The organism is Elizabethkingia miricola (genome assembly GCF_001675285.1).
Classification (GTDB): Bacteria; Bacteroidota; Bacteroidia; order Flavobacteriales; family Weeksellaceae; genus Elizabethkingia; species Elizabethkingia miricola.
Genome location: NZ_LSGQ01000003.1, coordinates 519045 through 576715, shown reverse-complemented (window position 1 = coordinate 576715; position 57671 = coordinate 519045). Strand labels below are relative to the sequence as shown.

The 57671-nt window shown below is 35.8% G+C and carries 53 protein-coding genes and 1 pseudogene (2 of these 54 cut by a window edge); 27 read left to right on the top strand and 27 right to left on the bottom strand.

Annotated features, from left to right (window positions below):
* The 19 genes and pseudogenes from ATE49_RS05565 to ATE49_RS05480 form a co-directional block, all read left to right on the top strand.
* On the top strand, positions 1-464 hold the 3' portion of the coding sequence (locus ATE49_RS05565) for a M15 family metallopeptidase (protein WP_065081346.1). The gene continues 37 nt to the left of window position 1, outside the view; 464 of the gene's 501 nt are visible here — the last part of the coding sequence; its start codon lies beyond the left edge, outside the window; it ends in the stop codon at positions 462-464.
* A 206-nt stretch (positions 465-670) separates the two neighbouring features.
* Entirely contained in the window at positions 671-1711 is a 1041-nt protein-coding gene (locus tag ATE49_RS05560) for a patatin-like phospholipase family protein (RefSeq protein WP_065081345.1), read from the top strand.
* A 386-nt stretch (positions 1712-2097) separates the two neighbouring features.
* The gene (locus tag ATE49_RS20525; protein WP_260255588.1) at positions 2098-3399 is read left to right on the top strand and encodes a hypothetical protein; all 1302 of its coding nucleotides are present in this window, start codon (positions 2098-2100) and stop codon (positions 3397-3399) included.
* Between the two features lie 518 nt (positions 3400-3917).
* Positions 3918-4817: pseudogene (locus ATE49_RS20680) on the top strand (hypothetical protein); the annotation flags it as partial.
* Positions 4801-6081 carry a hypothetical protein gene (locus ATE49_RS20515; protein ID WP_260255586.1) on the top strand — a complete coding sequence of 427 codons (1281 nt, stop codon included), beginning with the start codon at positions 4801-4803 and terminating at the stop codon, positions 6079-6081. The pseudogene ATE49_RS20680 and the gene ATE49_RS20515, both read left to right, overlap by 17 nt.
* A 5-nt stretch (positions 6082-6086) precedes the next feature.
* Positions 6087-6971: a hypothetical protein gene (locus ATE49_RS05540; RefSeq protein ID WP_065081344.1), complete on the top strand. Its 885-nt coding sequence runs from the start codon at positions 6087-6089 to the stop codon at positions 6969-6971.
* A gap of 357 nt (positions 6972-7328) precedes the next feature.
* Positions 7329-10886, top strand: coding sequence for a DUF5977 domain-containing protein (locus tag ATE49_RS05535; RefSeq protein ID WP_065081343.1), 3558 nt, complete (start codon positions 7329-7331; stop codon positions 10884-10886).
* Between the two features lie 461 nt (positions 10887-11347).
* Positions 11348-14968, top strand: a complete 3621-nt coding sequence (locus ATE49_RS05530; protein WP_260255580.1) for a DUF6443 domain-containing protein — start codon at positions 11348-11350, stop codon at positions 14966-14968.
* Positions 14969-14976: 8 nt separating this feature from the next.
* Positions 14977-15312: a hypothetical protein gene (locus tag ATE49_RS05525; RefSeq protein ID WP_065081342.1), complete on the top strand. Its 336-nt coding sequence runs from the start codon at positions 14977-14979 to the stop codon at positions 15310-15312.
* A gap of 256 nt (positions 15313-15568) precedes the next feature.
* Positions 15569-16000, top strand: coding sequence for a hypothetical protein (locus ATE49_RS20115; protein WP_143349693.1), 432 nt, complete (start codon positions 15569-15571; stop codon positions 15998-16000).
* Between the two features lie 176 nt (positions 16001-16176).
* Positions 16177-16590: a hypothetical protein gene (locus tag ATE49_RS05515; RefSeq protein ID WP_169817111.1), complete on the top strand. Its 414-nt coding sequence runs from the start codon at positions 16177-16179 to the stop codon at positions 16588-16590.
* 137 nt (positions 16591-16727) lie between these two features.
* Entirely contained in the window at positions 16728-16862 is a 135-nt protein-coding gene (locus tag ATE49_RS20510; RefSeq protein WP_255581353.1) for a hypothetical protein, read from the top strand.
* Between the two features lie 135 nt (positions 16863-16997).
* On the top strand, positions 16998-17339 hold the full coding sequence (locus ATE49_RS05510) for a hypothetical protein (RefSeq protein ID WP_065081339.1): 342 nt from the start codon (positions 16998-17000) through the stop codon (positions 17337-17339).
* 126 nt (positions 17340-17465) lie between these two features.
* On the top strand, positions 17466-17969 hold the full coding sequence (locus ATE49_RS05505; RefSeq protein WP_065081338.1) for a hypothetical protein: 504 nt from the start codon (positions 17466-17468) through the stop codon (positions 17967-17969).
* 62 nt (positions 17970-18031) lie between these two features.
* On the top strand, positions 18032-18340 hold the full coding sequence (locus ATE49_RS05500) for a hypothetical protein (RefSeq protein ID WP_059343751.1): 309 nt from the start codon (positions 18032-18034) through the stop codon (positions 18338-18340).
* Positions 18341-18692: 352 nt separating this feature from the next.
* Entirely contained in the window at positions 18693-19607 is a 915-nt protein-coding gene (locus ATE49_RS05495) for a helix-turn-helix transcriptional regulator (RefSeq protein WP_065081337.1), read from the top strand.
* Positions 19608-19666: 59 nt separating this feature from the next.
* Complete coding sequence (locus tag ATE49_RS05490) at positions 19667-20266, top strand: hypothetical protein (RefSeq protein WP_065081336.1); 600 nt, start codon at positions 19667-19669, stop codon at positions 20264-20266.
* Positions 20267-20308: 42 nt separating this feature from the next.
* On the top strand, positions 20309-21253 hold the full coding sequence (locus tag ATE49_RS05485) for an NADP-dependent oxidoreductase (protein WP_065081335.1): 945 nt from the start codon (positions 20309-20311) through the stop codon (positions 21251-21253).
* Positions 21254-21650: 397 nt separating this feature from the next.
* A complete protein-coding gene (locus ATE49_RS05480) occupies positions 21651-22487 on the top strand; it encodes a GLPGLI family protein (RefSeq protein WP_081278413.1) in 837 nt (278 codons plus the stop codon).
* A gap of 342 nt (positions 22488-22829) precedes the next feature.
* Here ATE49_RS05480 and ATE49_RS05475 read toward each other — a convergent pair whose 3' ends face one another.
* The 3 genes from ATE49_RS05475 to ATE49_RS05465 are packed head-to-tail and all read right to left on the bottom strand — an operon-like array spanning position 22830 to position 28513.
* Positions 22830-24284 carry a SusD/RagB family nutrient-binding outer membrane lipoprotein gene (locus ATE49_RS05475; RefSeq protein WP_065081334.1) on the bottom strand — a complete coding sequence of 485 codons (1455 nt, stop codon included), beginning with the start codon at positions 24282-24284 and terminating at the stop codon, positions 22830-22832.
* Between the two features lie 17 nt (positions 24285-24301).
* The gene (locus ATE49_RS05470) at positions 24302-27241 is read right to left on the bottom strand and encodes a SusC/RagA family TonB-linked outer membrane protein (RefSeq protein WP_065081333.1); all 2940 of its coding nucleotides are present in this window, start codon (positions 27239-27241) and stop codon (positions 24302-24304) included.
* A gap of 24 nt (positions 27242-27265) precedes the next feature.
* Positions 27266-28513 (bottom strand): alkaline phosphatase family protein, encoded by a 1248-nt coding sequence (locus ATE49_RS05465; protein WP_065081332.1) that lies wholly within the window; start codon positions 28511-28513, stop codon positions 27266-27268.
* Positions 28514-29007: 494 nt separating this feature from the next.
* Here ATE49_RS05465 and ATE49_RS05460 point away from each other — a divergent pair, with 494 nt between their 5' ends.
* Positions 29008-29751 carry a DUF4241 domain-containing protein gene (locus tag ATE49_RS05460; RefSeq protein ID WP_065081331.1) on the top strand — a complete coding sequence of 248 codons (744 nt, stop codon included), beginning with the start codon at positions 29008-29010 and terminating at the stop codon, positions 29749-29751.
* 44 nt (positions 29752-29795) lie between these two features.
* Here ATE49_RS05460 and ATE49_RS05455 read toward each other — a convergent pair whose 3' ends face one another.
* The 14 genes from ATE49_RS05455 to ATE49_RS05390 form a co-directional block, all read right to left on the bottom strand.
* Complete coding sequence (locus tag ATE49_RS05455; RefSeq protein WP_065081330.1) at positions 29796-30686, bottom strand: helix-turn-helix domain-containing protein; 891 nt, start codon at positions 30684-30686, stop codon at positions 29796-29798.
* A gap of 71 nt (positions 30687-30757) precedes the next feature.
* The gene (locus tag ATE49_RS05450; RefSeq protein WP_065081329.1) at positions 30758-33010 is read right to left on the bottom strand and encodes a TonB-dependent receptor; all 2253 of its coding nucleotides are present in this window, start codon (positions 33008-33010) and stop codon (positions 30758-30760) included.
* Between the two features lie 68 nt (positions 33011-33078).
* Positions 33079-33966 (bottom strand): urea transporter, encoded by an 888-nt coding sequence (locus ATE49_RS05445; protein ID WP_065081328.1) that lies wholly within the window; start codon positions 33964-33966, stop codon positions 33079-33081.
* 19 nt (positions 33967-33985) lie between these two features.
* A complete protein-coding gene (locus tag ATE49_RS05440) occupies positions 33986-34687 on the bottom strand; it encodes a hypothetical protein (RefSeq protein WP_059343743.1) in 702 nt (233 codons plus the stop codon).
* A gap of 12 nt (positions 34688-34699) precedes the next feature.
* Positions 34700-35488, bottom strand: coding sequence for an urease accessory protein UreD (locus ATE49_RS05435; RefSeq protein ID WP_065081327.1), 789 nt, complete (start codon positions 35486-35488; stop codon positions 34700-34702).
* Complete coding sequence (gene ureG / locus ATE49_RS05430) at positions 35489-36127, bottom strand: urease accessory protein UreG (protein WP_059154181.1); 639 nt, start codon at positions 36125-36127, stop codon at positions 35489-35491.
* A gap of 31 nt (positions 36128-36158) precedes the next feature.
* A complete protein-coding gene (locus ATE49_RS05425; RefSeq protein WP_065081326.1) occupies positions 36159-36857 on the bottom strand; it encodes an urease accessory protein UreF in 699 nt (232 codons plus the stop codon).
* A complete protein-coding gene (gene ureE / locus ATE49_RS05420; protein WP_065081325.1) occupies positions 36850-37362 on the bottom strand; it encodes an urease accessory protein UreE in 513 nt (170 codons plus the stop codon). The genes ATE49_RS05425 and ureE overlap by 8 nt, the downstream gene beginning before the upstream one ends.
* On the bottom strand, positions 37352-38026 hold the full coding sequence (locus ATE49_RS05415; protein ID WP_059154184.1) for a hypothetical protein: 675 nt from the start codon (positions 38024-38026) through the stop codon (positions 37352-37354). The genes ureE and ATE49_RS05415 overlap by 11 nt, the downstream gene beginning before the upstream one ends.
* 90 nt (positions 38027-38116) lie before the next feature.
* Positions 38117-39838, bottom strand: a complete 1722-nt coding sequence (gene ureC / locus ATE49_RS05410) for an urease subunit alpha (protein WP_065081324.1) — start codon at positions 39836-39838, stop codon at positions 38117-38119.
* A 2-nt stretch (positions 39839-39840) separates the two neighbouring features.
* The gene (gene ureB / locus ATE49_RS05405; RefSeq protein WP_065081323.1) at positions 39841-40209 is read right to left on the bottom strand and encodes an urease subunit beta; all 369 of its coding nucleotides are present in this window, start codon (positions 40207-40209) and stop codon (positions 39841-39843) included.
* 11 nt (positions 40210-40220) lie between these two features.
* Positions 40221-40523, bottom strand: a complete 303-nt coding sequence (gene ureA, locus ATE49_RS05400; RefSeq protein WP_034868837.1) for an urease subunit gamma — start codon at positions 40521-40523, stop codon at positions 40221-40223.
* Between the two features lie 161 nt (positions 40524-40684).
* A complete protein-coding gene (locus ATE49_RS05395) occupies positions 40685-41056 on the bottom strand; it encodes a hypothetical protein (RefSeq protein ID WP_137268382.1) in 372 nt (123 codons plus the stop codon).
* Positions 41057-41229: 173 nt separating this feature from the next.
* A complete protein-coding gene (locus ATE49_RS05390; protein WP_065081322.1) occupies positions 41230-42111 on the bottom strand; it encodes a WYL domain-containing protein in 882 nt (293 codons plus the stop codon).
* Between the two features lie 100 nt (positions 42112-42211).
* Here ATE49_RS05390 and ATE49_RS05385 point away from each other — a divergent pair, with 100 nt between their 5' ends.
* The gene (locus tag ATE49_RS05385) at positions 42212-42442 is read left to right on the top strand and encodes a hypothetical protein (protein ID WP_081278412.1); all 231 of its coding nucleotides are present in this window, start codon (positions 42212-42214) and stop codon (positions 42440-42442) included.
* Positions 42443-42454: 12 nt separating this feature from the next.
* On the opposite strand, the gene ATE49_RS05380 is transcribed toward ATE49_RS05385, so the two are convergent.
* The 3 genes from ATE49_RS05380 to pyrH form a co-directional block, all read right to left on the bottom strand.
* Entirely contained in the window at positions 42455-44038 is a 1584-nt protein-coding gene (locus ATE49_RS05380) for a sulfatase family protein (protein ID WP_065081320.1), read from the bottom strand.
* 90 nt (positions 44039-44128) lie between these two features.
* The gene (frr, locus tag ATE49_RS05375) at positions 44129-44683 is read right to left on the bottom strand and encodes a ribosome recycling factor (protein ID WP_059154192.1); all 555 of its coding nucleotides are present in this window, start codon (positions 44681-44683) and stop codon (positions 44129-44131) included.
* A 65-nt stretch (positions 44684-44748) separates the two neighbouring features.
* On the bottom strand, positions 44749-45453 hold the full coding sequence (pyrH, locus tag ATE49_RS05370) for a UMP kinase (protein ID WP_009087679.1): 705 nt from the start codon (positions 45451-45453) through the stop codon (positions 44749-44751).
* Positions 45454-45708: 255 nt separating this feature from the next.
* Here pyrH and cmk point away from each other — a divergent pair, with 255 nt between their 5' ends.
* The 4 genes from cmk (at position 45709) to ATE49_RS05350 (ending at position 47724) form a co-directional block, all read left to right on the top strand.
* On the top strand, positions 45709-46377 hold the full coding sequence (gene cmk / locus ATE49_RS05365; protein ID WP_065081319.1) for a (d)CMP kinase: 669 nt from the start codon (positions 45709-45711) through the stop codon (positions 46375-46377).
* A gap of 163 nt (positions 46378-46540) precedes the next feature.
* Positions 46541-46885, top strand: coding sequence for a YtxH domain-containing protein (locus ATE49_RS05360; protein ID WP_009087681.1), 345 nt, complete (start codon positions 46541-46543; stop codon positions 46883-46885).
* Positions 46886-46965: 80 nt separating this feature from the next.
* Positions 46966-47274 carry a phage holin family protein gene (locus tag ATE49_RS05355; RefSeq protein WP_034868819.1) on the top strand — a complete coding sequence of 103 codons (309 nt, stop codon included), beginning with the start codon at positions 46966-46968 and terminating at the stop codon, positions 47272-47274.
* 3 nt (positions 47275-47277) lie between these two features.
* Positions 47278-47724, top strand: a complete 447-nt coding sequence (locus ATE49_RS05350; protein ID WP_065081318.1) for a hypothetical protein — start codon at positions 47278-47280, stop codon at positions 47722-47724.
* A gap of 7 nt (positions 47725-47731) precedes the next feature.
* On the opposite strand, the gene ATE49_RS05345 is transcribed toward ATE49_RS05350, so the two are convergent.
* Positions 47732-48553: a GLPGLI family protein gene (locus ATE49_RS05345; protein ID WP_065081317.1), complete on the bottom strand. Its 822-nt coding sequence runs from the start codon at positions 48551-48553 to the stop codon at positions 47732-47734.
* A gap of 64 nt (positions 48554-48617) precedes the next feature.
* Entirely contained in the window at positions 48618-49346 is a 729-nt protein-coding gene (locus tag ATE49_RS05340) for a TrmH family RNA methyltransferase (protein WP_065081316.1), read from the bottom strand.
* Between ATE49_RS05340 and tamL the strand changes: the two genes are divergently transcribed.
* Together tamL and ATE49_RS05330 are read left to right on the top strand one after the other, a co-directional pair.
* Positions 49335-51932 carry a translocation and assembly module lipoprotein TamL gene (gene tamL, locus ATE49_RS05335; protein WP_065081315.1) on the top strand — a complete coding sequence of 866 codons (2598 nt, stop codon included), beginning with the start codon at positions 49335-49337 and terminating at the stop codon, positions 51930-51932. The two genes, ATE49_RS05340 and tamL, sit on opposite strands and share 12 nt — an antisense overlap.
* 24 nt (positions 51933-51956) lie before the next feature.
* Positions 51957-54140 (top strand): glycosyl hydrolase family 95 catalytic domain-containing protein, encoded by a 2184-nt coding sequence (locus tag ATE49_RS05330; RefSeq protein WP_065081314.1) that lies wholly within the window; start codon positions 51957-51959, stop codon positions 54138-54140.
* A 40-nt stretch (positions 54141-54180) separates the two neighbouring features.
* Here ATE49_RS05330 and ATE49_RS05325 read toward each other — a convergent pair whose 3' ends face one another.
* The 5 genes from ATE49_RS05325 to atpA all read right to left on the bottom strand — a co-directional run.
* Positions 54181-54489, bottom strand: coding sequence for an ATP-dependent Clp protease adaptor ClpS (locus ATE49_RS05325; protein ID WP_034868812.1), 309 nt, complete (start codon positions 54487-54489; stop codon positions 54181-54183).
* Positions 54470-55828 carry a hemolysin family protein gene (locus ATE49_RS05320; RefSeq protein WP_065081313.1) on the bottom strand — a complete coding sequence of 453 codons (1359 nt, stop codon included), beginning with the start codon at positions 55826-55828 and terminating at the stop codon, positions 54470-54472. The genes ATE49_RS05325 and ATE49_RS05320 overlap by 20 nt, the downstream gene beginning before the upstream one ends.
* A gap of 94 nt (positions 55829-55922) precedes the next feature.
* Positions 55923-56333 (bottom strand): GNAT family N-acetyltransferase, encoded by a 411-nt coding sequence (locus tag ATE49_RS05315; protein WP_034868809.1) that lies wholly within the window; start codon positions 56331-56333, stop codon positions 55923-55925.
* Between the two features lie 65 nt (positions 56334-56398).
* Positions 56399-57271, bottom strand: coding sequence for an ATP synthase F1 subunit gamma (gene atpG, locus ATE49_RS05310; RefSeq protein WP_059343729.1), 873 nt, complete (start codon positions 57269-57271; stop codon positions 56399-56401).
* A gap of 78 nt (positions 57272-57349) precedes the next feature.
* Positions 57350-57671 carry the 3' end of a F0F1 ATP synthase subunit alpha gene (gene atpA, locus ATE49_RS05305; protein ID WP_059154201.1) on the bottom strand. The gene runs 1256 nt beyond the window's last position, so 322 of the gene's 1578 nt are visible here — the last part of the coding sequence; the start codon falls outside the window, past its right edge — the gene reads right to left on this strand; it ends in the stop codon at positions 57350-57352.

Below are 57671 nucleotides of genomic sequence, written 5' to 3'. Positions count from 1 at the left end.
ATCCCGTGATAAGGGAAGAAGTAATGCAGATTATCAAAGATTGCGATAAAGCACTAACAGGAAGGGCAAAAATAAGAATCACACAGGGACTAAGAACTCATGCTGAACAGGCAAAATTATATGCACAAGGCAGAACTACACCGGGACTAAAAGTAACGAATGCAAGACCAGGACAAAGTATCCATAACTATGGTCTGGCTGTGGATATTTGCCTGATTATTGACGGTAAAACAGCAAGCTGGGATATTGCAAAAGACTGGGATGGTGACCGTATAGCTGATTGGCAGGAATGTGTAAAGATATTTAATCGCTATGGCTGGGAATGGGGTGGCAACTGGAAAATTTTTAAAGATTATCCACATTTTGAAAAGAAAAGTCTCCAAACCAGATACGGTACAATCTCCACTGACTGGAAAGTACTTTCAAAAATGCCCAAGGATAAATCAGGCTATATTCTTATTTAAGGCATCTAATGATAAAGGCACAAATTCCACTCTCACCTACTCCCAAGATCGAAACTTTATCCTAAGATAAAGACTTAATGCATCGTCGTTGACTTTTCCATTGTGCTTATCTTCTGTAGGCACTTTACTGACATTGCATTCAAACTCATGAAACTATATAAGGTTTCATTCACTGATTTTTAGAACAAACATCAAAACAAAACATTATGAAAAAGATTTGTATCCTCTCCCTTGACGGGGGAGGCATAAGGGGAATTATCTCTTGTATTATCCTCAGATATATTGAGGAACAGCTTCAAAAGCAAGACAACTCTCAGAATAAACTGGGTGACTATTTCGATTTGGTTGCCGGCAGCAGTACCGGCGGTCTAATCACTTCGATTATGCTTTATCCGGATGAAAAGCGGAATGCACGATATTCCATACAAAAAGGCTTGGAACTGTATTCGGAAAAAGGAGAAGACATCTTTCAGGTTTCTTTTTTTAAACGGCTTATAAACCCTTTCGGGCTTTTCAATGAAAAAATCTCACAGGAAGCCCTGGAAAAAAATCTCAATGACTTCTTCGGAAAACTGGAATTAAAAGAACTGATAAAGCCTTGCCTGATTACAAGTTATGACATCGAAAACAGAAGAGCTAAACTTTTTAACTCCGCCGATGCCGGCATCAGCACAGATAATTTTCTGGTGAAAGATATTTGCCGTGCCACATCTGCAGCACCTACTTATTTTAGTCCGGCAAGAATTCAGTCACAATATGGACAGAATTTCAGTCTTATTGATGGTGGCGTTTATGCTAACAATCCAGCTTTATGTGCATATGCCGAAGCCCGGAAAATGCCATTCGGGCAGATATTTAAAACCGATCAGAAACCCGATTATCCTACAGTAAATGATATGATGATTATTTCCATCGGAACAGGATCTGAAGCTAAATCTTATCCTTACAAAAAAATGGAAAATGCGGGCAAGCTGGCATGGATAGGTCCTTTAATCGACATCCTGCTCTCTGCCAACGCGGAAACTGTAGATTATCAGCTTTCACAAATGTTCCAAACACTGGGAAGCCGCAATCAGAAAAATTATTACCGGATCAATCCTTCTCTGAAAAATGCTTCTCCATCTATGGATAATGTAAGAGAAGAAAACATTGAAAATCTTATTCAGGCAGGTCTGGCTTATATCGACGAAAACAAGGAAATGCTGAATCAGATTGTACAGAAACTCATCCGGAATAAAGCGGGTTAATGGTGAATGGTTGTCGGTTATCGGTGAATATATGTTAGTGAAATTCTAAAACCTTACCTCCCGATAACTGGCTAACCTTAGCCCTATGTATTGATAAATCAGACAATTTCCAAAAAACAAAAAAAGCAAGAAACTTTTTTTTAATGCGTCAAGTTCTGTCGCCACGAGCCGAGATCTTTGTCCTAATGGTTATCGGATAATGGTTGATGGTTGATGGTTGATGGTTGATGGTTGATGGTTGATGGTTGATAACTTATAACTGATAACTGACAACCAATAATCCACTCCTCTTCTCATTAAGACCTGATATCTATGAACATCACAAAACCGCTTTAACAGGCAATTATAAAAAATCAATTCATTACTAACCTTAAAAATAAAATATTATGAAAAAACTCAGTATACTACTATTCACAATTCCTGGTTTTTATTTTGCCCAGCTGGCAGCTCCTCAGGGGCAAATTCAGACAAGTACAAATCCAGAAACCGGTAATATTGGGATTGGAACTACTACACCCGAGGAAAAACTAGATATCACAAATGGTTTTCTTAAAATTGGTAATGTCAGTATAGGACATTCAGGAGCTAAATCACCTAAAAATGCGGTAAGTTTAGGAAGTGATAATCACGGAACCGTTTTATTAGGATCAAATTTACACTTAAATTATAATCCTTTTTCAAATAGTAATTTACAAACATCCCTAACTCACCCAACATTAGCAGGAGCAGGAATTGTTATACCCGGAAATAACCAAGAGAATCAGGGAAGTATTATTTTCCACACTAAACCGCCAGCTCCTACTACAACAGAAATTGTATTTAATAGCCCTAGTATGATTATTAAAGAAAATGGCAATGTTGGAATCGGTACCCTAAATCCTGAAAACTCAGAAAGCTGGGATAAAGTTCTAGAAGTAAAAGGAAATGTACATTCAAAAATAATTGCATCTTCTTCAAATATTACTACAGGCGTATGGTCTCATGAAGTCGGTTATCACGGTTCTCCAATTGGAGGTCTAGCAGGAACCTATACAAATCATCCATTTAGCTTAATCACAAATAAAACGCCCAAAATGACTATTTCTGCAGATGGTAATATTGGTATTGGCACCATTAATCCTGAAAACTCAGAAAGCTGGAATAAAGTTGTAGAAATAAAAGGAAATAAAACCTCAAAGTTTATTAATTCCACTTCTACCATCAGTACCGGAGTTTGGTCTCATGAATATGGCTTTTATGGCTCCCCTGCAGGTGGAATGGCCGGAACGTCTACAAATCATCCTTACAGCCTCGTTACAAATAAAACACCTAAAATGACTATTTCTACAGATGGCAATATTGGCATTGGTACAACCAATCCACAAAACAAACTGGATGTAAACGGAACGGTGCATGCTAAAGAGGTAAAAATAGATATAGCTGGATGGGCTGACTTTGTATTCGATAAAGAATATCAACTTCCAACACTGGATGAGGTAGAGCAGCATATCCATGAAAAAGGACATTTACCTAATATCCCAAATACCAAAGAAGTCACCGAAAATGGTCTATCACTTGGAGAAAGTCAGAAACTACTTTTACAGAAAATTGAAGAACTGACGCTTTATTCTATTGAGCAGAATAAACTAATAAAAGAGCAGCAAGAAAGGCTTAAAAAGCTTGAAGAAAAACAAAACATCAAACCATAAAAATTAATATTATGAAAAAAATACAAATACTAAGTTTATTATTACCCTCATTATTCTTTGCCCAGCAAGAGTTTTCAGAAATAAAGATAAAAAGCTGGTCACCCACGATTTATTTACAAAGAAGTTATCAGGAAGGAGGCTTTACCCAGGGAATACAAACCCAACTTTTGGATGGAACTAACAACTGGTACTTTGGAAATCTTGGTACTGGAGAATGGCGGGTTTCAAAAGGTAATTGGGAAAATTCTAAATTTTCGATTATCGAAAATGGAAATGTTGGGATAGGTACAACAACTCCTCAAGCGAAATTAGATGTTATTGGAGGGATAAATATTTCTTCCGAAATGCCCATACAGCTTAATGGAAGTGACATTTCACATGGTTTAAAGTATAAAAAGAATGATAGCAATGATAATTCTTTGTTGGATGGACCTTTCCTTTATGGATGGGCAGGAGGATCTCTAGGCATTAAGCGGGGGGAAAATGAATATAATGCACTTTATTGGAAATACAACGGTAATATTGGGATTGGGACAAATAATCCTGTAAGCAAACTAGATATAGACCTTAAAAACGGGGGCAACGGAAATGCACCTATAATCCGTGGAAATGGAAGTTATATTTCATCCGGATTAAGATTTATAGATGATTCTTATGACCAACCCGGACAAATTAAAGAATGGGCTATATGGAAGGGGAATACTTTTTCAAAAGGACTTAGTTTTATGAAATATGATGCTGTAAACGCCTGTCAAGGTGGAGCGTGTGATATAGCATTACAATTAAATGATAATGGAAATGTGGGAATTGGCAATCCAGCTCCTCAATCCAAATTAGACATTAATGGGACTATGATGGTTGGCGGAGATGTTGGAAATCTTGATATTATTAGCCTGCCTAATAGCTTGGACATGCTTAAAAATACGGGCAAACTTGCCATTGGTTGGAACCTATCCGGTGGTGGTGGGGAAACTGATTTCATAGCTAATAGGGGTAGAGGAAATACCGGAGGTTTTCATTTCTACGATTATACTAATGAAGGTCAAAGAAAAAAATTATTAGTATTAAATAATAACGGAAATGCTCTAGTAGAAGGTAAACTCGAAGCCAAGGAAATTAAGGTGACCACTACTCCAACAGCTGATTTTGTTTTTGAGGATTCCTATCAACTTCCCAATCTGGAAAGTGTAGAAAAACACATTAAAGAGAAAAAACATTTACCCGAAATAGCTTCTGCTGCTGAAATGCAAAAAGATGGGGTTAACATCGGAGATTTTCAGATTAAACTTTTACAGAAAATTGAAGAACTCACTCTTTATCAGATTCAACTCAACAAAGAGGTTACAAACCTTAAGCAGGAAAATATACAATTAAAAGAAACACTACAAAAAATTCAAAATCATGAAAAATCTTATTAACCTTTTACTACTGACTTCAGTAGCATTTATCAGCTTATTAAAAGCACAAACTGTTCAGTCATTTACCTCAGCAGGAACTCAGGATCAGTATGTTCCGGTATTATTCAGTTTCAACAATAAACCATTCTCTATTTCCCGCCCGGAAGTACATGCTGACAGGAATTGGCTTGCTTACGGAATTGCAACTATCAACGGAATCGGTTATGGTTGGGGATCCGGCAATACCATGATTAAACTGGAAAACTACACTTATGGAATGAAAAATAGTGATAATACAGGTGGAGTATACAGTTATATTGGAAAAATCATGTGTGAATGGAAAAGTTTGGGAATTATTGTTTACTTAAGAGGAGGTACTACCTATAATACCGATGGAATTGTACAAAAAAATGATGGCACTTATACGGCAACTGTGGGGAGTCAAATAAACCTTTCCGCTGTTCCTATCACTGAACCTAACTTTAATATTCCTCCAGGAGTATATGTTTCCAATTGGGAAATTAATGCTAATACACCCAAAATAAATCTGGATGATGTATATAGTATTAATAATAATATTGGTATTGGAACCTCTACTCCACCTGCAAAACTATCAATCAAAGGTAATGTATCTCTACAATCTCAACTCTCTAATACAAGTGCCAGACCAATGCTGTCTTCGGGAATTAATGAAGGAGAGATTAGAGGTATCAGCAAAGACGGGCAATTTTCCGATGATGGCTTTTTACGTTTAAGTGCCGGAGGAGGAACCAATACTTCTACTCAGTCTTTTATAGATTTATCAGGATACTCAGCAAACGTTCCTGACAGGTATATGAACATTACGATGGGAACTAATGGTATAGAGAAATTACGAATAGATGGCAATGGTAATGTCGGCATTGGCACAACCAATCCACAAAATAAACTGGATGTAAATGGAACGGTGCATGCCAAGGAAGTAAAAGTAGATATGGCCGGATGGGCTGACTTTGTATTCGATAAAGAATATCAGCTTCCAACACTGGATGAGGTAGAACAACATATCCATGAAAAAGGGCATTTGCCTAACATCCCTAATACCAAAGAGGTAACGGAAAATAGTATATCACTTGGAGTAAATCAGAAATTACTTTTACAGAAAATCGAGGAACTCACTCTTTATTCTATTGAGCAAAACAAGCTGAATAAAGAGCAATCAGAATTACTACGTCAACAAATCCAGATTAATAAAACACTGGAACAACGCCTCCAAAATCTCGAAAATAATAACAAAAAAAATTAATAATCATGAAAAATAGCATATATATTCCTTTTTTACTTTTTGCCGTTTCATTGAATGCACAAACATTCCAGCAAAAAGATTTCAGTGTGGGATTTCCACATGAACAACCCAATCAAGCCGTCGATATATTATTCGGAAATAGCTTTATCAATGGATGGATCGAAGTTGATATTACAGGCACATATATCTACCAAAATAGTGTTGGTATTATCAAAAAAATATTCCAAATCGGAGTCAGTCCCTCTAATTTTATATGGTATCCCCCGACATCCAGAATTCTAGAAGCTGCCGGCCCAATATTAGACAATATTTATATTGGTGACATCGTATGGGATCCTGCAATCAATCAATACAAATTAACGATTTATCATACCTCACCTAATGCCAACCCTTATAATATCAGACTCACTCAACATTCAGCAGAAGGTACTAATATTAGTACAGCAGTCCTTAGTAACATTTATACCAATCATTTGAATGGTAATAACAGGCATAGTGTTTATTACAATGATAATGTAGGAATCGGGGTAACAGATCCTAAAAACAAACTGGATGTAAATGGAACGGTGCATGCCAAAGAAGTAAAAGTAGATATGGTCGGATGGGCAGATTTTGTATTCGAGAAAGAATATCAACTTCCAACGCTGGATGAGGTAGAGCAACATATCCATGAAAAAGGACATTTACCTAATATTCCCAATACCAAAGAGGTAACGGAAAATGGTATATCACTTGGAGAAAATCAGAAATTACTTTTACAGAAAATTGAAGAACTCACGCTTTATTCTATTGAGCAAAACAAGCTGAATAAAGAGCAATCAGAATTACTGCGTCAGCAGCAACAGGAAATTCAGGATTTACGAAATGACATCAAAGTGATTAAGAAATAAAGTTTTCTGAGAATCTTAACAGCCACATAGACACCTGAAACGAATCCGATAAAAAACACTTCGGGTTCCCTCTCTATAAGGTCCTTCAATTTTCAGCAAGCTTTTTAGCATACCGAAAGTTCGGTATGCCGGGGCTTCTCATCCCAATATTTTTGATTCTTTAAAATTTTTTAAAACAAAAATATAATGCGTCAAGTTCTGTCGCCACGGGCTATGATCTTTGTTCCAGAAAGAAAAACACTAAAAAGTAAAATATTATGAAACCACTAAAAAACTACAAAAGCAGATCGCCTTAGGCGATACTCCAAAAACAGATTCAATCAATTATTAATAACATTACTAAATAAGTATAATACGATGAATACTAAAATAGTACTAAAAAAAACATTTCTTCTTATATTATTAGTTTTTCAATATAAGAACCTATTAAAGTCTCAAATTTTAAATGGCAATAATTACCAAACATTTAATGTTGCTACTCCAGAAGTTTCATCTTTAATGAATTTAAGTACCTTACCCCAAGTTGATGCAATTGGAGCAACTGACATTTCAATTCCTATATACAATATAAAATTAGATGAAATGGATATACCTATTACCCTAAAATATAATACAAAAGGGAGTCCAATTGATCAAACTGCACCAAATACAGGATTAGGTTGGAATTTAATCGGTGGAGGCAATATATTTTTTAAAATTAATGATTTACATGATTTTTATGCTTCTATTGTGCCTTCAACAGGAGAATATATAGTAACAGGATATCATCAAAGTAATCAAATATTTTTCCCAGAAATAGTTGGAGATATGCCGGATGAATACATTGTTAATGCACCACAACTAAATACAAAGTTTTTCATGTTAGAAACCAGGCATAGTAATGGGCCCGGTCCTAGTGACCCTAAAACATATAAAGCTACTTTTTTAGATGGGAAAAATTATATTGTAAATTCCGAAAGAGGAGACCTTGAGTATACACAAATCATAACTAATAATCCACGAAAAATCACTGACTATACAAAGTTTAATATTACTAGTGACAAAGGCTTCAATTATTCCTTTGGAAATCCATCGGCTACTTATACGTCAATCACACCTCTTCCTAGTAGACCTGAAGATATTATTGCACAACTCATGCAATATCCTAAAATTTCAACATTACAATTAGAAAAAATTATTTCACCAAAAAAAAATGAAATAGAATATGAGTATGAGGATTACAAAATAAACTATATACAGCAGGATATTAATTTCACTCATTATTATGGAGTCTTTTTCCCAAATACATTGGGAACAGTTTCTTTAGGAGATTCCTATTACAGATTTGAAAACAACTATGATCCTTATGCAATAAATAATCCTAACGGATTTAATTGGAATAAAATTAATAATACAGGACAAATCCATCCTAAAAGGTTAAAAAAAATAAAATTTGAACAAGGCAGTATTATTTTTTATTACAATATACCTCGTAAAGACTATGATGGAGACTCCCTAGACAAAATAGAAATTAAAAATACTTCTGGGAAAATTATAAAAACAATTAACTTCTATTATGATTATTTTACTTCAAATTCCAATATACTAGATAATTATAATAATTTAAGATTAAAGCTTACCAAGATTGTCGACTCCAGTATTGGAACTTATGATTTTGAATATGGTAATGATTATATTTCAAATATATTTCCATCAAGAAATAGTTCAGAAACAGATTTCTTAGGTTATTTTAATCAAAACGGTTCAACAAGAACAAACTTCCCTACTACCGAATCTAATAGCTTAAACCCTGATTTTTACCCTAAAAATAAATTATATTATTATCCTAATTTGACCAGAGATCACATTCTGCCTTTTAAGTTAAAAAATATAGATAATTACAAAACAGAGGGTTCCATAGATAAATCAGCAAGTAAAGCTTCTTTGATAGGCTTATTGACTAAAGTTATCTATCCGACTGGAGGAGGGCTTATTCTAGATTATGAAAATGACGACTTCAATTACTTGAATGAGAATTATATTCTAGGATCAGCAAGAATTAAAAGGATGAAATATATTTCTGAAAATGGAACTGTGTATAAAGAGAATTCATTTAAGTACAGCGACATCTCTACTGGTAAATCTTATGGATTAGTAAATTATTTTACTCCCTTAGAAAATAGTACAACAAATTATACAAACGGATCAAAACTTAATGCTGAAGGAAGTTTTATTAACTATTCAAAAGTAACAATAGAAGAAAACAATAAAGGTAGTATAGAACGTAGCTATTCAACATTTTCTGATTATGAAGATGTATATCCAAAATATAGATATGATAATAATATAGAAAATCTTAACGAATTAGTCTCTTCTGTAAAAATGTACTCAAGAAATGCATTCTCAAGGCAAAACTTAAGAGGTCATTTACTCAAAGAAAGTATATATGATTCAAATAATAAATTACTGAGTACTAAAATTAATAACTATGGTGTACAAAATGTGAACAATATATTAATGAATCCTATAATTACTTTTCACTACAGAAGTCCCGTTTATTCATTTGGAGCCATTCATAACATCCCAATTGAAAGATTATTAATTAATGAATCAAACAAATATGATTATTTTGATAGTAAGGTTTTAAATACCATTGAGAAGTATTCTTATCATGACAATGGAAATTTATATACAAAAAAAATCTTTTTTCCTAATGAGAAGATCTTAGAGACACAATACCAATATGCTCGTGAAAGAAACAATCAATATCTTATTAATAAAAATATAATAAGTACACCCTTACAATCAACAAATATCAAAACAGAAAATACAATAGCTAAAATAACTTCCAAATCCGAAGTAGTATACCCCATTAACCAGATCGATGCAGATGTTAATAGCTCAGGGCTACCATTACCAAAATCAATTATAAGCTTTGATATACAAGATCCTAATGATACCGCAGAAATAAAAGTGACTTATGACTTATATGATAATAAAGGAAACATATTACAATATTCCGAAAAAGGGAAGCCAACTAGTATTATTTGGGGGTATAATCAATCTCTTCCAATTGCTAGAATTGAAGGGGCAACTTATAGTCAAGTTTATTCATCTGCTACAAATATTATTACAGCTTCAAATACTGATAATTTACAAGAAACAGAAGTATCAGAACAATTATTAATTAGTAGTTTAGATAATTTTAGAAATAATTTTGCATTAACCAATTATCAAATTACTACTTATACTCATAACCCATTAGTTGGAACTACTACTATAACTTCTCCTACAGGAATTAAAGAAACTTATAAATATGACTCTGCTAATAGGTTGGAACATATACAGGATATCAATAAAAACATATTAAAAGAATATAATTATCATTATAAAAATGAGTTAACCACAACCTTTTATAACGAAGCAAAAGATCAAACATTTACTCGTAATAACTGTCCACCAGAAGCGACTCCAGGTTCTTATAACTACAAAATCCCTGCTAATACATACAGTTCCATTATAAGTAAATACGATGCTGATCAAAAAGCCCAAAATGACATTAATAATAATGGACAAAAAACTGCTAATATATATGCTTTATGTAATAATAGATACTGCACAGTCTCACCTACTTATATCAATCCTATTTATTATTCATCTTTTGAAGAAGTTACATTTAACCATATTAAAGCCATACTAAGTTTTCCAATTAATAATATTAGTAACTCTGGTAATAGCTGGTCCAATGGATTTATAATAGGAACTCTTAGCAATTCTTGCACCCCAAAAACCGTTAAGTCTTTTAATATATCTTCAGGAGGAAAGAGCTGGAATGTATCAATAAATCAAGGAGGAAATATTAGTATACAACTTAGTAGTGGTAGTATATCCAATGGAGAGGTTATTTCCTTGAATTTCGAATATGATAAAAATTAAGTACGAAGTTAGAATTTAGAAGTACGAAATACTGAAGTTAAGAGAGAAAAAAGCAGGTTGGTGCTTTCATCACCTGCCCTCTCTTTAATTAGAAGTTAGAAACTAGAGGTTGGAAGTTAGAAGCCAACCCCTATAGCCTTATAGCTGAACCTTTGGTAGTTCTTATTACTACCCTTTCAAAAAAACACAAAAAAGCTAAAACTCTTTTTTAATGCGTCAAGTTTTGGCGTCACCAATCAGGACATTTGTTCTGTAAAGGTTATTGGTTATCGGTTGATGGTTGATGGTTGATGGTTGATGGTTGATGGTTGATGGTTGATAACTGATAACTGATAACTGATAACCACCAAACCATATAACTTAAATCCTTACAACCTGTCAACTTTATAACTAAATCACTGAAAAACAAAAACACAAAAAATCGCAAAAAGTAATTATTAATCTTTAAAACCCAAATCGTTATGTTTAAGTTCAAACATTTTTATACCATGGGAATTCTCATGGCAGGGACTCTTTCATCCCATGCCCAGATTATTCTCACCAATCCGGTAACAGAACAAAACAAGTCTGTTTCCGATCCTTACAGCATCAGGCTCCTGCCAGGGTTCAATGCCGCTTCACCTGCCGTCAATAGCTTCAGGGCTTCTCTGGGAGCTTCCTCCAACCCCAACCCTACGCCAAATTATAATTCTCCTAATCCGACAGCTTCCATATCGGTGAATGAGAATTACATCTACTCGCGTACTTATCTGGCACCACGTTCTTCCTCAGATCCTGCCGCCCCTCAGCAGCAGAGTATCTCCTATTTCGACGGACTTGGCAGACCCAAGCAGGAGCTTTCTATTAAGTCTACACCTCTAGGTAATGACTTAGCAACCGAGATTCCATATGACAGCTTCGGCCGTCAGGTACAGTCGTGGCTTCCGGTTCCGATGGGTTCGAAAAACGGAAATATACAATCCGGAGTTCAGACCGCTGCTTCTGGTTATTACAAGAAAGCTGACGGATCTACAGATCCATTGGCTTATGGAGAAAAAATACTCGAAAACTCTCCTTTGGATAGAATCCTTGCTCAGGCTGCTCCCGGTTCTGACTGGGATGGTAAAAAGATACAGTTTCAATATCAGGCCAATGCTGATGGTGAAGTCTACCGTTATACCACCAGTACTTCCTGGAGTAATAATGCAACAGTTTCTGTTTTGGGTTTAAGTGGTACCTACGGAGCCAATAGCTTATACAAGAATGTCGTTACCGATGAAGATGGAAATTCAACAATAGAATTTAAAAACGGACAGGGACAGACTGTTCTGGTTCGGAAGAATGATGGCTCTCATGATATGGATACTTACTATGTGTACAATGAGTATGATCAACTCGCTTTTGTTATTCCACCTCTCGCTATTGACAAAGGTATTGATGCTACACTCCTTAATGAGCTGGCTTATCAGTACCGTTATGATGGTCAGAACAGACTCGTGGAAAAGAAGCTTCCGGGAAAAGACTGGGAGTATATGGTTTATGATAAGCAGGACAGACTGGTATTAACTCAGGATGGAAAACTCCGCCAGCAGAATAAATGGCTCTTTACCAAGTATGATAAATTCGGAAGAGTCGCTTATACAGGATTACTGGATAGTGCTCCGGGAAGAGATGCTCAACAAAGCAATATGGTTCATTTTGGTGTTAATAACGAAGAAAGAAGTACTTCCGGTTTTGCACAGAATGGAGCAACTGTTTATTACAGCAGTTCAGCCTACCCTGTTAGTAACTTTACTCTGTTAACCGTTAACTATTATGATGAGTATCCACCGGGAAGTCCGGCAGTGTTTAATGGTGCTTCGGTTCTGGGTTCTGTTCCGGTGAATGGAAGAAGTACCAAAGGACTTCCGGTCGCTTCTATGGTCAAGAATATTGAGGATAATGGCTGGACAAAATCCTATACCTGGTATGATGATAAAGCCAGACCTGTAGCCACAGAATCTCAGAACCATCTTGGCGGTTATACCAGAACAAGTTCTGTATTAGCTTTCTCAGGAGTACCTACCAGTACAACAACCTATCATAAAAGAGATGCTTCATCCGGGGAAATGGTGATGAAAGAAGATTTTTCTTATGACCATCAGAATCGCCTGGTAAAACATACCCATCAGGTGAATAGTGGTCCTGTGGAAGTTTTGACTGAGAATATTTACAATGAACTTGGGCAGTTGGAAGCCCGAAATATTGGAAATGGTATTCAGTCCATCAAAAACGAATACAACATTCGTGGAGCTTTAACCAAAATGAATAACCCAAAGAATTTGCTGAATAAGCTTTTCGGGTTTGAACTAAAGTATATTAATCCTTCCGGAACTTCTAAAAAGTACAATGGCAATATTGCGGAAACCGATTGGGCAACACAAAGTGACGGAACACTAAGACGCTATAGTTACCAATATGATGGGGTAAACCGATTAAAAGAAGGCAGTTATTGGGATAATGCCGGAGCTGCTAGTGGATCTTATGCGGAGAAATTAAATTATGATCTGAACGGGAATATCACCGGATTGCAAAGAACCGGTCAGGGTGCCGGATTAATGGATCAGCTGAATTATACCTACGATCAATCCGGAAATAGTAATAAACTGATCCGGGTGAACGATGCTTCAGGAAATGCAGCGGGTTATCCGGTAGGTGGAAACACAATTGTTTATGACATCAATGGCAATATGGTGAATCATCTGGATAAAGGAATTTCGAATATAGCTTACAATTACCTGAACCTGCCAAGCAGTATTACAGCTTCCATTGGGAATACAGATTATGTATACCGCGCAGATGGTTCTAAAGTAAAAAAGGTATTTGGAGGTAAAACAACAGATTATCTGGATGGATTCCAATATGAAAATGGAGTATTACAATTTGTACCGACTTCGGAAGGTTATTATGATCTTACCAAAAATAAGTATATTTACAATTACACAGACCACCTTGGAAATGTAAGACTAAGCTACACAAAAGGTGCTTCTGGCGGAGCAGAGATCATTGAAGAAAATAACTACTACCCGTTTGGATTAAAACATCAGGGATACAACTCTACTTCTTTAGCCAATAATGCTTATCAGTACAAATACAATGGTAAGGAATTACAGGAAACAGGAATGTATGATTATGGGGCCAGAATGTATATGCCGGAATTAGGACGTTGGGGAGTGGTGGATCCATTGGCGGAGAAAATGACAAGACACAGCCCGTATAATTATGCATTCAATAATCCAATTAGGTTTATTGATCCGGATGGTAGAGAAACTAAAGATTGGGTTTATAATTATAAAAACAATAGTGTTTATTGGAATAATGATGCCACAAGTCAAGCAACAGCTGGAAAAAATGAAACATATCTAGGGAAATCTGGAGAATATACAGCAGAAGGAGGATCTACAACAGTTTTAAATTCGGATGGCAACTTTAAAAACAATGCAATATTAGGGGGGTTAGCTACCAATTTAGATCCTTTAATTCAGGCAGGGCAAAATGGCCCATTAATGAGTACGCTAGCTTTTGGAGACTCAAATACTCCAATGCTAAAAGAAGCATCTGGATCTAATACACCAGAAGTTGCTATGGGAAACCCATCAGGACGTTTAGCTGTTGCGGGGTTATATGGGCTACAAGGAAGTGTTTCGGGAATTACAACGGAGTTTGCCTTGGCAAAAATAGGCTTAGCTGCTAAATTGTCTTGGTCTTTAACAGGCTCTACAAGTGGTGATGCCTTAGGAAGTTTAGGGGTGCAAATAGCCAATCCTACAAGTAAAGGATTTGCAGGCATCGTTAATAATGCGAAAGCTTTATGGGGAACTTCCCAAGAGCAAATGGCAGCACATTTGGGTGAAGGGTGGACATCTGGAAGTTATGGAAGTAATGGGATGGGATGGAAGTTCACAAATGGAGATAAATCTATTTTTTACAACCAAAGTAGCTCGGCCCACGGAGGGGCAGAATACTGGGGATTTTCTTCAGGAGAATTAGGAAAAACAAAAATAGTAAATCCTTCTACTTATCTCCATAGAGCAGGAGATAAAGCAACAATTATTTACAAATAATATTAATTATGGATACAAAAAAATTATATGATTTATTCTTGGATACCCTATCACATTGTGGCTCATTTATTTTTAATTTAAGTAAGGATGAAATAGAATATGAAATTTTTGAGGAATTTGACATTGAAGTTATTTCGTTCTTACATGAAGATTCATTAAAAAAATTATTAGATTCTAAACTTATTACTATTGAAATACGAGATAAATGTATTTTGTTAAGAGAAAAAGTATTGAGATTACAAGAATTAAACTTATGGAAAGTAGATTTGGTCAAGACTAATGAAAAATGGCATGAGGTTATTATTATTTGTGATGAAATAAAAGAACTCATTAATAATACTTAACCCCCACCAGCGCGAGCCTCCGGCTCGTGACAAATACAAAAATACTTATCAAGCTGCCTTTTCAGGCAGCTTATTTTATTATACATATTATATTTACATTAGTACGAGCGAAACGCTCGCACCAGCGGGGGATTAATCCAATCGATTGGTTTAAAAAGGTAAATTGGAATAATTTTCAAGTTCAACCAAACGTTAGAACTGGACAACAAAATGGAGGTACCGGAACGGGTAGTTAATTAACAGAAAAAATTAGATTATGAAAAATAAAAAGATCATACTTATTGGCTTATCTCTATTGGCTATTTACGGCTTTTTAAGTGTAAAAATCGCCTATAATTTTTCGTCACCACATCCTATAGTAGATTTAGACACATTGATGCAACTGTTTAATCCATCAAACTGGAAGTATATAAATCTAAGTGCGGAGTACCAAAGTAATTTTTTCATATTATACCTGGAAATAATATTATCCATATTGCTATTCATATTTACAATATTCATTAAAAAATCAAAATATATTTTGTATTCTTCAATGATTTTATTTGTTATTTGGTTTAAAAACATGATTCTATTTAGAGAAATTATCCAAATAGATATTTATGCAAAATCATCAATTTTATTTTTAGTAAGTCTTGTAATGCTGAATATTTTAATTTTTTCTTACAAAAACAAAGCTATTAACGAATAATAAAAGCTATCCTCCCGCTAGCACGAGCTTCTAGCTCGTGGCTAATACAAAAATACTTATCAAGCTGCCTTTTCAGGCAGCTTGTTTTATTAAACATAGTATATTTACATTGATACGAGCGAGACTCTCTCATCGGCGGGGTTATATATTAGTAACCCGACAATACAATTGTAATTATGACATACATAAAACGCGCTTATTATTATTTTTTTTACAAAATGTATAAGTTAATAGATTATACTTCCACAATATCTGGCGGAGCTTTTTTAACAGATTTTAAAGCAAGCCTTGCTATGATCGCACTTGAAGTATGGTTTGTAGCTTCTCTTTTTAATTACTACGCAATTTTAATTGATGAAAATTTCATAGTAAAAAAAGTACATTTTATCATATTAGGTATTTTAGTCCTTTTACTTAGTTATTTTACCTTTGATAATAATGGTATATGGAAAGATTATATTAAAAAATTTGATCAATTACCAGAAAGAGTAAATAAAAAGGGAAGTATATTTTTTTATGCTATTATTATATTTATTATAGGTAATTTTATTCTATCCTTATATTTATTATATGAGATAAGAAAAAATTAGTATCTAACATCCCTGGATAAATATAAGTCTAAAGCTAAATTGCCCATGTGAGCCTCTAGTTTACAACTAATAAAATATCTCAACAAGCTGCCTTTTCAGGCAGCTTGTTTTACTAAACATAGTATATTTACATTGATATGAGCGAGACACTCGCACCAGCGAGGAGAAGAATAGAAGTAACGTCAAAAATGGGAAGAGATAGAGGTCATGGTCAAAGGCAAGGTGCTGAACAAGATTTAATTAAATCATTAGAAAAATATTTAGACCAATAAAAAGAATGAAATCATCACAAGAAATTCTGGAAATGTTAACTCATGAATTAACTATTAAATAATATTGAATTTAAAAATTCATTATCAAAATATTATAATGATACATTAGGGGACTCTTCATTTTTACTGGCAGGGTTGCTTGAATCAATTCTGAAAGCAAATTATGAAGAATGGAGTAATATGAATAAATGGATTGATGACAGTCTTATAATGAGCATCAATACACAAAATGAAAGACTCACAATCCAGGGGATCATGATACTGGGTGAAATTGATACTACTCAACAATGGATTGCACCTTTTTTGTTTAGTGTTGAATTATTTCAGAGTAAAATAAATTCCAAAAAATTCACATTTTTATTCAGTGATTCTGATAGTTATGACATAACATATGAAGAGTTTAATAATCATAATTATCAGATAAATTCAGATATAGAATGGAAATATATTATTAATTCAAATGATATTTTAATATAGAGACCTAAAGTAGATACCTCGCCAAGTATGGATATCTAGCTTTTAACATAGAATATTCGAATAAGCTGCCTTTTCAGGCAGCTTATTTATTAAAAGATTATATTTACTAAGTATGAGCAAAAAAATATGAAGCACTCGATATTAAATCAATTCAACAACAAAATAGTATTTAGCCTTTTTACTGTTCTAATATTATACTCTTGCAAAAAAAATGAGCATAATAAAAATAACAAAAACACTAATTCTATAAAATATATAGCATTAAATCAAGGAGCAAATCTATCAAAAGAACGACAGGAAAAAGCTTTTGGTAAATGGAAGCTAACAAATATTATTTACTATGATCATATCCGAGATACATCAAGCAAAATTAAAGTCAATGAAAATGTAACTGTTAATGAACAAGGAGTGTTCAATCATGAAGATGTGATTATAGCCAATAAGTATAATACAATTGGAACCTATACATTTAAAAATCTGGATACACTTAGCACTACTTATTATATTTTTAAAATTGGAGACAGTACAATGATGATGAAAAGCCCACTTTTATTTAGAATTGTCAATGGTAAGAAGACAAAAGATAGAGCCAGAGCAGAAATTTACTTCATAAAACAAGATATCAAGTAAAAAATGTACGGATCACGTTTCCGCTAACGTAAGCCTCTGGCTTATGACTAAAATCTAAAACAATGGAAAGAAGGAAATTACAAGAAATAATAAATAAATACTACAATGATATATTCATTCCTGATATAGTAGAAATTAATTCATTTGTTATGGATAGAGAATATTTTTTAGATATATTTCAAGTACGTTATGAAATCTCTATAGAGATAAATAGACCTATAAAAGGCCTTGAGGAAACATTAAACACCATAAGAAATACATGTGAAACCAAAATACAATCCACATCTATAGAAGGATCTAATATAAACTTAATAATATACACAAATTCCTCATTTAATGAAATTTATGGTATAGTTAATTTTTTCAATTAAAAAAGTCCCTTGCTAGCACAAGCCTCTAGCTCGTGACTAACAAAATACTTATCAAGCCGCCTTTTCAGGCAGCTTGTTTTATTATACATGATACATTAAATTGATGCGGGCAAAACGTTTATACTAGCATAGCTTTTCTAAAAGAAAAAATAATCAAAATGATTAATTTTCCGAGTTTAAATCCAGGTTAAAATAAACCTCTTTTTTCCAAAAAAGTTATCCACAAAATATAGAACGACATATCTTGTCGCTCTACTCTTTTATCTTTGATCTATAAAATTAATGACTCCGAAACCTGCTTGATTTCAGTGATCATGGAGGTTGAGAGTGACCATAAAACAAACATAACCCCATGAAAAAAGATTTCTATCTTACCCGCTATGCTCTTATTATTAAGAGATTAGAAAGCTCTCCTGCAACTTATGCACAACTGGAAGAGTACCTGTTGGGCTCCTTCGAATTTCAGGATGCCAAGATCACTGGTTACTCTATCCGGACCCTGCAAAGGGATATTAAAGAAATCGCCAGCCTTTTCAACCTTAATATCCACAACAAAAAGAAAGGCGACAACCGTTATTACATTGAGAGTCGACCGGTAATGGAGATCGACGAGTACAACCAAAAACTTCTGGAATCTTTTCAGATCAGCAATGCCTTGAATCTTCATCCGGATTTCTCTTCTTTTGTATTCTTCGAAACCCGCAAACCTACCGGACTCGAGCATTTCTATGATCTGTTTTTTGCCATTCGTAATAAAAGAGTGGTCACATTCGAACATTTCAGCTATCAGACCCGACTGATGACTTCCCGCAAAGTACAGCCTTTAGCCCTGAAAGAATCTAAAAACAGATGGTACCTGATTGCCGTAGATACAAAGGATAAAGCCTTGAAATCTTTTGGATTGGATAGAATCAATTATCTGGAAGTAAGCAACGGAAAGTTTCGTGAAAAGTACAATCTGAATTTTAAAGAACATTTTCAGAATGCTTTTGGCGTGATGAATCTTGCAGAACAAAAACCAGAACGCATTGTACTGAAATGTTCCCGCCATCAGGGTGAATACATCCGCAGTTTTCCGCTGCATACTTCACAAAAGAGTTTCAGAGAAACACCACAACATATCTGGTTCGAGTTTTTCCTGCATCCTACTTACGATTTTATGCAGGAAGTTTTATCTTTTGGTCAGGAAGCCGTAATATTGGAGCCTGTATGCCTCTCAGAACAGATTACAGCACATCTGAAAAATGCTTTAAAAAATTATGAATAAAATAACCGTTTGATGATAATAATTCGATATTTTTGTAAAACACCACTCACACAATTAGTATGAAATTATTTAAACTCATTGTTCCGGCACTGATCGCCATACTCTTCAGCATGTCTGTAAAAGGACAGCAAAAAGCGACAGACTTTCTGAGCATTCCCGGGCCTGTACAGTTCGACAATGCCTCATGGCGCCTCAACTGGTCTTCCCATCCGAATACCAATTACTACAAACAGGAATATCTGACTCCCGGAGAACAGACAGATAAATACAAAAGAATGCTGATGATAGATTATATCGCCGGCAGTTACGCTGTAAAAGACATCGCTGGTATAAAACTGAATGAACTGAAAAAGCTAAAGGAAACCAATCCTATCGTTCAGTTCCAGATGTATGAAAACAATGGCGAGATTATTTTAGACTTTTTACTAAGCGCTAATGATAACAAAGGCAGTGTTGCCATTATCGAGCGCAATATCTACCGTTACCGCAGTATTACAGATAGCTCTGGTAATCCAGGTGTTGTGTTGTTCGGGCTTAGTGAAAGAGGATATGCTCCGGATATTGAAAAATTTCTGACAGATCTTAAATCCAACATTCAGACAAGTTTGAATGCCGTTGCAGCATTCAATATCCCGCAGGTAAACCTGAAAAACAAATAGTTTTCTACTTAATTTATCAATCATTATAAATTTAACCAACGAATGAAAGCCGTTGTACTAAAAGCTTTTGGTGATATCGATCAACTGGAAATCAAAGATATTCCCATCCCCACGATTGGAGAGGATGAAGTACTGATCAGGACCAAAGCCATCAGCATCAATCCTGTGGATTATAAAATCCGCAAAGGTATAGGCTGGGCTCCCGAGTTACTGGCTTATGATCCCATTATTTTAGGCTGGGATATATCCGGAATCGTAGAAGCCGTCGGCGCAAAGGTTGAGCAATTTCAAATTGGAGATGAGGTTTTCGGAATGGTTAATTTTACCGGACATGGTAGGGCGTATGCAGAATATGTTGCTGCACCTGCCGCACATCTCGCAAAAAAACCACAAAACATATCCCATGAAGAGGCAGCAGCCAGTACTCTTGCTGCGCTAACCGCATGGCAGGCATTTAACAGTTATGGCAAGCTTCGCCCAAATGACAAAACATTGATTCATGCAGCTTCCGGAGGCGTTGGCCACTTTGCTGTACAAATAGCCAAGCATCTGGGCGCTTATGTTATCGGAACCTCATCGGCTAAAAATAAAGATTTTGTACTTGGATTAGGAGCAGATGAGCATATAGACTACAAATCGGTAAAATTTGAGGAGGTTTTAAATGATCTGGATTTTGTACTGGATGCTATTAGCGGGGAAAATTTTGCGAAATCTATACAGGTATTGAAGCCGTTTGGAACTATTATTGGACTTCCTTCAGGATACAAAGCGGATGATGAAATAGCAGCACGTGCCAAGCACCTTCATGCCAGTTTTTACATGAAAGTATATTCCAGCGGAGAAGACATGCAGCATATTGCCGGCTTACTGGAAAGAGAAATTATAAATCCACATATCTATAAAACATATGCGCTGAGTGAAATAAAGGAAGCCCATCAGCAGATAGAAAGTGGAACAACAGTCGGGAAGATTGTGATTCGTATTTAAGAATTGATCTAATTTACTTTACTGAAATACTTTTTGTTCTCTATGTACGTTTAACAGTGAAAAATATAACAAACTGATTTCAAGCTTTATGAACAGCACGAAATTAGAGACCAGAAAGTAAAAAAGTAAAAAAACAGATTATTTAGCATTATAATGATTTTTTTCACACATAAAATATTAGTTAAGATCATTATTTTTTTATAAATTTACAATGATATATTTTTATATATCGGTTATTCATAATAATGAATAATCATTTCATCAAGTGTGTTTTTGGGAATCGTATTATTTATTTAATACGATTCTTTTTCATATTAGCATTTTTCATAATTTAGTAAATAAAGATGAATCATAATGATTTATAATATTTTTAATCAACACCAATGCTACATATCGTATGAAAAACACTATTTTTTTAGCAATTTTATTTATTACAATATTTGCTAAATCACAAACACATCGGTACATATACGAGTTACAATTCAAATATGATTCTACAGAAACAGACCGAGCAAAACTCAACATGGTTCTGGATATCAATCCTAAAGAAGTGAAATTTTACGGAAGAGATTTGCTGAGAACAGACTCCATTAACAAAAAAACGGGAAGTGATAATAAATTTGTCGATATGTCCGGGCAAATTGTAAAACGTAAGATTAACTCTTTTGAAAACGAAAACTTTACCACAATTAAATTTGGCTACTACACTTATAAAACAAACGATAAAGTAGACTGGAAAATTTCTAACGAAACTAAAAAAGTTCAGAATTACACACTACAAAAAGCGACTACCGGATTTGGCGGCAGAAACTGGACCGCCTGGTTCTGTAAGGATATCCCGTTTAATGAAGGTCCATTTAAATTTCGAGGCTTACCGGGATTAATTTTTGAAATCCAGGATGACAAACAAAACTTTATATACACTTTAGTAAAAAGCCAGAATCTGAAAGAAACCTACCCTACTCAGGATTTTGTTGAATCATTTTTCGGAAGTAAAGCCGTACCGATTACCGAGCAACAAAAACAAAAATTATTTATGGAATACTACAATGACCCTTTTGCCTATGAAAGAAATAATTTTGCAAAAACAAATGGTGACTGGAAGATTAATATCAACGGAAAAGAAATACAAAATCTGGATGAACTGAACACACAGACAAAGAACATGCAGGAGCTTATTAAGAAATACAACAATCCTGCTGAGCTAAACAAAGCAATACATTACCCTAATTAATCAGGTTTTATTATTATTTGCAACTATTTATTCTAAGAACCTGTTTATATTTTATAGTTAATACTCTTCGACAAGCTCAGAGTGACATTGTTCTCCCAAAACATTTTCATGTTGAATGATCTCAGGCTGATCTAAGTATATAGTGAGTTTAGTTCATATTAAGCCTGACGAGCTAATCTATCGGAGCCTAATGCTTTCTTGAATTAAAATCCAAATAGGCTCTGAGTTTTTAAACACTTTAGTTAAAATTCATTTTTAGAGCAAAAAGAAAGAACGTTTTAAATTAAAAAAAATCAAGCCTGAATATAATATTCAGGCTTGTATATTTTATTAAAATCTATACTACTTAATCAGCCACATAACACCATTAATATTATCACCAGCAGGATATTGCCTGTTAACAGCATTGGTAAGATTTGTATTATTGTTAGTAATTTCTGTAGAAGGATACATCCATCTTTTAGGAATTTTACCACCATTCAGAATACCCTTCCCATCAGTATTAAACTTAGGAAACCCTGTTCTTCTCTGGTCATAGAAAATTCTCCATCCGGTATTAAAAAACAAAGCGGTATGCTTCTGATCCATAATCTGCTCTATTTCACTGTTAGGTTTCAGTGCTATAGTAGATTGTGCTAAATAGGCAGCTGCATCTGCACTTCCAATTTTATAGAAATCCATAGAAGCACTAATCCCTTTTGTATAGTAAGCGTTTGCATTTCCACCAATCCAGCCTCTTACAGCAGCCTCCGCCAAAATAAACTGCAATTCTGCATATCCCATCAACAAAGTTGGTTCATTAATAGGATCATCAAAATATCTTGGGTTAATTCTCGATGCCAGACCATCAGATGCCCTTTTAGAGTTTTCCCCTAAATCACCGCTACCATAAAGGCCATCATAATAACTAAAAGGGTTACTAGGCTCTGTGTCTACACTACTCGTTTTCTTCTCGGCCATTTTAAATAACCTTGGATCATTTGTATCTTTGAGTTTCTTCACAAAACTTCCCTCCATATAATAGGCTGTTTTCAGATCATTGCTATTGAAATAAGGATAACGATTATTCACCAGATTATAAAACGGCAAAGCACCACTATCCGCACTTCCTTCCATAATAGGGTTCTGAGACGGATTATTCACAATATCAGCGAAAGTCTGTTTTATATTCAGATCCGAATCATCAGCTCTTTTAGATAAATCCATTAGGATTCTTAACCTGTAGGAATTAATCAGTTTTCTCCATTTAAGCAGATTACCATTATAAATAATATCACCGCTAATATTTGTATTGAACTTAGAAAGCTCTGTATTGGCTAAAGCCAATTCATTAAGCACTCCTTTGTAAACACTTTTCTGATCATCATATTTAGGAGCAAAAACACCATCTTTTACTGCTTCACTATACGGAATATCACCATAAGTTTCGGTAAGTGAGATAAAAAAGTAAGATCTAAAAAAGCGAGCCAAAGACTTATAAATCGGATTACCCGTTCTGTCAGCCTCCTGTACCATTTTTTCTACCTGCTTGATATTGTCATAATTGCTAAATGATCCGCGTTGCCAGTTATAATATTGCTGAGCATTAACGCCATTTATATAAGCCAGTTGTCTGGATGCTAATGCTGCACCTGCATCAATATTTTTAAATGCATTCACCTCGATATCAGGCAACAGGAAATCCGGACTTACACGTACGACACGATTAGGATCATCCTGATAATCTTCGACTTTACTACAGCCCGACAAACCTAATACTGTGATTAATGTTAAAGAGTATATTTTAGTTAATTTCATTTCTGTTGTGTTTTTAATTAGAATTTCACATTGATGTTTACCCCAAAGCTTCTCGTTGCTGGCGTCTGAAGGTTATCCACACCTGAATCCGGATCGATATTCTTAATTTTTGACGCTAACCAAAGATTCCTTCCTATTAAGGAAATACTTGCTGCAGACAAGTTCAGTTTTTCCACAAAAGATTTCCCGAAGTTATAAGTCAATGTTACCTCTCTCAGCTTAATAAACGTTTGTTTATAATAGTGATAATTGCTTTCAAATGCATTACTTGTAGTTTGCATATAAGCATTGTAATTTACCGCTACATCATTTGGTGCAAATTTTCGGGTATCCGATACTACATTACCATTTTCGTCATAGGTAATAGAACCACTTACAACTTTCACCCCCGGTGCGATATAGGTATTTTTCCCGGCATTGGCATCATCCCGGAACTGATTAACTGTTCCCGGCGCAATACCACCCCACCACATTTTCTGGTTAGTTGTAGAATACATCATCCCACCAATTCTACCGTCAAATAATAAAGAAAGTGAGAAGTTTTTATAACTGAAATTATGAGAGAAGCCATAGGTCCAATCCGGATTGGAATACCCCATAAAAATTGGAATAGGAGAAGTATTATTCACGGGATAACCATTTTGCAATACCAATTTTCCGTCTGGTGATGTTTCATAACCACTAGTCATCAACTTGTCTGTACGCTCACCTCCACGAACATATTCGTTAGTCCTGTCTTTTCCCATATAAATTTCTGTTAAATATCGTCTGTACTGACTAAAATTAACTTGGGTACTCCATCTGAAATCTGCCTTTTTAATGATATCTGCACTCAGCGTAAATTCTATACCTTTTCTTTTATAAACATTCCCGTTCGTTTGGAAATATTTATACCCTGATCCTTCAGATAATGGAACTTGTTCTAATTGATTGTAATCTCTGGCATTGAAATAAGCAACATCTAAATTGATTCTGTTTTTCAGGAATATTAGATTTGTACCTATTTCCCAGGAATCTGTTGTTTGTGGTTTTATATTCTGATCAATTAGTATATTTCCAAAAGCAAATGCTGGTTGTCCATTCCATCCCACCTTTTTTTCAAAAGCAGAAATATAACCATAAGGATCATTCCCAATTTTTCCGGATGTTACACTTGCATAAGATCCCCGCACTTTTGCCAGATTAATCCACGATGGAAGATTAAACAATTGATTCAGCAATAATGATCCGGAAACCGATGGGTAGAAATACTCATTATTCCCTTTTGGCAGGGTCGATATTTTATCATAACGTGCTGTCATATTCAGGAAGAATGTTTTGTAAAACTCCATATCTACATAACCGTATACACTGTTAATTTGTTCATATTCTTTTCTATTCCTATTTCCATCTCCATCTGTTGGAATAAATAATGGTCCAATACTATTAAAAAGATTATACCAACCCGGAGTCACCAAACCATCAGTCCGTATTTCACTATTTTTCATTTCTCTGTAATAGTTTGCTACATAACCTTCTGCGCTCAATGTAAAATTATCCGAATAGTTGTTCTGATATTTCAGACCTAATTCTGAAGTGATGTCAAAGTAATTATTACTCACCTGACTGTAGTTTCCTAATGACTTATTTCCATAACCGATATAACTCTTAGGCTCACGGTACTCGCGGTTCAGGCTATATACATTAATTCCGACACGTGCCTTGGCTGTTAATTTTGGAACAATCTGATATTCCAGGTTTACATTCCCCATAACATTATCCTTGTAGTAAGGCCTTTGATATTCATAAGCCTGGAAATACGGGTTATTGTAATAAGATACATTGTAATGTCTTTGCTGGTAACCTTCTTTGCCCGGAACCCAATAATTCCTCAGATCCCTTACATCCACATCTGCCCCTGTCCACAAAACAAGATTATACAGATAGTTGGTAGGCCCATATCCTACTTCCGGAAAATTGGAAGTATATGTTTTATTATAAGTTAAAGCTGTGTTGATTGTCAGGTTTTTAACTGGGTTTACAGATCCTGCTAAACTGATAGATGTTGTTTTCAGATTTGTATTCGGAACAATACCCTTTTGGTAAATATTGGAAAGTGAAAGCCTGAAAGTTGCCTTCTCATTACCCCAGTCTACACTTACATTATTGGACTGAATAAGGCCTGTTTCAAAGAAATTTTTAATATTGTTTTTGCCGCGGGAAATCCAGGGTAGCGGAATCAGTTTTCCGGTAACCGGATCTACAGTGCTGTTATACTGAGGTGTTTCGAAATATCCACTGGGAGTATTCGGATCTCTCTGATCCAGCTTAGGTCCCCAGATCCATCCGCCGCCTTCGCTACCAGATCCCTGACCATTAATATAAGCATATTTTCCATTATTCCCACCACCATAAGTCGTCTGAACTTCAGGAATACGGATAAAGGAGGTCTGAAACATGGTAGAGTTATTAAAAGAAACCGTTAGTTTTCCTTTCTTGCCCTTTTTAGTGGTAATCATAATCGCTCCGTCCTTACCCACAGAACCGTAAAGCGCAGAAGCAGTTGGCCCCTTCAGCACACTGATATTATCGATATCATCAGCATTAACTCGCCATAAATCGGCGGTTCTGTCCGGTATCCCATCTATTACAATCAATGGTGTTGTTCCTCTCAGATTAATCCCCGGATTTTGGAAAAGATCGGTACTGTTTCGGATGTTCAGTCCGGCAACACGGCCGGAAAGCGAATTGATAAAATTCGGTTCTTTTGCCTTTTCAAAGACATCCCCCTTCACTTCCTGAACAGCATACCCTAATGCTTTCTTTTCTTTCTTGATTCCCAAAGCTGTAATAACAACCTCATCAATTTTTTTCTCCCCTGTTTTCAGGGTGTCCGTACCATTTGTCCTGGGTACATTTTGAGCATACGCTTCCAGACCGGAGACCAGCCCCAGCGCAATTAAAAGTTGTAATTTCATGAATAGATTCTTATTTAGTGTGTTTTATTTTCTGATCCATGTATTCAGAAAACCAGCTTTGGTCTTCAGAACTATTTTATAAATATTGGAATTAGCAGTCTTGAGTTTAGAAGCAAACTTACCGCTGCTGAGGTTTACTTTTCCTAGTAACTGATAGGAGTCTTTACCTCCGTTTTTGAAATTATTGGTATATGTGATATAAATTTCGGCAGCTTCATTGGAAGAATCTGTAGTTTCCCAGGTAACATTCAATATATTATCAGATGATAATGTAGCTTTAAGATGATAAGCTGTTATCTTTTTAAGCAGGTCTACTCCATCAATTTCGTATTGTATTTCTGCAGGCACTTTCAGATTCAGAAAATCTGTCATGGTCGGTAATATATCCGTAATCGCTACACGATTGTTTTTCGCATAAGTATTAATGTTGGGTTTATTAATGGCAATCCATGTACTGCGTTCCCTGTCACTTTGACCTCCATGCCCTTTTCCATTATTAGCAGTTCTGCCGTGATCCGTTGTTACCACAAATAACCAATCCTCTCCGTACTTTGCTTCACGTTCTTTTACAGAATCATAAATCTGTCCGATTAATCTGTCCTCAAAAGAAATCGCTTTATACAGAATATCACCATCACCATGGCGATGCCCCATGTCATCGGAAAACTCTAAATAAACCCATGAAATATCCGGAGCATTCTCTCTGATATAGCTGGCAGCCTTTCCGGCAACAAGACTATCAATTTTACGAATATATTTAGCTTGATTATCGTGTGGAAAACGGCTGGTGTCTTTTTCCAGACCATCAAAAGCAAAATCCATTTTTATTTTGCCAGTAGCATCCAGATTTTCACCTATAAGCTTTGTCCGGTTATCTTCCCACGTAGAGAATACTGCCATCTTTTTATTTGGAAACTGATTTCTGAAAAGCCTGAAGATGGTTGGATAATTATAGTTAGGAGCTTTAATATCATTATCGTAAACATTATGTTTATTTACCCATGTACCCGTTAGCAAACTATTGTATCCTACTGCAGAAATAGTAGGCGTTTCACTATAGCCTCCTTTTTCTCCTCCTACATAGGCTTTCAGCATAGCACCGTCTTTTTTAATTCTGTTGAGGTTTGGAGTCTCCGATTTATCCAGCATATCATCTGCAATACCATCTACAATAATAAAAACAACTTTTTTTTGCGGTACTTTTTTCTGTGCGGAAACACTACAGCTAAAAAAAGAAATTAGAATAAGTAAACAGCTTTTCAGGAGATTCATGGTATGTTTTTTATTCTGTCAAAATTCAACAAAAAAAAGATATCTGGTTTTAATAAAATTTTAACAAATTAAACAAAGTGTATTAATTATGGTTAAAACGATATTAATAAATCATTCTTTTCAAGATTTAATATTTTTTTCAATCCTTGCTAAAGTAATAAATGTCAATCCAATAAAAATTGTAAAACATGTATTTCCCGAATAAGTAATACATGTGTAGAATGATAATTAATCGTATAAGGCTTTACGAACATTTCTGTATTTTTATATTTTCACAGATGTAGTATCTATGTAGAGGATAATATCTGAAAATTATATTTTATAAAAAAATAAAAACAAAATTTATATCTATTTTAATAAAATATATATTTATAATTATCTTTGAAATATCCACAAAAGATTAATGAAATATTAACATAATAATTTCCATGACACTACATTAATTCTATATATTTAACAAGAGAAATATTAAAATAACAATACAAACAAATCACATGAATTTTACACCAACTCAGGAATGGCTATATAATTACGACGAAAAAAAAATATTATTATCTCCTGTTAGTGACTTCAATGAATATTTCACTCAGGATGAAATCAGTAATAAAAAGCTATATCGTTTAGATATGGGAAAAATAGTTATTCCTACCGGCAATATTATGGTAAGAGATCCTTTGGTATACCTGCATCAGGAAGAACTTCCGTACTTCATTAAAGTACCAACAGGAACATTTCCTTTAACTACTTTGGTGGTTGAAGTAGACGAAGGACATCACAGATATGTTGCTACACGGGTAAAATTTACAGAAAACAAAGCCGTTTCTTATACAGAAGCTTTGATCGGTAATGAAGACATGAACAGCCTTAATTCAGGAGAATATTTTGGTTTCAATGTAGATGCCGGCCTTGCTACAATTGTGGATACCCAGACCAGAGATCTTTATTGCAACTTTGTGGATCAATGGGAGAAAGAAAATCCTGAAGGTAATATCTACGATAATTTCTTCGCACAAGAATTTAAGAAAAGCTATGAAAAGAATCCTGAATTCCAAAGAACAGATGGTGACTGGATTAATTTCAATATTCCCGGGACAGATCTTAATATCCCTATGATACAAACAGGCTTCGGAGATGGTGTTTATCCTGCATATTTTGGTTATGATGAAAATAAAAATATCTGCGAGTTGGTTGTTCAGTATATCGCTATCGAAATGGCATTCGGTGATGAAGATGAATGAAGGTCATTTATAATTTTCAGATTAGCCCATACCGAATTTTAAAATCAATCTACAGCAGCTCTGTCCTTCAGAAACATTGTTCTGTATTCTTTAGGCGTAATTCCTGTAATTCTTTTAAAAAGCTGAGTAAAATGTGAGGCTGTCTGAAAATTAAGTTCATAGGCTATTTCTGCAATGTCCCTTGTAGAATATAGTAATGCTTTTCCGTAATTAATATCAATTTCATTAATCCATTGTTTCGGTGACTTTCGGGTAACGCTTTTAATGCATTTATTCAGATAGTTTTCGGTAACAGAAAGTTTATTAGCGTAAAATACAACACGCTTTTCAGTAATATGATGCTTGAATAATAAATCCCGGAACTGAAGTGATAACTCCATGGGTCTTGTTGCCATTTTATGGTGGCTGCCGGAATCTGAGCTTAGCATCTTTACCAGAATAAGATGAAGCATAGTTATGGTAACATCATTTACGTCCAGATTATTAAGCAGAAGTTCCTGCTCCAGAATAACCAAAAGCTGAGTAATCGTGGTATAAGTAAGATTATCCAGATGCAGAAATGGTGTCATGAAGAATATACTGGTCTTATGTTTGGGCAGTTCCTGCTCGGACAGAATACTGTTTTCATAAGCCAGAAAAAAACCTTCGATGTCATCAGAAAGCTCTATAGTCGCGGTAATAGTTCCCTGCTTTATAAAGATTACCTCTCCTTTTTCTGCCACATATTCTGTTGTATCCAGATATTGTTTGATGCGGCCATTGGTAACGAATATCATAAAATTGAATGTCGTGCGGTAAGGTATAACCGGCATGAGAATTCCTTTCAGATAGTCTTCAATTCTGTAAAGCTGTATATCAGCATTATTTTCCAGAATCTTTTCCGTAATATTCGGAAGAAACTGCTTTTTATACTGAAAACTAGATAATACTTCCATTTATTTTATGAATATTCATTTATGGATTATACAAAAATAATGCAGAGAACATATTCCCTGCATTATTTTTTTTAAAATTTATAATAAACTCCTACTTTCACACCAAAGGGTGTCCCAGGGGTATAGGTAAGATCCGTAACCGGATTAGGCTCGTTTCTCAGCTGAGTTTCTGTGGCAAACTGTGCTTCATTCCATTTTACATTAAACAGGTTACTAATCTGGAAATTTGCACCCCATTTCGCACGGTTATAGGACAATACAAGATCATTTACAAAATAAGATTTTGCTTTAATGCTATTATCCTCTACTGCCGGTCTTTCGCCCAAATATCTGTACTGAAGTCCCAGTGAAAAGCCATTAAGAAAATCCCAGTTTACCGATCCTGTACTCGTTACTATAGGAGCCAATGGTATATAGTCCTCTCCTTTTGCCTCCTCAGTAAATCTTGCATGAGAATAGTTGATATCTGCATTCAGGTAAAGATTAGCCATCGGCTGATATCGGATACCTAAATCGACACCATAACGTCTGGATTTTCCGGAAGGTTCTACCACGGCATCATCTCCTACATATACAAATTCCTGCTGCAACTGAAGATACCAAAGTGTAGGCGTAATAATCAATGATTTGAAAGGATGCAATCTTACCCCTAAATCTCCGCCTATAGAATAAGGCAAAGTTTTCTGACCTTTTTGTACTACAGCTACCCTCATATCATTGGAGTGGAAGCCCATACCGGTTTTCAAAAACCACATTACTTTATCACTTGCTGCATATGAGAAATTAAGTTTCGGACTTACTCTTGTAGCCTCCGTAGACTGTCCGGAAGGCAGCGTCTCATAATCCAGTAAGTTATGCATATTGAAAATAAAATGGTCAACTCTCAGTCCCGGATTAATTGTCCATTTTCCGGTTTTCCATACCAACCCGGAATATGCGTGCAGATTTGTTTCTGTACCGGTAACATCAGATAGCTGATTCAATAGCAAATCTCTGTGATACACATGATTTAGTTGCAATGTTCCTATATCGTCGTTACGGAAACCTACTCCCGAAATCCAATCCATTGTTCCGTTTGGCAGACTGAATGTTTTGGTATACTTGATTTCGGTACCATAAACATTTCTGCCATCTTTCTGCTGAATTTCATCGCCATGGTCTTTATCTTTCAGGTAGAATGTAAAGTCTGAATATAAGTTGAAATTATAACGGGAATACCAGGCCATAGCATCAATCTGTTCCGAGGAAGAAATAATATGCTTATAATTCATCTGAAGATTCGTTCTGGATGTCTTACCACCTTCGGTAGGATCGATACTTCCCCAGCGTCCTATAATTCCCTCATCTACGGCACGCTCTGGAATTTGTCCGGAGGCGTTCCATGAAGAATTAAAGGTTGAAAACTGGATATTGAAATAATCGTTATCCGTTAACCACTGATTGTATTTCGCAAAAATATTGACTCTGTTAAAGTTCTGCTTTACATCGAATGGTCCGTCTGTATAGTTATATTCTGCTGCTACGTATGCATTTTTACGGTTGGTAGGATCATTAATAATGTTGAACATTCCCATAATCCTCTTGGTATTAAAAGAACCGCCCTCCAGTTTTATCATGCTGTTGTTAAGATGATCAAAGGTTTTAAAATCAACATATCCTGCTGTATTAAAATCACCTCTGTCAATATAATAAGCTCCCTTACCAAAGTCTATATTATTCACCGTTTCCGGAATCACAAAATGCAGATCCGAATACCCCTGTCCATGGGCGTGAGAAACGATGTTTACAGGCATTCCATCTACATTCACACTTACGTCCGTACCATGATCCGCATCAAAACCTCTTAAAAACAATTGTTCAGCCTTTCCTCCACCAGCATGCTGGGCAATAAATAATCCCGGAACTTTACGCAGCAAATCCTGAGCAGAGTTAACCGGAAATTTATTTAAATCTACTTTTGTCATAGCTGAAAGGAAAGAACTATGATTAATAGCTACTTCCGAAATCTGCAATGGCTTGTGCTGAAGCAGGATAATGTTATTTTTATCTTCTGTTCCGTTGATTACAAACTTCATTTCATCATACCCATTGTGGCTTATACTCAGTGTGTCAGGATAAGATTTTATTCCTACTACAAAAGAGCCGTCTGCACTGGAGTGAGTATGGCTTTCACCTCTGTTAAACTTAATCAATGCATCTCTGATAGGATATTTATCGTCTACATCTTTTACAACCATCTTTTTTTCAGCTGTCACTTCCTGTGCATGGGCTAGTCCACCGACTACCATTGCCAGTAAGGCAACCATCATTTTCGATTTCTTCATTTTTTAATATATTCTCTGGCTCTGCAGAAGTACAGAGCATTTATTACAATTAGCAGGCTCAGAAAAAATTACTGAGTCTTCTTTAAAAATAGCTTTTGGATAAGTAAAGTTATCCATGTACCGACCACAAAAGGGAATGTAAATACCCCGCCTACAGCACTAAGCAAATTATTATCTACAAGGATATCGTCGATAACTACAGTCAGTACTACAGCAATCAGCACCCATAATCCGTCTGTTTTTTTGACACCGGAAAAAACAATTGCAGAAAGAACTGCGTTAAAACCAAATAAACCCATATGTACTTCCTGAATAGGTTCTCCATTCAGCTGTGATAGACCAGCACCCAAAATAGAAGCTGTAAGTCCATATAAGGCTGCAACAGGTGAACTGATAAATACAGCCACAAAGAAAATAATACCGGAAAGTATACCTCCCTGAAAAATTACTTCCCCGAAGCCATTGGTACAGGTTAAGAAGTCATCATAATCTGTATGCACAATTTCTGCACTGATAAGATCCGATGGCTGAATATGAGTAAACTGATGTAATAGGAATACCAATACCCAGGTAATGATAATAAACGGAAAGGTAAATACCGGGATTTTTTTCTGAATAAAGAAATGCTGAATAATGCCAGCCAATGCACCTCCCAGTATAATCAGAACCCATATAAGGATCGTTGCCTGAAATATAAAAGCTAATGCAACACCTACTAAAGCAGCACTAAAACCATATAATCCGGCATTAATCTGTGATTTATCATAATTTAATTTCATGGCAGTAAATGTACCGGCTGCCGTTGCCAGAATAGCGGCAACTCCACATTGCCAGCTCCCAAGAAAAAGTCCAACAAGAAACAGAAGTCCTGTCCAGCGGTTCTCCTGAAGCATAATCTGCCCTACCCCTTTTAATACATTATCTACAAAAGGAATTTTTGCAAAAAGTTTATCCATAAATAACAGTTTAATTATTTTACCATCCTAAAAACACCATTCCTATACCGCACACTGTTACCACAGCGCCACTTACCACGCCCATATAGCGCTCCAGTTTTTCGGTATTGAATAAAGTCGAATATCCATAACGTCCCAATAATACCATCCCCAGCATTGTAGCTACTGTTGTAAGCGTAAACGGAACAACAAGAGCCAGAATTTCGGCAACAGATCTGTTCAGCCCGGAATAGAAAAGCAATGGCGTTAGCGGCTCACTAGGCCCCATTACAAAAATCATAAACAACACGAAAGGTGTTACTTTTATACGGGTCTGTGGCATCACCACTTCGGTATGATTGTGTTCATAAACATAGACATCATCACCCATCACATCAAAATGTTTATGCGGTTTATTTCTTACAGCCTGTATCAGCCCATAAATAAGGTATGCAAATCCGAAAATAAGTAATGCCCATCCGGAAATATTACCTCTAAGCTCCTGAAACCAGGAAAATCTATTAAGCTGCCATCCTAAAAAAACTCCCGCTGCACCTATAGCTAAAGAACTTAAGACATGCCCAAATCCACATGCAATTGTCAGCATAATAGTCTTACTTCGACTCCATCGCTTAGATTTTGACAGCACAATAAAGGGCAGATAATGATCTGGTCCTGAAGCTGTATGGATGAAACTTATAGATACAGCACTTAGCATAAGTGCCCAAATTGTGGTATTCATTTTATTATTTTTTTATTCTGATTCCCAGAGTAAGTCCTGAACGCTGAGAAAGAAATTATACATCGACTCTCCGCCGTAACCCAATGCTCTTACGATAAATCCGTTCTCTTCCATTGCCGATACGCCAATTTCCAGTTCTTCTTTTTTATCTTCAGCAAGTTCTACAACAGTTTCTATCAGTCTGTCTCTGTCTGTATTGTCTTTTGTACTGTAAAAGATCAGCGTTCCCTGATGGGTATACTGCTCCAGATTTCCGATACTGTTAATCGGAATAAGATCTGGCTGAATCAGTACATTATCCTTTACAACCAGCTTATCTTCATGATAGATCTCAGTAAGATTCTGAAAGCGTTTTAGTTTGAAAACTTCTCCGTAATGTTTTCTTCCGCAGGTAATAATTTCACTGATAATAACCTGACTGTTTTTACCTATACTGATATTTGCTTTACTCTGGAAATTGGAATCTTCATGAGGCACAACAGGATGAGGTACATAAGCAAAAGAGGTATTATCCTGCATCGTGATATTCAGCTGCTGGGTCGCTTTATCCTCCATATTGAAGAGTCTCTGATAAGACTGTGACTGAAGCTGCAGAGCAGCACCCTCTTCCAGGGAGATTTCCAAATGGTAACGGTCTCCATCCAGAATTCCGGGTGAAGAGGACATTACCATCTGGTAAAGCTTGTTATCATTCTTACGCTGCCCCACCGACACAACCCGAAAAGGAAGTGACACATAGAGATCTTTCACATAAGAAGCGCCCTGCTTGTATCCTGCAATAATGCTTAAACTACTATCCATTTATCTTACCAGGTTCGGTTCTTCGCATTCTTCCAATAATGCATATTTTTTTATCCAGCCGATTACTTTATCCAGACCTTCATCTGTTTTCAGATTTGTAAATACGAAAGGACTTCCGTTTCTCATTCTTCTGGCATCTCTTTCCATTACTTCAAGGCTTGCACCTACATGCGGAGCAAGGTCTATCTTATTGATGATTAACAAATCGGATCTCGTAATACCAGGGCCTCCTTTTCTCGGAATTTTTTCTCCTTCTGCTACATCGATAATAAAGATTGTAACATCCGCAAGATCCGGACTGAAAGTAGCTGAAAGGTTATCACCTCCACTTTCGATCAGTACCAGTTCGATGTCCGGAAAACGCGCTGCCAATTCATCTACAGCTTCCAGATTCATACTTGCATCCTCACGGATAGCAGTATGCGGACAACCTCCGGTTTCCACACCAATAATTCTGTCATTAGGAAGAAGGCTGTTTTTAGCCATAAATTCTGCATCTTCTTTGGTATAGATATCATTGGTAATTACACCAAGATCATAAGTACCATATAATTTTCTGCTTAAACGTTCTAATAAAGCAGTTTTACCAGAACCCACAGGTCCTGCAACTCCTACTTTGATATATTTTCTGTTTTCCATTTTTGTATAATTTTAAATATTGAGAATTGAGTTAAGACATATAAAGTCTGGAATAAAGCCTTTCGTGCTGCATACATCTGATATCGAATGAAGTATTGCAAAGCCCTACATAATCTCTTTCCAGTTCTATAGTTTCCTGAACTGTTTTGTCTATTACAGGATAGAGGTCGAATAGTATATCCTGTCCGTCCAACTGACCCAGTGGAACCAATTTCACAGCGTTGGTAATCATTCCTGCAACAGAAGTATAATAAAATCCGAAAAGAGCTTCGTATTGAGGAATATCCAAAAGACAGGTATAAATCCCGAATACTAAGCTGTAGTGTGAGGTTGCCTTACGATTTCGGATTGCCTCTTCATAAGCTTCCATAAAAGAGGACTGTTTCTTTCTTTTGAAAATCTTAATAAGGCGTAATCCCAATTTCTGGCTTGCCTGACGGATCTCTTTAGGACACTTCAGTGCATTACACTCCTGATCTAACTGCAGCAAAGCATCCAGATCTTCTTTCTGAGTTGCTTCATAAGCCAGTTTTACAAATGCTCCGTCATTGTATTTCAGATTATATTTCAGCATGTTTTCCACAAACTCCCACGCTGTTTCTACATTATGCACAATTCTGTTTTGTACATAAGTTTCCAGCCCGTTGGAATGGGTATAACCACCGATAGGCAATGTAGGATCCGCAATATGCAGTAAGCTGGCTAAGTAGCTAAGATTCTTGTTATTCATCTTTTGGAGCTGCCATTTTTAAAATTTTAGTAAATAAGGAAGATCCTATACTGCCATGACCGTGCGGCTCTACATTAGATTTCAGAAGATTCAGCAATTTCACAGTCTGTCTCTCCGGACGGAAATTACTTGCTTCAAGCCATCTGTACATAGGCATTTCAAAAGGCAGTAACACTTTATCTTCCTGGATAAATAACGGGATATGCTTGTTACCAATTTCATAGCATACTGTCCCCATTTCCAGCATAGATGTAGGAGTAATAACAATAGCTTCCGTTTCCAGTACATTCACTACAATTACCTTTTCGCCATCCTCATATAAGATATCTCCTTCACGAAGCCTTTGTCCTTCACGAAGAAATTTAATAGCAATATCAACCCCCTGTCTCGTTTTTTTACGCTGAATCCTTTTAGTGGTTTCAAACCATTCCAAATCCAGATAGTCAATTGTTTTACCGGCAACAGAAATATCTTTAATATTTCCTACACATTCATTAATTATCATCTTTAGGTGCTTTTTTTCTGAAGTCGATGTTCTTGGATATACCTACGCCAAAAGTAGAACCGCTGATTCCCGTAACATAGCTTTTTGTCCAGCCTTCACCTTTAGCTTTTGTCTGCAGCATAGACAATTCAGCAAACTTGAATTTCAGTGCCCAGCCTCCACCTAAGAATATCGCAAGCATAGGATAGGCTCTCAGACGAAATCCGTTAAAATCCTCCATTCCGGGATTTGCCATTCCGTTCTCTGCCATCTTCTGCCCCCATACATAGTGGGCATCTACCTGTGCTATAAGCGCAAAATATTTCCCCAGGGTTACAGAAGGACTGTACCATAAACCAGTTTCGTTTTGTTTGTATACAGTATTTCCGTTTACACGGTCACTGGCATAAGCATAGTTAACCCCGATTACATCGTTATTGTTAATAAAATACCCCACTCCTATTGGTACTCCTGCATTGGAGCTTGTTCCGAAAGAACTGGAGCTGCCTGTGGGACTGTTTGTCTTGGAATAATCCAGTGAACCATAAATCATCCATTGTCCTTTTGGACCGTCTTCATCACTTTTTAATCTTCTTCCTCCCAGAAACTGCGCATGGGCCATTGTAGAAAACAGGGAAGCACCGGCTACAGCTAAAGGGAAAATTATTTTATTCAGAAATTTCATTTTAAACTTTACTTTTTTTAAAAGAGCCTGACCTTCATCAGGCTCTTTATTAACACTATATAGAATTGATGAAAAATTGATCCTCACGGGTTAGAACAGATAATACAACTGTGTTAAAGGAAGTTTTTCTGCTGGTTCGCAGGTTACATGTACACCGTCTACTGTTACTTTATAGTTTTCAGGGTTTACTTCAATAACCGGAGTCTTATCATTATGGATAAGATCTGCCTTGGAAATGTTACGGCAGTTTTTCACCGGAAGAATCATTTTCTCTAATTTATATTCAGCGATAGATCCGTTTTCAATAGAAGCCTGAGATACAAAAGTTGCACAAGTACCAAATTTTGCACGACCGTGAGACCCAAACATATTTTTGTAAATAATTGGCTGAGGTGTCGGGATAGAAGCATTAGCATCTCCCATCTTGCTTGCAACCACCATTCCGCCTTTGAAAATCATTTCTGGCTTGACACCGAATAACGCAGGCTTCCAGATTACTAAATCGGCTAATTTCCCTTCTTCAATAGATCCTACATATTCTGAAATACCATGTGCAATTGCCGGATTAATCGTGTATTTTGCAACATAACGCTTCGCACGGTAGTTATCGCTTTCTGTATTTTTATCTTCTTCCAGCTGACCTCTCTGATCTTTCATTTTGCTGGCAGTCTGCCATGTTCTGGTAATTACTTCACCTACTCTTCCCATCGCCTGAGAGTCAGAACTCATAATACTGAATACTCCCATATCATGTAGAATATCTTCTGCAGCAATAGTTTCCGGACGTATACGTGAATCTGCGAACGCCACATCTTCAGGGATGTTTTTACTCAGGTGATGACAAACCATCAGCATATCCAAATGCTCATCAATTGTATTAATAGTATATGGACGCGTCGGGTTAGTAGATGCCGGCAATACATTAGGATACATCGCCGCTTTTATAATATCCGGAGCGTGCCCGCCGCCTGCACCTTCTGTGTGGAAAGTGTGGATAACTCTTCCGTCAATAGCTCTCATGGTATCCTCAAGGAAACCAGCTTCATTCAACGTATCGGTGTGGATTGCTACCTGTACATCATATTTATCAGCTACTTTGAGTGCAGCATCGATAATTGCAGGAGTTGCACCCCAGTCTTCATGAATCTTAACTCCTAATGCACCTGCTTCTACCTGTTCTGCGATCGGATCTTCTGCTGAGCAGTTCCCCTTACCAAAGAATCCCAAATTCATTGGATACTCTTCAGCAGCTTCCAACATTTTCTGAATATTGAATTTCCCCGGAGTAACTGTTGTTGCATTGGTTCCGTCATTAGGTCCCGTTCCACCGCCAATCATTGTTGTAACACCACTATACAAAGCAGTTTCTATTTGCTGCGGGCAGATATAGTGAATGTGTGTATCGATACCTCCTGCGGTTACAATATATCCTTTTCCGCCATGGACTTCAGTAGAAGCTCCGATAATTAAATTTGGCGTTACACCGTCCATTGTATCCGGATTTCCGGCTTTACCAATACCTACGATTTTACCATCTTTAATACCGATATCTGCTTTTACTATCCCCCAGTGATCGATAATAGTTGCTCCGGTAATACAAAGATCCAGTACACCTTCATCTCTTTTATTGGTAACATTTTGCCCCATGCCGTCGCGTACAGTTTTACCGCCTCCAAATACGGCTTCATCTCCATAATGGGTAAAATCTTTTTCGATCTCGATGATCATTTCGGTGTCCCCCAAACGAATTCTGTCTCCGGTTGTAGGACCTAATATATTAGCATATTGCTTTCTGTCTACGTTTAAGCTCATTGTTACAGGTTTTTAAAATTTAATTGATTCGCTTTAGCCAAGCTTTCTTCTTTCTGAGCAGCTGAATCTACAGAACCATCCACAAGGTTATTGAAACCTATAGCTTTTTTGGTTCCACCAATTTCCACAAGCTCTACTTCTTTTTCCTCTCCCGGTTCAAAGCGAACGGCTGTGCTGGCCACAATGTTCAGCCTTTTACCAAAAGCTTTCTCACGATCGAAGCTCATTGCTTTATTCACCTCAAAAAAATGATAGTGAGAACCTACCTGTATAGGACGGTCGCCTGTGTTTATTACTCTTATCTTTACGGTTTCTCTGCCTTCGTTGCAGATGATAGTCCCTTCTTTTACAAAAATTTCTCCTGGTATCATACTACTGGTTTTTAACGGATTGGATTATGTACTGTTACCAACTTTGTCCCGTCCGGGAATGTTGCCTCTATTTGCACATCGTGGATCATTTCAGCCACTCCCGGCATTACATCATCTTTAGTAAGAATCTGTGCTCCTTCCTGCATCAGTTCAGCAACTTTTTTTCCATCTCTTGCTCCTTCCAGTAAGAAATGACTGATAAGTGCTATTGATTCTGGATAATTTAGTTTCAGGCCTCTGGCCTTTCTTTTTAGCGCAAGCTCTCCTGCCATGAACAGCATAAGCTTCTCGGTTTCTCTCGGTGTTAAATGCATTGTTTTCTTGTTAAAAATTAGACATAGATCTATAACCTGCCCTTTCCCGAAGGGCAAATATTGTCTTATACGAAATTTAAATTCCGGAAATTACTCCGCCGGAACCCCATCGATTATAGATACAAATCAGGGTTCTTCAGAAGTCTGTAAAATGAAAATAATTAGCAGTATGCAATCTGCAAAGAATGATATAGGATATACTTTGGTACATCTATATATGGATGGTGATGAGCTACTACCGGCTTATCGGAAATATAAAAAGTATGGTGAAAGATACTGATCCAGTTTTCAACCACATGGTCAAGATCCAATTTTACTTTTTCTACTTCACCAAGTAATGATTCATCATGATCATCATCTGATAAATTGTAAAAATCAAATGAGCTTTGAGAGATTTTGTCTGTTTTCTGATAGTTTTTACCAGAAGCTTTGAAATGAACAAGAGCATTCCCCTTATGCGCCTGACCGGCACACAGCATCGTGAAAAAAAACACGATAAAAAGGGATAAATGTAATTTTTTAAGGCTCTTCATTAGCGATGTAAAAATAGAAAGAAATCTAATGTTTCATATATCAAAAAATAGATTTAAAATGTTCAAAATCGTGACAAAAAACATAGCAATTTTTATATCAAACAAACAACTCAACATTATAAACAATTGATTATAAAACACATAAATACAAATAACACCGCTATTTAGAATATTTAAAATTCCGTTTTCAATAATTCATTCATTTTAACCCTTAAACTCTCTGGTTCTAGTATTTTTACTAATCCTGTCAGCGTAAGAAGCTCCTGAATGAAATCATAACTGGGAACAAGTCTAAGACTTATTTTCACTTCTTCACTATTATCTGAAATGATTTTCTGGGAGTGATGTATTGGCAATGATTTCAGGAAATTTCCCTGAACAGCATCCATAGACAAAATAATATTTTCCGGCTCTTTGCCCAGACTGGAAATAATACCAAATGAATTTTCAAAGGCTGCCTCAAGATCACAGTCCTTCTTACTGAACCCTGTTGAGGTAATTTGCAGATCTGTCATCCTGTCCAGACCGTATGTCTTTATAAAAAAGTTTTTCCCGCTGGTTTCATTTCCCAGGAGGTACCAACGGTTTTTAAATTCTTTCAGTGCATAGGGCTGCACCAGCTTTTTAGTCCCTTTATCATCATTGAACTTTCGGTAAATAAAACTTACACATTTATGCAGTTTTATAGCCTGTACCAAGTCCTGAAGATTATGCAGCCCACGGGATTTTCTTTTCTCGAACAACATGATATCTGCTTTCCCTTCTGTTTCCCGATAGGCCTCCATTAGCAATATCGTATCGAATATATCTTCTTCGGACGAATCTTCCAGAAAATAAATATTACGGGCCTTATTATAGCGTATTTCCTTTCCGGATATCTCACCAATAAGTTTTTTATCCCGCTGAAAAGTACGCTCGGTAAAACTTAGTTCCAAATCCTTTTCCTGAAACTTTTCACTCAGAAATTCATAAATATCCTGGAAAGAAGCTCCCTTCTTTCTTCGTATAAATTCTTCTATCAGCTTCAGCCGAAGCATTTGTTCCCGTTTTGCCATTTTTTAATAAAAACCAAAAATAAAAAAATGAACGACATGTTTTGTCGTTCATCACTAATATTTTTGTTCGTATAAATCAACACCCAAATCTAAATCAGTTATGGCAAATTATTTTTGTAAATGTTGCGGAACCAAAGCCAACAGTATATCATCCTTACTTTCCAGACGTTGCGACAGCAATCCTTCGGAAAGAAGACATTTACTTTATGAAGGCGGGCAGAAAACCCAATACCATTGCGAATACTGCAGTGCAAAATCTTCCAGCCTGACGGTTTTATGTGTAGGAAAATGCAGCCATAATCCTAATGGCAGAACTCATATTCCATTATAATAAATGTGCTGATTAAAACTCGACAGCTGTAGTATCTTTATACTTTTTGATCAGTTCTTTCAGCTCCAGTTTTAGTTTATCAGAAGTCTTTTTATAACGCGGATCATGATACAGGTTTTTCACCTCGTTAGGATCTTTACTCAGATCATAAAGCTCCCAGTCTTTAATATCATAGAAATAAATAAGTTTATATTGCTTTGTACGGATTCCAAGATGTTTTTCCACATGGTGAACCGTATTCTCATAATAATGATAATACAATTTATCTTTCCATTTTTTTACTTTCTGTCCTGAAAAAAATGGTGTCAGGGAGTTTCCCTGCATATCATTCGGAACAGGTAAACCTGCAGCTTTCAGTATCGTTGGAGCCAAATCTACATTCTGTACCAAAGCATTTTCGGTTATATTTTCTTTAATATGCCCGGGATAGCTCATCACCAAAGGTATCTGGAGTGAAGGCTCATACATAAAGCGTTTATCATACCAACCATGTTCCCCAAGGAAAAAGCCCTGGTCTGATGTATAAATAATCAATGTATTTTTATCCAATCCATTCTTTTTCAGATACTCCATTAGCTCCCCTACATTGTCATCAACAGATTTCACAGTTTTCAAATAATCATTCATATACCTGTTGTATTTCCATTTGAGTAAATCTGTTCCAATAGGTTTATTACTGTAATAAGCATCCGAAATTGGTTTATAATACTGATCCCACGCCGCTCGTTGCTCTTTATTCATTCTGGATAAATCCGCTCCCAACCATGTAAAAGAATTATTACGTGAATCTCCGCCCGTTCCGGTTTCATCTTTTGCCTGTTTCAGATAAACTTTCAGGTCATACCCTAAAAACATATTCTCAATTCTCATATCCTGCTTAAATGCTGCCTGCGAACGTGTGCTGTAATCATCAAAAAAAGTTTCAGGTAAAGGAAATTCTTTATCTTTTACATTATTCAGATCCTTTGTATTAGGCAGCCAGTTACGGTGTGGTGCTTTTTCATGCAACATCAGAAATATAGGTTTACCTGAATTCTTTTGTTCTTCAAAAAGCTGAATGGCCTTTTCAGTAATCAGCTCTGTTGCATAGCCCGGAACAACCACTGTATCCTTTCCGTTAAAGAAACGTGGTGAATAATATTCTCCCTGATCAATCAGTATATCGAATTTATCAAATCCTTGAGGCACTGATCCCAAATGCCATTTACCGATAACTGAAGTATAATAACCGGCTTCTTTCAGATATTTAGGCAGCGTTGGCTGGCTTCCGTCGAAGACATCTTCATCATTGGACTTAAAACCATTGATGTGGCTGAATTTTCCTGTTAAAAAAACAGCTCTCGATGGTCCGCATATAGAATTGGTTACAAATGCATTGTTAAATTTAATTCCCTTCTCTGCTATTTTATCCAGATGAGGTGTTTCTATAAGATCATGCGAATAAGCACTCATCGCTCTTTTAGAGTGATCATCCGTCATTATAAAAATAATGTTTGGTTTCTGTTCCTTACTCTTTACATTATTTTTATCCTGCCCATGTACACTTGTGGTAAAGAGTACCAGCCCAAGGATAATCTGATTAACATTTATATTCATGGTTATAATTTTTAACAAAATAAGTAAATCAAAAGCAATAAAAAAACCTTCCGGATGGAAGGTTTTATTTTATAAGAATAGCAATTATGATTATACTTTCATAATTTCAGCTTCTTTCACTTTTAACAGCTCTTCAGCTTTTTTAATGTAAGCATCAGTAAGATCCTGAATTTCAGCTTCAGTACTCTTAATAACATCTTCAGAAACACCATCTAGTCTCTTTAGTTCTTTATTCCCGTCCTGACGTGCATTACGGATAGTAACTTTTGTAGACTCCATTTCAGATTTAGCCTGCTTTGCAAGTTCCTTTCTTCTTTCCTCTGTTAAAGGCGGAACATTCAGGATAATCATTTCACCATTGTTAGAAGGTGCAAAACCTAAATTGGAAACAATAATTCCTTTTTCAATAGCATTAATTGCAGTTCTGTCCCAAGGCTGGATTGCAATAGTCATAGCATCCGGAACAGAAACGTTAGCAACCTGATTAAGAGGAGTCGGAGCACCATAGTACTCTACCATAACATCCTGTACCATAGCAGTAGAAGCTCTTCCCGCTCTGATTTTCTGAAAAGCATAGTCCAAGTGCTTGATTGCAGCATCCATCTCCTGCTTTACCGATGCTACGATGAGTTCTAATTCTTCCATAATATTATTTAGTTTAATAGTTTACGGTAATCACTAACCGCTAATAATTTTAATATCCGATTTGTTTAGTTTACCAGTGTACCTACATTTTCACCTTCTACCAAACGTGTAAGGTTGCCTTCTTTATTCATATCGAATACAATAATAGGTAATTTATTTTCATGACTTAAAGTAAATGCTGTCATATCCATTACTTTAAGATTTTTTGCGAAAACTTCTTCGAAGCTAAGGTTTTCAAACTTAACAGCATTTTCATTTTTCTCAGGGTCTTTATCGTAGATACCATCTACGCGTGTACCTTTAAGAATAACATCTGCGTTGATTTCTATAGCACGTAATGTTGCAGCTGTATCAGTTGTAAAGTAAGGGTTACCAGTTCCGGCACCGAAGATTACAACTCTTCCTTTTTCAAGGTGTCTTACTGCTCTTCTTTTGATGAATGGTTCTGCAACCTTATCCATTTCAATAGCAGACTGAAGACGTGTTTTAATCCCCTGATCTTCCAAAGCTCCCTGTAATGCCATTCCGTTGATAACAGTTGCCAGCATTCCCATATAGTCACCTTGTACTCTGTCCATTCCTGCTGCTGCACCAGATACACCTCTGAAAATATTTCCTCCTCCTATTACAATTGCAACCTCGCAACCTAAATCTACTACTTTCTTAATTTCCGTTGCGTAATCTTTCAGTCTTTGGCTATCGATACCATATTCCTGATTTCCCATAAGGGCTTCGCCGCTTAGTTTTAGGAGAATTCTTTTATATTTCATTCGTTAAGATTTTATTTTACTGCTGTTTAGCAGCCTGTATTTCATTAAAATGTAACCCCTGTGCGGATCATTACTATAAATAAAAACACAGAAATTTCATTTTTATTTTTTCGGTAGCAAATTTAATGAAATCTCACGAAATGCAACAGGTAAAATTATTTATTTGAAGAAGCTTCAAAATAATTTATTTTTGTACCAGAGAAAAGGATTGTCTGAGAACTTTTAGAGTTCTTTTACTAATATTTACACAAACTTATGACGAAGAAACCTGTAATTGCCATAGACGGATTTTCATCCACCGGAAAAAGTTCAATTTCCAAAATTATCGCCAGAGAATTAGGAATTATCCACATGGATACCGGCGCGCTTTATCGTGGTATTACAGTATTTGCCATTCAGCATTATCTGGAAAACAACAGTATTAATATTCCTTTACTTATCAGCCATCTTAATGACATCAGCTTAGAGTTCAGAAATATCGACGGAAATCTTCAGCTATTCTTAAATAACAAAAATATTGACGTCGAAATAAGAGATCCGAAAGTATCCGACTATGTAAGTGAGGTAGCAAAGCAACCTGAAGTAAGAGCATTTTTGCTGTCTATGCAAAGACAAATGGCAGAAAATGGCGGAATTGTAATGGACGGAAGAGATATTGGTACCGTGGTACTGCCTGATGCTGATTATAAATTTTTTATGACAGCAAGTCCGGACGAACGTGCTATGCGCAGATATAAGGAATTATTGGCAGGTGGTACAGAAGCAGATCTGGAAGAGGTAAAAGCAAATTTGCTGATGCGTGACAAAATTGACAGCGAACGCGAAACTTCACCATTGAAGCAGGCTGATGATGCTATTCTTATAGATAACACTTATTTGAACAAAGAAGAAACTATTGCTTTAATATTGTCTTATATCCGATAAATTTCTTACCTTTAAACAGAAAGATTATTTATTTGACCTATTAATAATATTTAACAAAATTTAAGATCCCAATGCTTTCTTTGGTATATTAATTGTTTAAATATCCTTATCAAATTAATTTTTCAACCATACAACAAAATACTAACTCTAAAAATTATTTAAAATGGCAAAAGGAAAGAACACAGCAGGAATATTAGCAGGATTATTAGCAGGTGCAGCAGCAGGAGTTGTTTTAGGAATGCTTTACGCACCGGAAGAAGGAAAAGCAACACGTAAAAAAATAAGATCAAAAGCAAACGATCTGAAAGATCAGGCTAAAGATAAATACGGCGATGTATCTGAGAAAGTTAAAGATCAGTACAATACTTTCGCTTCTCAGGCTAAAGATACTTACAACAAAGTAACAGAAAGCGTAAAAGAGGGTTTGGATAAATACAAAACTCAGGCTGCAGATAAAGCTAAAGAAGTAGCAAAAGATATTGAAACTGAATTAGATGGTCTTAAATAACCTGAATTTAAAAATATAAAGGGACTTTTTCAAGTCCCTTTTTTATTATCTTTTTGTATATTTACACAAAACACTTCCTTATGTTTGACATTATTTTCGACTATATAGAGAAAAAAATTGACCTCTTAAAGTTAGAAGTAAGTGAAAAAACAGTCATTTCGGCAGGGTTTCTTACCTTTCTGACATGTGCTCTGATTGCTCTTATCTTCTTCGTTGTTCTGTTTAACATTGGGCTGGCCTTCTGGTTGGGTAAAATGATGGGTAATTATTCTTATGGTTTCTTTGCCGTTTCCGGTTTTTATCTGCTATGTCTTATATTAATCATTATTTTCAGAAACAATATAAAAAGAACCGTAGCCAATTTTATTTTAAAATCTTTTAACGATTAAAAAATGGGAGCTAAGTATAACAGTCTTGATGAGCTAGCAAAGAAAAAAGCGATTATGAAGGGAGAGGTAAAAGACATGGAAAACCTTCTCCGTTTTAATAATGTAAAAGAATCGCTTAGTGTAATCACTGGCGGTATGACCGATAAATTTCTTGTTGAAAAACCTATCACCAATTCCAAAGGTGAGGTTAGCCATAAAACAGGAATCTCATTAAATGCCGAATCGATTAAAGATTCGGTGATTGACAATGCTATACGTCTGGGAACTGTTGCCTTAGTTACTAATTTTGCAAAGAAAAACCTTTACCACAGCAGCTGGAAAAAGAAGGTTCTTGGACTTGCCATTATCTATGGAGCGCCAATTTTATTGAGAAAAGTAACTTCTTTAATCGAGGACTGGCAGGAAAAAGAAGCTCAGCAGCAAGAAGACAGTAAAGATTCTTTAATCTAAACGAATTCTATTTTGCCGGATAAGGTATTGCCTGATTCAACTCTATCGGATTGTAGTTCTTTACAATACTATTTTGTATAAAAATCCTTTTTTGGTCGAGTTGTTCCTGGCTGGTAATTTTATCTCCTCCGATAATTACAGTACCACCACCTTTTAATAATCGTCTCATATCAGCGACAGGATCATTGTAGTAATCTTGTTTTACTTTGTGGTATTGTTTTAATGTAACCGGAACTGGCTTTTTTCCAAAGTGTGTTTCCAGAAAATCGCTGGTATCAAAAGTATTCGGAAGATTAATACTCTTAATTAATGAGTAGGCATAATCCCCCTTACTATCTCTGATTTCAAAAATCAACCCTGGTAACCCTCGAAATTTATATGGACCTTCCTGAAAAGGAATTCCCGGATTAAACCAGGCTTCCCAGGATCTCCCTCCAAAATTGGTCTCTGCTTTTTGTAATGTAAATTCTCCGGACTTTTTAGTTTCATTTTTTATTTTCCAGGTCATCTCGTCTTTGGACTCTATAACAAAATAATCGAACATATTGTCATAGAAAGACTTGTTATCAAAGCTATTGCGTTTTCTCAGAACCAGCTGCTCCGATCTTGTATTGGTCTGCCAGTTTCCACCATCCTTTTTACGGAGTGAATCGTTCTTCAGGAAGTCATAGTCGTAAAAATGCACATAATCTTTATCAATATCCAGCGTCATATTAATTTTCTGGATATTATTATTTTTCTTCGCCTGCAATTCATAGACAAACCTATGCGTTTGTGAAAACACAACGCTAAAAAGCAATATGAATAAAAATGTTGATAAGTTTTTCATTACTGACAGATTTTTCGATTTCGTGTTGAACTAAATTACACAAAAAACCTGTAGAGTAAAGCTTTTATTTTGAGCCAAAAATCTGCCCCAGTATAATTCCGGTAGCCATCGCTACATTCAAACTTTCAGTATTTTGTTTGCTGCCAAAGCGCGGAATAGTAATCTTTTTATCAGCGAGTTCTTCTGTTACAGGGCGGATTCCGTTTCCTTCATTACCTAAAATAAGATTAAATGCTTCCGGAAAATCTGATTGGAAAACATTTTCGCCATCCATATCGGTAATATAATTGGGTGTACCCTTATCCTGCAAAAACTCTGAAAGATCAGTATATACAATATTCACACGGGTAAATGATCCCATAGAAGCTTGTATTACTTTTGGATTATAAAAATCTACTGTATCCTCGCTGCATACAATTTCTTCAATTCCGAACCAGTCTGCAAGGCGAATAATAGTTCCCATATTTCCGGGATCCTGAATACCATCTAAAATCAGGCGTATTTTCTTTTCCTTGTTAAGTTTTTGCTCTACAGGAATACATACTGCTACAGAATCTTTCGGATGCTGAAGGAAACTTATTTTTTTTAACTCAGGTTCAGTAATTTGGTGAACCTCTACATCTTTAAAAGCTAATTCATTGGGATTTACAGAATAAACGGTCTGAATTTTGAATGCTGAATTTGGTAATTCTCTGATGATTTTATTACCTTCAACTAAAAACAAATTGTATTTTTGTCTGAATTTCTTTTTATCTAGAGATTGTAAAGTTTTAATGGTATTATGGGTAAGCATTCTTCAAAATATTTTCAAAAATATTACTTATTTTCGGCACCTGCAATTGCATTTTTTTTGCTCAATGCATGTTCCACCCGAAAAGTACCTGAAGACTCCTATTTGCTAACCTCTAATAAATTTCAGTATAAAGACGGCAAATTGTTCGAAGACAAGGTTCCGGACTTTGTTAATCAGAAACCCAACAAAAAATTCCTGTATGTTGCCCCTATTGGTTTGTGGGCTTATAACATTGCTAATCCCAAACTGGATACTATACTGAACGAGTATATGACCTATCCTAGTCAGATGAGAACCCAAAAGCTGAGGGATTCTATTGCTTTAAAATACAATCGCCCTAATCTTGTTGGTAAAAATCTTTTCTGGGACAGGTTCCTGCATAATGTAGGACAACAGCCTGTTATATTAAATGAGGCTGCTACAGAAAAAAGTGCTGATAAAATCAGAAAATTCTTTGTCTACAAAGGCTACTGGGATGCAAAAGTAACAGGAACCAACAAAATAGATTCCACAGGAAAAAAAGCATCAGCACTTTACCAGATAGAACATAAAGATCCTACTCTGATTAAGGATTACTATTATAATATTCCGGAAGAGCCTATCCGTTTGCTTTATGAGCAAAATTATCCCAAGAGTTTTATAAAAACAGGTAAGGTTCTTGATCAGGAAAATCTGGAAAAAGAAGTCGCTCGTATTAACGATATTATGCGGAGTAATGGCTATTATAATTTTAATGGTTCTAACGAAGAAATATTCTTTACTGCAGATTCGCTGAAAAGCAGAAAGGATGTTCCTCTTACTCTTGAATTTAAAAGAGACAGTGCACAGGACGGGAAACAAAAAAATCCTTATGTAATCAGTAAATTCTCGGATGTTAATGTATATATCTCCGATGATCAGGTTAATAAAGGTAATCTGAAACCTGAAAACTACGAAACATTAAGAAAAATAAATTTCTACAATCCCGATAAAAAATATAAAAACAGAGCCTTGTGGACTGCTGTTGTTCTAAGGGAAGGAGATAAATATAACCAACGGGAAATAGACCTTACAAAGAGAAATCTTGTGGGTATGAATAACTTCAACATCAACAGATTCGAGATTGTACAGGAACAGGATAGTCTATTAAAGACCGACATTTATCTGACTCCGCTACCAAAATATGAGTTTAAAATTGCAACGGATGTCCACTACTCCCAGATTCTTAACTTAGGTTTCTCTCCGAGTGTAGAGCTTACTACACGTAATATATTTGGTGGAGCAGAAAACCTGAGTACCAGTTTTTCAGGGATTATCGGAACAACCAACAATGCGACAAACCCAAAAACATATTTTAACGCCTATGAGCTTTCTGCACAGGTTGCTCTGAATGTTCCAAGATTATTGGTTCCGTTCAAATATTATAAATTTATTCCAAAAAGATATACGCCTACTTCATCTATTGTTGTAGGATCCTCCATACAAAACAATATTGGGCTGGGCAGAATCAGCTTTAATATGGGGCTTAACTACAATGCTGCAGTTAATGATATTATTACGCATCGTTTAACACTCTTCAACACACAGTTTAACTTTACCCGTAATAAAGACAAATATTATGAGCTCTTCCCGAGAGATGAAGTCTATAGATCTTTAATGTTCGGAAAATACTTCGCACAGGATTTGGCACTTGCTGAGTTGTACTCTACCGGAAAAATATCGACAGATGACGTTAGCAAAATCATTATGAGTGATGTGAATTATCAGAACTCTATTGATGCCAAGAATGATCCGATTTTTATTAACTTCCAGCAATCATTGCTTAACAAAGAGCGGCAGACTCAGGATGTAGTGATCAATTCCATGATCTATAATTTCACTTATAACGAGATTGGTAACAAGGCTTATCCAAACCCGTCTTACCTTAGTTTCAAATTTGAAACAGCTGGTAATTTCTTAAGTCTTATAGATAAGAGTTTCAAAAGCTTTACTACTGGTATAGCAGGTGAAAATTCAGAGAAAGGATTATTTGGAGTACCTTATGCACAGTTCATGAAGTTTGATATAGATGCCCGAAAATATTTCAGTTTCTCTAACAGCAGAAGAACATTAGTTTTCAGACAATTCATCGGGGTTGGTATTCCTTATGGAAACTCTCATGTTATGCCTTATATGAGGTCTTATTTCAACGGAGGATCCAGTGATATCAGAGCCTGGCTTGCATTTGGAGGTTTAGGTCCGGCTGACATTCAGGTTGACCAGAGTGTACGTTCTTATATGCTGGATAATGTAAAATTAACCACCAATATCGAATATCGTTTTCCTATTTCCAAAATTGTAGAAGGAGCTCTGTTTACTGATGCAGGGAATATCTGGAGTCTTAAAGACACCGGAATTGGTGATGAATTTAAATTCACTAAGTTTTATAAACAACTAGGGGTAGGATCCGGTTTTGGTTTCAGATTTAACATTGCTTATGTAACTCTAAGATTGGATCTTGCTTATAAAATATACGATCCTAATATGCCGGAAGGAGATCGTTGGAATTTTAAAAGAATTAAACCACTGCAACCAACCTTTAACTTTGCATTTGGTTATCCGTTCTAGAAAAACTACCATAACTATATAACCATGATCAAATGTTTAAAACTCATCTTATTTTTATGCTTCATTACAACCTATAACAGCCAGACCACAAATAACAATTCTCCAAAGGAACTATTCATTCAAAGTATCCGGAATACTGGTGAACATAAAACTATTTCTCTAGGTAAGACTATTTACCAGGGGATATTTACCGGAAACGGTTTGTTGGGAACAATGACTTATCTGAAAGATGCTTCCTCATGCAAAATTACCATTGGAAGAACGGATATATATGACCACCGTAATGGTGAAGACAACCTGTTTGAAAGGCCTCGCCTTCCGTTAGGATACTTCGAAGTAAAGCTTTCGGACAATATTACAGATCCAGAAGGCAAAATCGATTTATACAATGCTGAGAGCTCTGCAGAACTAAAAACCAATTCTGGGAGTATCCGAATTAAAGCTATTACCTTCTCCGAAGAAGATTACATCTTACTCCAGATTGATGATCAGAATTATAAAAACAAATATGAAATTATCTGGGTTCCTGAAAAGTCTGAAAGCCCTAGAAGAAATTTCTCTCACGCAAAACAGCCCGAAAACTACTTACCCAATCCAACCGTAAGAATAACCAATCACAATAATATAATTACCAGTTATCAACCTATGCTAGCCGGTGGTGGCTATAGTGTGGCGTACACAGAAAAGAAATTGAATAATCTGAAGTATATATTAATTGCTACCGATTATCAGATCAATAATAATGAGGCTGAGGCAAATGCTAAAAAGAGATTAGCCGCCTTTGAATGGGGCAAACTTATTTCTAAAATAAAACATCATCAGAACTGGTGGCATCAGTATTATAACAAATCATCTTTCAACATTCCAGATCAGGAGCTGCAGGATTTCTACAATTATCAGCTTTATAAGCTGGCTTCAGCAACCAGAGCGGATAAACCGGCAATAGATTTGCAGGGTCCATGGACCGATAAAACACCATGGCCGGGATATTGGTACAACCTCAATATGCAGCTTACATACTCTCCTCTTTATACGGCTAATCATCTGGAGCTTGCAGAATCTTTGATTAAAGCAATCAATAACAATTACAACAATCTGATAAAAAATGCGCCTAATGAGTATCAATATAATTCCATAGCACTGGGCCGGAGTGCAGGGTCAGATATGTATGCTCCTGTTAAAGTTGTAAAAGGCAGTAATGCATCCATTACCAATTCCGAAGCCGAGACAGGAAATCTTACGTGGCTTTTATATTATTATTACCAACATTATGATGTAACCAGAGATGAAGTATTGGGTAATAAAGTTTTCAACTTGCTAAAGAAAAGTATTAATTATTATATCCATCTTCTCGGAAAAAACAAGGAAGGAAAATACCAACTGGAGGCTAAAACCTATTCACCTGAATATTCTAAAGGATATGCCTTCAATACAAATTACGATCTTTCTATACTTCGCTGGGGATTAAAAACTCTTATTGAAATGGATAATAAAAAAGGAAGAAAAGATAAGCTCTACCCTCAGTGGCAGGATATATTACAAAATCTTATTCCTTTCCCAACGAATGAAGGAGGTTATATGATCGCCCAGGATGTACCTTATTCCGAATCTCATCGTCATTATTCGCATCTGTTGATGATATATCCTTTTTATGAAATCAATTGGGATCAGACAGAAAATCATAATATCATTGGAAAATCCATTAATACATGGCAAAGCAAGCCAGAAGCTTTGCAGGGATATTCGTTGACAGGACATGCCTCTATGAAAGCGATGATGGGACAGGGAAATGAATCCCGGGATATTATGAAAACATTTATTCAAAAATTTGTAAAACCTAATACGTTATATGCAGAAAGCGGTCCTGTAATAGAAACACCTCTTGCAGGAATGCAGAGTATTCAGGAGCTCTATCTGCAACACTGGAACGGAGTTACCCGTATATTTCCTGCAGTACCGGAAGATTGGAAAGATATATCTTTTAAAAACCTTAGAGCCAGCGGTGCATTTCTAATTTCAGCTATAAGAAAAAATGGTAAAAATACCGAAGTAAGTATTTACAGTGAAAAAGGCGGCCAAATAAAAATAAAACCAAATTTTGAAGGGGCGTTTACAGCATCAGAATCTGGTAATCTCATCCAACAAAATAATTCTGTCTATGTTTATAAAATTCCGAAAGGAAAAACATTGACTTTAAAAGCAAACTAAAAAGAAAGGCTTTCCGTTGGGAAAGCCTTTCTTTTTTATTTTATACAATCTCAGAAGTCAAGCCTCTGGATAATAGTTTCTGATGCATAGGCTTTAGTAAATCCATCGCACCTGTCTTTACGGTACATTTACCTTTATAATGTACCAATAAAGTACATTGTTCTGCCTGTTCCGGTGTATGTTTACAAATCTCTATCAAGCATTCGATAACAAAGTCAAAAGTATTGACATCATCATTATGCAGAACAAGTTTATATACATCATCCGTCTGATCCAAAACCAGTACTTCTTCTTCGTACTCTCGTTTTGGGCTGTCATAATTCTGCGAATTAAGCTTCTCCCATTTCATCTGCAAGTCTTTCTTCAATTACGGGTTCCAAATATATCATTTCCACCAGCTCTACACCGCGATTCTGCATTTTAAGAATTTTAAAATGGTAGCCGTTGAGGTCAAATTCCTGATTCTCTTCAGGAATATCACTAAGCTCATGTAAAATAAAACCAGCCAGCGTATTATATTGTTCCGGGTTTTCAGGTAGATCTACGGGAAGGTGTTCATTTATTTCCTCCAGTGGCTGAGAAGCTTGTACCCAGTAAACATTCTCGCCTACTTTTTCTACAATTTTCTCTTCTTCATCTTCCTCATCCTGAATTTCTCCTACAAGTTCTTCAAGGATATCTTCAAGGGAAATAATACCTTCTGTACCTCCAAACTCATCGATAACGATAGCCAAATGCTGTTTCTTCGTTTGGAAAACCTTCATAAGGTCTGATATTTTCTTACTTCCTACAACAAATGTTGGTTCATGTAAAAGTGTTCTTATATCAAACTCATTCCATTCATCAAAATTCTTAATGTATTCACGGATAAATTCCTTGGTATAAAAAATACCGATAACATTATCTATAGATCCATCATATACAGGTATTCTGGAGTAACCACTTTCCAACATTTTCTCCACAATATCCTTTTTATCATCATTAATGTTGATAGAAAAAATATTCTGGCGTGGTACCATAATTTGTTTTGCACTATGATCTGTAAAGTCAAATGCATTCTTAATGATCTCGTAGTTCTCTTCTTCAATTTCCCCGCTATCAGCACTCTGTTTTACCAAAAGCTGTAATTCTTCTGTAGAGTGAATTTCATTTTCAGAAGCCGGATGAATTTTAATCAGTCTTAAAAATGCGTTGGAAATAGAATTCATTAACCAGATAAATGGCTTGAAAACATTATAGAATAAAATCATCGGGTAAGCCACAAAGAAAGTTGTGGATTCCGATTTACGTATTGCAATAGATTTAGGAACTAATTCACCAAATACAATGTGCATAATTGTAATGATCAGAAAACTACATACTACAGAAACAGTAGTAATGGTAGAGTCTGCAACAGCAAAACCAAAGCGGTGAAACAGATCTTCGAAAACATGATGTAATGCGCTTTCACCGACCCAACCTAAAGCAAGGCTGGCAAGGGTAATCCCTAACTGTGTAGCGGAAAGGTATGCATCTAGATGCTTAATAATGTATTCTGCTTTCTTAGCAAGTGCATTGCCTTCTGCAGCTTTTATTTGGATTTGTGAATATCTTACTTTTACGATTGAAAATTCGGCGGCTACGAAGAAGCCATTAAGTAATACTAGGAAAAGGGCAATAAGAAGTTTGACAAAACTATCGGGGTCCATTTAATTTGTTAATAATATAATCAAATGCAAAGATATGTATTATTTTTTAATACGCATTTTTAATTCCTGTACTTCCTGTGTTAACTTTTTATTATTATTGGAGTTCAAAGTAAATATATTCGCCTTCAGCAGATGTTCCGCGATATTTTTCATGAAAACCATTTTTTTTATAGAAACGGACTGCATCAGCATTCTCCAACAAACATTTTAGCCCCAATGGTTTCCCATATATTTCTGAAAGATAGGTAATCAATTGTAAGCCTATTCCTTTACTTTGATATAAAGGGTTAACAAATAAATAATGAATAAAATTATCCGGCTCCCAAAAGGATATAAAAGCTATCGTTTCTTCATCTGCAATGGCTTCGTAAACTACTTCACCAGTCAACGCATTTTTAAAGTCCGATATTTCAGAAAGAAAAGGCATTTCATTCCGTACTGTATTATAAATTCCTTGTATTGCGGAATAGTCTTTATCTTTCTTTTCAACAATTTGAATAAGCATATATAAAAATACAAAAAAGCGCTTACCCAAAGGATAAGCGCTTTTAATTATTTTGTTGAACTTTTCTAGCTGTTTTTCAAAGCTTCTGCTCCGGATACAATTTCCAAGATCTCGTTGGTAATTGCAGCCTGACGTGCTTTGTTGTAGAAGATAACCAGGTCATTCTTCAATGCCTGTGCATTATCTGTTGCTTTGTGCATTGCAGTCATCCTTGCACCATGCTCAGAAGCTACTGAATCAAGGATCGCTTTATAAACCTGAGTCTTGATAGATTTAGGAATTAAGGTTTCCAGAATTTCGGTACGGTTTGGTTCGAAGATATAATCGGTTTCGATTGCACTCTTCTCAGCTTCTTTCTTTTCAGGCATTGTAATAGGAAGAAGCTTTTCTGTCTGTACTTCCTGCGTTGCCGCATTAAGGAATTTGTTGTACACCAGGTATACTTCATCAAAAACTCCCTGACGGAAATCTCTCATGATATCCTCAGCTACATGTGCTACGCCTTCAAAAGTTAAAGAATCGTAAAGATCGCTGTGGTTATCATAGATTTTCTTAGAAGCTCTGAAAGCATCAAATGCTTTTTTACCAATAGTCAACACTTCAACCTCAAAAGCTGAATTTTGCTGATACTGAGCATTAACTTCTTTGATAACAGAAGAGTTGAAAGCTCCTGCAAGACCTCTGTTGGAAGTAACTGCAATGAACAGGATTCTTTTAACCTCTCTTGGTTGTGCATAAACCGAAAGCGTTTCCTGATCTAGTGTAGAACTAACGTTTTCTATTATTTCCTGAAGTTTTTCGGAGTAAGGGCGAAGCATCACAATAGCATCCTGTGCTTTCTTTAGTTTCGCTGCCGAAACCATTTTCATAGCACTGGTAATTTGCATTGTAGATGAAATGGATGAAATCCTTCCTCGTATTTCTTTTAAGTTTGCCATTCTCTTTTATATAGTTGTTGGTTATTGGTTTCTGGTTGCTAGTCTATTAACTGTCAACCAGAAACCATCAACTAAATTTTAGTTGTATTTTGCAGCGATATCGTCAGCAACCTGCTTCAGAACAGAAGTTAGGTTATTGTCGTATTTACCTGCTTTTAAAGCCGCTAAAGTATCAGCATGTTTAGCTTTTAAGAAATCTACGTAATCTCTTAAGAACTCTTTTACTTTGTTGATAGGTACTTTTCTCATTAAGTTTTCAGTACCAGCGTAGATCATAGCGATCTGCTCTTCAACAGGAAGTGGAGAGTTAACACCTTGCTTCAATACTTCCACGTTTCTTTCCCCTTTAGAGATTACTGCTAAAGTAGCAGCATCAAGGTCAGAACCGAATTTAGCAAAC

Bases quoted from the DNA above. Each gene is read 5' to 3' on its own strand.
- ATE49_RS05560 (WP_065081345.1), top strand. From the start codon at position 671: ATGAAAAAGATTTGTATCCTCTCCCTTGACGGGGGAGGCATAAGGGGA.
- ATE49_RS20525 (WP_260255588.1), top strand. From the start codon at position 2,098: ATGAAAAAACTCAGTATACTACTATTCACAATTCCTGGTTTTTATTTT.
- ATE49_RS20515 (WP_260255586.1), top strand. From the start codon at position 4,801: ATGAAAAATCTTATTAACCTTTTACTACTGACTTCAGTAGCATTTATC.
- ATE49_RS05540 (WP_065081344.1), top strand. From the start codon at position 6,087: ATGAAAAATAGCATATATATTCCTTTTTTACTTTTTGCCGTTTCATTG.
- ATE49_RS05535 (WP_065081343.1), top strand. From the start codon at position 7,329: ATGAATACTAAAATAGTACTAAAAAAAACATTTCTTCTTATATTATTA.
- ATE49_RS05530 (WP_260255580.1), top strand. From the start codon at position 11,348: ATGTTTAAGTTCAAACATTTTTATACCATGGGAATTCTCATGGCAGGG.
- ATE49_RS05525 (WP_065081342.1), top strand. From the start codon at position 14,977: ATGGATACAAAAAAATTATATGATTTATTCTTGGATACCCTATCACAT.
- ATE49_RS20115 (WP_143349693.1), top strand. From the start codon at position 15,569: ATGAAAAATAAAAAGATCATACTTATTGGCTTATCTCTATTGGCTATT.
- ATE49_RS05515 (WP_169817111.1), top strand. From the start codon at position 16,177: ATGACATACATAAAACGCGCTTATTATTATTTTTTTTACAAAATGTAT.
- ATE49_RS20510 (WP_255581353.1), top strand. From the start codon at position 16,728: ATGAGCGAGACACTCGCACCAGCGAGGAGAAGAATAGAAGTAACGTCA.
- ATE49_RS05505 (WP_065081338.1), top strand. From the start codon at position 17,466: ATGAAGCACTCGATATTAAATCAATTCAACAACAAAATAGTATTTAGC.
- ATE49_RS05500 (WP_059343751.1), top strand. From the start codon at position 18,032: ATGGAAAGAAGGAAATTACAAGAAATAATAAATAAATACTACAATGAT.
- ATE49_RS05495 (WP_065081337.1), top strand. From the start codon at position 18,693: ATGAAAAAAGATTTCTATCTTACCCGCTATGCTCTTATTATTAAGAGA.
- ATE49_RS05490 (WP_065081336.1), top strand. From the start codon at position 19,667: ATGAAATTATTTAAACTCATTGTTCCGGCACTGATCGCCATACTCTTC.
- ATE49_RS05485 (WP_065081335.1), top strand. From the start codon at position 20,309: ATGAAAGCCGTTGTACTAAAAGCTTTTGGTGATATCGATCAACTGGAA.
- ATE49_RS05480 (WP_081278413.1), top strand. From the start codon at position 21,651: ATGAAAAACACTATTTTTTTAGCAATTTTATTTATTACAATATTTGCT.
- ATE49_RS05475 (WP_065081334.1), bottom strand. From the start codon at position 24,284: ATGAAATTAACTAAAATATACTCTTTAACATTAATCACAGTATTAGGT.
- ATE49_RS05470 (WP_065081333.1), bottom strand. From the start codon at position 27,241: ATGAAATTACAACTTTTAATTGCGCTGGGGCTGGTCTCCGGTCTGGAA.
- ATE49_RS05465 (WP_065081332.1), bottom strand. From the start codon at position 28,513: ATGAATCTCCTGAAAAGCTGTTTACTTATTCTAATTTCTTTTTTTAGC.
- ATE49_RS05460 (WP_065081331.1), top strand. From the start codon at position 29,008: ATGAATTTTACACCAACTCAGGAATGGCTATATAATTACGACGAAAAA.
- ATE49_RS05455 (WP_065081330.1), bottom strand. From the start codon at position 30,686: ATGGAAGTATTATCTAGTTTTCAGTATAAAAAGCAGTTTCTTCCGAAT.
- ATE49_RS05450 (WP_065081329.1), bottom strand. From the start codon at position 33,010: ATGAAGAAATCGAAAATGATGGTTGCCTTACTGGCAATGGTAGTCGGT.
- ATE49_RS05445 (WP_065081328.1), bottom strand. From the start codon at position 33,966: ATGGATAAACTTTTTGCAAAAATTCCTTTTGTAGATAATGTATTAAAA.
- ATE49_RS05440 (WP_059343743.1), bottom strand. From the start codon at position 34,687: ATGAATACCACAATTTGGGCACTTATGCTAAGTGCTGTATCTATAAGT.
- ATE49_RS05435 (WP_065081327.1), bottom strand. From the start codon at position 35,488: ATGGATAGTAGTTTAAGCATTATTGCAGGATACAAGCAGGGCGCTTCT.
- ureG (WP_059154181.1), bottom strand. From the start codon at position 36,127: ATGGAAAACAGAAAATATATCAAAGTAGGAGTTGCAGGACCTGTGGGT.
- ATE49_RS05425 (WP_065081326.1), bottom strand. From the start codon at position 36,857: ATGAATAACAAGAATCTTAGCTACTTAGCCAGCTTACTGCATATTGCG.
- ureE (WP_065081325.1), bottom strand. From the start codon at position 37,362: ATGATAATTAATGAATGTGTAGGAAATATTAAAGATATTTCTGTTGCC.
- ATE49_RS05415 (WP_059154184.1), bottom strand. From the start codon at position 38,026: ATGAAATTTCTGAATAAAATAATTTTCCCTTTAGCTGTAGCCGGTGCT.
- ureC (WP_065081324.1), bottom strand. From the start codon at position 39,838: ATGAGCTTAAACGTAGACAGAAAGCAATATGCTAATATATTAGGTCCT.
- ureB (WP_065081323.1), bottom strand. From the start codon at position 40,209: ATGATACCAGGAGAAATTTTTGTAAAAGAAGGGACTATCATCTGCAAC.
- ureA (WP_034868837.1), bottom strand. From the start codon at position 40,523: ATGCATTTAACACCGAGAGAAACCGAGAAGCTTATGCTGTTCATGGCA.
- ATE49_RS05395 (WP_137268382.1), bottom strand. From the start codon at position 41,056: ATGAAGAGCCTTAAAAAATTACATTTATCCCTTTTTATCGTGTTTTTT.
- ATE49_RS05390 (WP_065081322.1), bottom strand. From the start codon at position 42,111: ATGGCAAAACGGGAACAAATGCTTCGGCTGAAGCTGATAGAAGAATTT.
- ATE49_RS05385 (WP_081278412.1), top strand. From the start codon at position 42,212: ATGGCAAATTATTTTTGTAAATGTTGCGGAACCAAAGCCAACAGTATA.
- ATE49_RS05380 (WP_065081320.1), bottom strand. From the start codon at position 44,038: ATGAATATAAATGTTAATCAGATTATCCTTGGGCTGGTACTCTTTACC.
- frr (WP_059154192.1), bottom strand. From the start codon at position 44,683: ATGGAAGAATTAGAACTCATCGTAGCATCGGTAAAGCAGGAGATGGAT.
- pyrH (WP_009087679.1), bottom strand. From the start codon at position 45,453: ATGAAATATAAAAGAATTCTCCTAAAACTAAGCGGCGAAGCCCTTATG.
- cmk (WP_065081319.1), top strand. From the start codon at position 45,709: ATGACGAAGAAACCTGTAATTGCCATAGACGGATTTTCATCCACCGGA.
- ATE49_RS05360 (WP_009087681.1), top strand. From the start codon at position 46,541: ATGGCAAAAGGAAAGAACACAGCAGGAATATTAGCAGGATTATTAGCA.
- ATE49_RS05355 (WP_034868819.1), top strand. From the start codon at position 46,966: ATGTTTGACATTATTTTCGACTATATAGAGAAAAAAATTGACCTCTTA.
- ATE49_RS05350 (WP_065081318.1), top strand. From the start codon at position 47,278: ATGGGAGCTAAGTATAACAGTCTTGATGAGCTAGCAAAGAAAAAAGCG.
- ATE49_RS05345 (WP_065081317.1), bottom strand. From the start codon at position 48,553: ATGAAAAACTTATCAACATTTTTATTCATATTGCTTTTTAGCGTTGTG.
- tamL (WP_065081315.1), top strand. From the start codon at position 49,335: ATGGGTAAGCATTCTTCAAAATATTTTCAAAAATATTACTTATTTTCG.
- ATE49_RS05340 (WP_065081316.1), bottom strand. From the start codon at position 49,346: ATGCTTACCCATAATACCATTAAAACTTTACAATCTCTAGATAAAAAG.
- ATE49_RS05330 (WP_065081314.1), top strand. From the start codon at position 51,957: ATGATCAAATGTTTAAAACTCATCTTATTTTTATGCTTCATTACAACC.
- ATE49_RS05325 (WP_034868812.1), bottom strand. From the start codon at position 54,489: ATGAAATGGGAGAAGCTTAATTCGCAGAATTATGACAGCCCAAAACGA.
- ATE49_RS05320 (WP_065081313.1), bottom strand. From the start codon at position 55,828: ATGGACCCCGATAGTTTTGTCAAACTTCTTATTGCCCTTTTCCTAGTA.
- ATE49_RS05315 (WP_034868809.1), bottom strand. From the start codon at position 56,333: ATGCTTATTCAAATTGTTGAAAAGAAAGATAAAGACTATTCCGCAATA.
- atpG (WP_059343729.1), bottom strand. From the start codon at position 57,271: ATGGCAAACTTAAAAGAAATACGAGGAAGGATTTCATCCATTTCATCT.